Below are 57,156 nucleotides of genomic sequence, written 5' to 3'. Positions count from 1 at the left end.
GCGCTTTGACTTCCGGCGCTTCGATCAGCGCGTCCACTGCAGTCTTGTCGCCATGCACCACGCTCAGTACGCCTTTCGGCAGACCGGCCTCGATCAGCAATTGAGCGATCAGCAGCGTCGAGCTTGGGTCACGCTCGGACGGCTTGAGGATGAAGCAGTTACCGCAGACGATCGCCAGCGGGTACATCCACAGTGGCACCATCGCCGGGAAGTTGAACGGTGTGATACCGGCAACCACGCCCAGTGGCTGGAAGTCCGACCAGGCATCGATGTTCGGGCCGACGTTGCGGCTGTACTCGCCCTTGAGAATTTCCGGGGCAGCGCAGGCGAACTCGACGTTCTCGATACCGCGCTTCAGTTCACCGGCAGCATCTTCGAGGGTCTTGCCGTGCTCTTCGCTGATCAATTGCGAGATGCGCGCTTCGTTCTGCTCCAGCAGTTGCTTGAAACGGAACATCACTTGGGCTCGCTTGGCCGGAGGGGTGTTGCGCCATGCCGGGAACGCAGCTTTGGCGGCGTCGATTGCATGTTGAATGGTTTCGCGGGTGGCCAGCGGCAGCTTGTGGATCGCCTGACCGGTGGACGGGTTGAACACATCAACCGCACGACCGTTCTCGGTCACCAGTTCGCCATTGATCAAATGCGGGATAACGCTCATCGAAAACTCCTGAATTCTTGTGTACAGACGCCCGCATGGGGCGCCTGTTATTCGCAGGTATATATAGAGGGGAAAATCAGTCGAGCTTGTTCAGCACTTCGCCAACCGCGTCGAACAGACGATCGAGGTCTTGCGGCTTGCTGTTGAAGGTTGGGCCGAACTGCAGGGTGTCGCCGCCGAAGCGCACGTAGAACCCGGCTTTCCACAGGGCCATGCCGGCTTCGAATGGACGCACGATGGCGTCGCCGTCACGAGCCGCGATCTGAATCGCACCGGCCAGGCCGTAGTTACGGATGTCGATGACGTTTTTCGAACCTTTCAGGCCGTGCAGGGCATTTTCGAAATGCGGGGCAACCTCGGCCACGCTCTGCACCAGGTTTTCCTTTTGCAGCAGGTCGAGTGCCGCCAGGCCAGCGGCGCACGCCACCGGGTGGGCCGAGTAGGTGTAGCCGTGGGGGAATTCCACCGCGTATTCCGGAGTCGGCTGATTCATGAAGGTCTGGTAGATCTCGGAGCTGGCAATCACTGCGCCCATCGGAATCGCGCCGTTGGTGACTTGCTTGGCGATGCACATCAGATCCGGGGTCACGCCAAAGCTCTCGGCGCCGAACATCGAACCGGTGCGGCCGAAGCCGGTAATCACTTCGTCGAATACCAGCAGGATGTTGTGCTGATCACAGATCTCACGCAGACGCTTCAGGTAACCCTGAGGCGGAACCAGCACACCAGCGGAACCGGCCATCGGCTCAACGAAAACCGCCGCGATGTTCGACGCGTCGTGCAGTTCGATCAACTTCAGCAGTTCATCGGCGAGGGCGATACCGCCCTGCTCCGGCATGCCACGGGAGAATGCGTTGCTGGCCAGCAGCGTGTGCGGCAGGTGATCGACGTCCATCATCGCCTGACCGAACAGCTTGCGGTTGCCGTTGACGCCGCCGAGGCTGGTGCCGGCGATGTTCACGCCGTGATAGCCACGGGCACGGCCGATCATTTTGGTCTTGGTCGACTGACCTTTCAGGCGCCAGTAGGCACGGACCATTTTCACCGCAGTGTCGGCACATTCGGAGCCGGAGTCGGTGAAGAACACATGGTTCAGATTGCCCGGAGTCAGGTCAGTGATTTTCTCGGCCAACTGGAACGACAACGGGTGGCCGTACTGGAAGCCTGGCGAGTAATCGAGGGTGCCCAGTTGCTTGGAAACCGCTTCCTGGATTTCCTTGCGGGTGTGCCCGGCGCCGCAGGTCCACAGACCGGACAGCGAATCGTAGATCTTGCGGCCCTTGTCATCGAACAGCCAACTGCCCTCGGCACCGACGATCAGACGCGGATCGCGCTGGAAGTTGCGGTTGGCGGTGTACGGCATCCAGTGCGCGTCCAGCTTCAGTTGGCTGGCCAGTGGCGACGGCGCGTTTTCAGGCATGTTCATCGGGCAAAACCTCGCAGGGCATAAGCATCAGGGAGATAGAAAGCGTTGTTGCAGCTAAATTGCCACGCGGATAAAGTCGGTGAAATCCAACTTTTCTAACCTTCAGTTAGAAGCCTGCTAAACAATGAGAACAACAGCATGAGCAGTCGCCGCCCCGATCCGCTGGCCCAGGTCAGTGACTTTGATATTCGTCTGCTGCGGATTTTCCGCAGTGTCGTGGAGTGCGGCGGCTTCTCGGCGGCGGAAACCGTGCTCGGCATCGGTCGCTCGGCGATCAGCCAGCAAATGAGCGATCTTGAACAGCGCCTTGGCCTGCGCTTGTGCCAGCGTGGCCGCGCCGGGTTCTCGTTGACCGAAGAGGGCCGCGAGGTTTATCAGTCAGCGCTGCAACTGTTAAGTGCGCTGGAAAGTTTCCGCACCGAGGTCAACGGCCTGCACCAGCACCTGCGTGGCGAACTGATCATTGGCCTGACCGACAACCTCGTCACCCTGCCCCACATGCGCATCACCCATGCCCTCGCCCAGCTGAAGGAGCGCGGGCCGGACGTGCAGATCCAGATCCGCATGATCGCGCCCAATGAAGTCGAACAAGGCGTGCTCGACGGTCGCCTGCATGTCGGCGTGGTGCCGCAGGCCAGCGCACTGTCGGGGCTGGAATATCAGCCGTTGTACAGCGAGCGCTCGCTGCTCTATTGCGCGGTCGGCCACCCGCTGTTCTATGTCGATGACAAGCAACTGGATGACGAACGTCTTAATAGTCAGGACGCAATTGCGCCGACGTTTCGTTTGCCGGCGGAGATTCAGGCGCATTACCAGGCGCTCAATTGCACCGCCAGCGCTTCCGACCGCGAGGGCATGGCGTTTTTGATTCTGACCGGGCGTTATATCGGTTATCTGCCGGATCACTACGCCAGCCTGTGGGTGCAGCAAGGGCGCTTGCGTGCGCTGAAATCGACAACGCGGTTTTATGATTTGAGTCTGGCATCGGTCACGCGCAAGGGGCGGCGCCCTCATTTGGTGCTGGAGAGCTTTCTCGAAAGCCTCGCTGCGACGCGTTGAAAGCAAGATCAAAAGATCGCAGCCTTCGGCAGCTCCTACATTTGGCGATCGCAACCCCTGAAAGCTGAGCAATTGGACAGGTTTTTGCAGTGAAGGCTGAACTCGATCCCTGAACAAGAAGCCCTCAGCCATGCAGCCAGATTCTGAAACGTCCAGCGACCTGATCTACGGCCTCGACGATCGTCCCAAACCACCCGCCGCGATCCTCGCTGCCCTGCAACACGTGCTCGCCAGTTTCGTCGGCATCATCACCCCGCCGTTGGTGATCGGCTCGGCCCTCGGCCTGACCGCGCATCTGCCGTACCTGATCAGCATGGCGCTGATGGTGTCCGGGGTCGGCACCTTTATTCAGGCGCGGCGGCCGTTCGGCATCGGCGCCGGGATGATCTGCTTGCAGGGCACCAGTTTTGCCTTTCTCGGCGCGGTGCTGTCGGCCGGGTTTCTGGTCAAGCAGCGTGGCGGCAGCCCGGAAGACATTCTGGCGATGATCTTCGGCGTGTGCTTTTTCGGCGCCGTGGTACAGATCGTCCTCAGCCGTTTCATCGGGCAGTTGCACCGGGTCGTCACGCCGCTGGTGACCGGGATCGTCATTACCCTGATCGGCGTCAGTCTGATCAAGGTCGGCATCACCGATCTGGGTGGTGGTTTCAATGCGCCGGACTTCGGCGCGCCGGGCAATCTGGCGCTGGGGGTGTTCGTGTTGCTGACGATCATCCTGCTCAATCGCTCGAACACGCCGTGGGTGCGGCTGTCGGCAATCATCATCGGATTGCTGCTCGGCAGTCTGGCCGCGTGGTTCAGTGGCAAACTGGTTCCGCAGGCGTTGCCTGACTTGCCCCTGGTCAGTCTTCCCACACCGTTCAAGTTCGGTTTCAGCTTTGACTGGACGGCTTTCCTGCCCGTTGCGCTGATTTATCTGATCAGCACCATCGAAACCGTCGGCGACCTCACGGCCAACTGCATGCTCGCCCGCCAGCCGATCAGCGGCCCCTCTTATATAAGCCGACTGCGCGGCGGCGTGCTCGGTGACGGCGTGAGCTGCATGATCGCCGCCACTTTCAGCGCCTTCCCCAACACCACGTTTGCGCAGAACAACGGCGTGATCCAGTTGACCGGCGTCGTCAGCCGCTATGTCGGGCTGTACATCGGCGCGATTCTGTTTTGTCTTGGCCTGTTCCCCATGATCGGCGCGGTGCTGCAGCAGATCCCGAAACCGGTGCTCGGCGGCGCCACCCTGGTGATGTTCGGCAGCGTGGCGGCAGCCGGTGTTCGGATTCTCGCGCAGTCGCCGCTGGACCGACGCAGCATGCTGATCATCGCCACCTCACTCGGCGTCGGCCTGGGCATTGCCGCGCAACCGAACCTGCTGCACCTGTTGCCGAAACTGGTGCAAAACCTGTTCGACTCGGCGATCACCAGCGGTGGCCTGACCGCGATCATCTTGTGCCTGTTGCTGCCGGAGGCGAAAACCACCAGCGTCGAATCCGCCGCGCCGCTGAACAAGATCGAACAGGCGTAACGGTTTTATTGCATCAGGACTTGTCGGATGCCTGTGGGTGCGTTATCAACGCAACTGGTTGCACCCACAGACAAACCGGAAGTGCCTATGACCTTTGAAGTCCCCGCTCACGGCGGCAAACCCGCCAGCCGCATTCGTCAGAAGAACGAAGAGACCATCCTCAAAGCCGCCGAAGACGAGTTCGCCCGTCACGGTTTCAAAGGCACCAGCATGAACACCATTGCGCAGAATGCCGGGTTGCCCAAGGCGAACCTGCATTACTACTTCACCAACAAGTTGGGGTTGTACGTGGCGGTGCTGAGCAACATCATCGAACTGTGGGACAGCACCTTCAACACCCTGACGGCCGAGGATGATCCGGCCGAAGCGCTGACCCGCTACATTCGCGCCAAGATGGAATTCTCCCGCCGCCAACCGCAAGCCTCGCGGATCTTCGCGATGGAAGTGATCAGTGGCGGCGAATGCCTGACCGAGTATTTCAACCAGGATTACCGCGCCTGGTTCCAGGGCCGCGCAGCCGTGTTCCAGGCGTGGATCGATGCGGGCAAGATGGACCCGGTGGATCCGGTGCACCTGATTTTCCTGCTGTGGGGCAGCACCCAGCATTACGCCGACTTCGCCACGCAGATCTGTCGCGTCAGCGGTCGCAGCAAGCTGACCAAGCAGGACATGGAAGACGCCGGCAACAACCTGATCCGCATCATTCTCAAAGGCTGCGGCCTCACCCCGACTATTTAAGACGTTTATGCCTTTCACCCTCAGCGGTTTTTGCGAGTACCGCGAAGAGATTCGCAAGAGCCGCTTCATCACCTTCGCGGCGCCGATCGGCAGCCCCGCCGACGCGCAGGCGTTCTTCGAACAACACAGCGACTTGAACGCCTCGCATAACTGTTGGGCGTGGAAGCTCGGTGCGCAATACCGCAGCAACGACGATGGCGAACCCGGCGGCACCGCCGGACGACCGATTCTGGCGGCCATCGAAGCGCAGGATTGCGATCAGGTCGCAGTGCTGGTGATCCGCTGGTATGGCGGCATCCAACTGGGCACTGGCGGGTTGGCCCGGGCCTATGGCGGCGGCGCGAACAAGTGCCTGCAAGCGGCGGCGAAAGTCGAGTTGATCAGCCGTGTGCCGCTCAGTTGCGCCTGCGGCTTTGCCGAATTGGCATTGGTGAAGCTGCGGGTGGCGGATCTGGGTGGGTTAATCGTCGAAGAAAACTTCACCGCCAATGGCGTGGAGTTGCAGTTGGCGCTGGGCGAGGCGCAGATCGAGTTGCTGCAAACGCAACTGGCGGATTTGAGCCGTGGGCGGATTGTGCTACAGCGTTAGAAGGCTGCGATCTTTTAGGGCATCGACGGATTCCTTTATTCCAATAACTTGCCCACATCTGCTGTGCACCCGACTGTGGATAACCTGAGTACATTCCGCTGTAACCCTTCTGTCACGTGGCTTTGCGGGATTTGTTCACTTTTCGCGCAATTCACATGAAGAAAGTTTAATTACGCGTAAAAACAATCAGTTAGAGCTGTTTATCGCCATTGGGAGATAGCACTCCCGCGCTTATGCCAAGGTTTTCTGATTGCGCACAAATACTGTGGAGCAACCTGTGGATAACCCGTTCATGACTCGCGCAGTCGCAGGTTCTGCATAGCTCCCGACAGTTTGCTCGTTTTTTAACCAAATATCCGCGAGCAAAACTGGAGCCTGATCAACACCTTTGCTCCCAATTGGTGCCGAAGAATTCACCGACTTTCCGCCGAGGCCCTACTCCAGCCGTTCGCACTCAAGGGATGCGAAGATTCCTGACTCAATGGCCAGGAAATTGCTTTATCCACAGGCACAACTCCAAGCCAGTCGAGCCTGTCATGCCAAGCCCAGATTCAACGCCGCGCCTGCAACTGCGCCAGATCAGCAAACGCTATCCCGGTTGCCTGGCCAATGACGCCATCGACCTGTGCATCGCGCCCGGGGAAATCCACGCGCTGCTCGGTGAGAACGGCGCGGGCAAAAGTACCTTGATGAAGATCATCTACGGCGTCACCCAGGCCGATGCGGGAGAGATGCTCTGGCAGGGGCAGCGCGTAAATATCCGCAACCCGGCGCAGGCGCGACAGTTGGGGATCGGCATGGTGTTCCAGCATTTCTCGCTGTTCGAAACCCTCAGCGTCGCGCAGAACATTGCTCTGGCCATGGGCGCCAAGGCCGGCACGCCGAAACAGCTTGAGCCGAAGATTCGCCAAGTGTCGCGCCGCTACGGCATGGCGCTGGAGCCGGAGCGACTTGTCCACAGCCTGTCGATTGGCGAGCGGCAACGGGTGGAGATCATTCGTTGCCTGATGCAGGACATTCGCCTGCTGATTCTCGACGAGCCGACGTCGGTGCTGACGCCGCAAGAGGCCGACGAACTGTTCATCACCCTGCGCCGCCTCGCCGCCGAGGGCTGCAGCATTCTGTTTATCAGCCACAAACTCGCGGAAGTGCGCGCCCTGTGCCATAGCGCCACGGTTCTACGCGGCGGGCGCGTCGCCGGGCATTGCGTGCCGGCCGAATGCTCGGATCAGCAGTTGGCGCAGATGATGGTCGGCGCAGCGGCGGCGTTGATCGGCGAATACCCGAAAGTCAGCGGCAGCACGGACTTTCTACGGGTCTACGGTTTGAGCTGGCACAACCCCGCCCCCTTCGGCTGCTCGTTGAGCGACATCAACCTGCAAGTACGCAGCGGGGAAATCGTCGGTATCGCCGGGGTCGCGGGCAATGGACAGGATGAGTTGCTGGCGCTGCTCAGCGGTGAACAAACCCTGCCCCGCGACAGCGCGATAACCATTTGTTTCGCCGGGCAAGCGGTCGCCGATTTGCGCCCGGATGCGCGGCGCCAACTCGGTCTGGCATTTGTTCCGGCAGAACGCCTGGGCCACGGCGCGGTGCCGGAACTGAGCCTTGCCGACAACGCCTTGCTCACGGCCTTTCAACAGGGACTGGTGCGCAACGGTTTGATCGAGCGCGGCAAAGTCGAAGCCCTTGCCCAGCAGATCATTCAGCGTTTCGGGGTGAAAACCCCGGGCACGCAAGCTGCCGCACGCAGCCTGTCCGGCGGCAATCTGCAGAAATTCATTCTTGGCCGGGAAATCCTTCAGCAACCGAAACTGCTGATCGCCGCGCACCCGACCTGGGGCGTGGACGTCGGCGCAGCGGCGACCATTCACCGCGCACTGATTGCCCTGCGCGATGCCGGCGCGGCGATCCTGGTGATTTCCGAAGACCTCGACGAACTGTTCCAGATCAGCGACCGCCTCGGCGCCCTGTGCGCGGGGCGTCTGTCGCCGCTGCAGAACACTACCGACACCCTGCTGAGCGATGTCGGCGGCTGGATGGCCGGGCACATCAACCACGCGCATTCATCGGCCACGGCCTGACGGAGTTTTCCCAACATGCTGCTTTCCCTCGAACCCCGTGGCCAGCAATCGCGCCTGATGTTGTGGTGCTCGCCGCTGCTGGCGGCGCTGCTGACCCTCGGCTGCGGCTCGCTGTTGTTCATCGCCCTGGGGCATGACCCGCTGCAAACTTTGCATACGCTGTTGATCGCACCGGTCAGCGATCTGTATGGCGTCTCCGAACTGCTGGTCAAGGCGCTGCCGATTCTGCTCTGCGCACTCGGTCTGGCGGTGGCTTATCAAGCGCGGATCTGGAACATCGGCGCCGAAGGCCAATTGCTCCTCGGCGCACTCGCCGGCAGCGCCTTGGCGGTGAACATCATCGACCTGCAAAGCCGCTGGGCACTGGTGCTGATCCTGCTCACCGGCACCTTCGCCGGCGCCGCTTGGGCCGGGCTGACGGCATGGCTGCGCACGCGCTTCAACGCCAACGAAATCCTCACCAGCATCATGCTCAATTACATCGCGCTGAACCTATTGCTGTTCTGCGTGCACGGGCCGCTGAAGGATCCGGCCGGCTACAACTTTCCCGAGTCGGCGATGTTCGGCGACGCCAGTCGCCTGCCGCTGCTGATGGAGGATGGCCGGGTGCACGCCGGGGTGTATTTCGCCCTGCTCGCGCTGGTTGCGGTGTGGGTGTTGTTGCAGAAAAGCTTTGTCGGTTTCCAGATCAAGGTGCTCGGTCTGGACAAGCGTGCGGCGGGGTTTGTTGGTTTTCGCGAGAAACGTCTGATCTGGCTCGCGCTGTTGATCAGCGGCGGCTTGGCGGGGCTGGCCGGGGTCTGCGAAGTCACCGGGCCGATCGGGCAATTGGTGCCGCAAGTCTCGCCGGGCTATGGCTATGCGGCGATCACCGTAGCGTTTCTCGGCCGGCTGAATCCGATTGGCATTCTGTTCTCGAGCTTGCTGATGGCGCTGCTGTACATCGGCGGCGAGAGCGCGCAGATGACCCTGAATCTGCCGCAAGCGATCACCCAACTATTCCAGGGAATGATGCTGTTTTTCCTGCTGGCCTGCGACGTGCTGATTCTCTATCGGCCACGCCTGAAACTGCGCTGGGCACGGCGCACTTCGACCACCGCCGTAACCGCCGGAGCGCTGTGATGGATATCGATCTGTTGAGCAATATTTTCTACGCCATGGTGCGCTGCGGCACGCCGCTGTTGTTGGTGGCGCTGGGTGAGTTGATCTGCGAGAAGAGCGGCGTGCTCAACCTCGGGCAGGAAGGGATGATGCTGTTTGGCGCGGTGATCGGTTTTATCGTCGCCCTCAACAGCGGCAACCTGTGGCTCGGCGTGTTGCTGGCGATGCTCGCGGGGATGCTCTTGTCTTCGCTGTTTGCCCTGGTGGCGCTGGTGTTCAACGCCAATCAGGTGGCGACCGGTCTGGCGCTGACGATCTTCGGTGTGGGCCTGTCGACCTTTGTCGGCGCGGCGTGGGTCGGCAAGCCGCTGGCCGGATTCGAGCCGTTGGCGATTCCGTACTTGAGCGAAATTCCGCTGATCGGCCGGATGCTGTTTGCCCAGGATTTGCTGGTGTATCTGTCGTTCGCGCTGTTTGCGCTGATGGCGTGGGTGATCATCAAAAGTCGTGTCGGCTTGATCATTCAGGCCGTTGGCGAGAACCCGGATGCGGCCAGTGCCATGGGCTTGCCGGTGCTGACCGTGCGCACACTGGCGGTACTGTTTGGCGGAGCGATGGCCGGGTTGGCGGGGGCGTATCTGTCGCTGGCGTACACGCCGATGTGGGCGGAAAACATGACCGCCGGGCGCGGCTGGATTGCGCTGGCGCTGGTGGTTTTTGCCAGTTGGCGGGTGTGGCGCTTGTTGCTCGGGGCGTACCTGTTCGGCCTCGCCAGCATCCTGCACCTGGTGGCGCAGGGGTTGGGTCTGGCGATTCCGTCGAGTCTGCTGGCGATGCTGCCGTATGTGGCGACGATTGTGGTGTTGGTGCTGTTGTCGCGGGATGCCGTTCGGACTCGGCTGTATGCGCCAGTTTCGCTAGGGCAGCCGTGGCAGGCCGGGCATTAATGGTTGTTTGCAAGGGCCTCTTCGCGAGCAAGCCCGCTTCCACAGGTTCTGCGGCGATCACACAGTTCGCGAACGACACTAACCCTGAGGGAGCGGGCTTGCTCGCGAAGGCGTCCGAACGGGCAACACCTGAGCCACGCCCCACGCCAGTTCAAAAACCAGAAAAACCACCAGCAGCGAACTCGCGCCATGGGCCAGGGCATACCCCTGCCAAGCCGCAAACAGAAACCGCGCCACCGCGTCATAGCGCCCATAAAGCGCCTGCGGATCACGAATCCGCAGCACCGCCCACACGCACACCACCGAACCCAACAGATTCGCCATCAACATATGCGCCGGCGCGAACGCCGGCAGTTCACCGGGCAAATCCAGCGCCTGACTCAGCGCCGTCAACGCCCCATGCAACGCGGCAAAACTCCACGGCGTGGCAAACGCTGCCGTGACGATCAGGTCATACCAGGCGCTGCCGCGCACCACGTTTCGATACTGGGTCGAAGTCCACATCGTCCTTGCTCCAAAATTTGAGGAGCAACCACGGTAAAGCCTGGAGTATGCTCCAGGGTCAATACCTCTTTTGAGACCCCGCATGCGCATCGGTGAATTAGCCCAGGCCAGCGCCGTCAGCCGCGATACCTTGCGTTTCTACGAGCAGCGCGGGCTGATCGCGGCGCAACGCAGTGCCAACGGTTACCGCGACTACCCGCCGGAAATGCTGCAACTGGTGCTCTACATCAAAACCGCGCAGCGCCTGGGTTTTACCCTTGGCGAAATCGGCAACAGCGTCGCCGCGTTGTGGAACGCGCCCGACCCGGAAAACGCCGTGGCGCAACTGCTGCGCGACAAACTGCAATTGATCGAAACCCGCATGAGCGAACTCGATGTGTTGCGACGAGAGTTGCAACAACGGCTCGGTCAGGCGTGTCCATTGAATCCATGAACCGTAACTTTCAAGGAATCCCGTCATGTCCCAGGCAAAAAACGCACTGATCATCGGCGCCTCCCGTGGCTTGGGCCTCGGGCTGGTGAAAACCCTGCTGGCCGACGGCTGGCAAGTGACCGCCACCGTGCGCAATCCGCAAAAGGCAGAGGCGCTGCAAGCGCTGGGTAACGTGCGGATCGAGAAACTTGACATGGACGACCAGCAAGCAGTGATCGCCCTGAGCCAACAGCTCAAGGGCGAGACCTTCGACCTGCTGTTCGTCAACGCCGGGGTCAAAGGTCCGGAGGTGCAAACACCGGGCGGCGCGACACTGGCCGAAGTTGGCCAGCTGTTTTTCACCAACGCCGTGGCGCCGATCAACCTCGCGCAGCGCTTCGTCGGGCAGATCCGCGACGGCAGCGGCGTGCTGGCGTTCATGAGTTCCGGCCTGGGCAGCGTCACCGTACCGGACGCGCCGGAGCTGGCGCTGTACAAGGCGAGCAAGGCCGCGCTGAATTCGATGACCAACAGTTTCGTCACCCAGTTGGGCGAACAGAAACTCACCGTGCTGTCGCTGCATCCGGGCTGGGTGAAGACGGATATGGGCGGCGAAGGGGCTGACCTGGATGTGGAGACCAGCACTCGCGGGCTGATTGATCAGGTGAATGCGTATACCGGCAAGGGCGGCCATCACTTCATCAACTACAAGGGTGAAACCATTCCCTGGTAAGCACTGAAAATCCCAATGTGGGAGCGAGCCTGCTCGCGAATGCGGTGTGTCAGACAATGGATGTATCGACTGATACGACGCCTTCGCGAGCAGGCTCGCTCCCACAAGGGTTGTGTGGTGAATGGTCGGGTTGGGCTTGCCCGATCCGGCGATTTGTTTGAAACTCCGCACCTCGTCCTTCGCGGCGACCCTGGATCAGCAGACAGGGCAACACTGAGCTGGCAACCCTGAACCCAACTTTCAGAGGAGCCGGCCACAATGCCTGCGACCCGTACCTGGTTAAAAAATCCCCTCGCCATTTTCACGGCCAACGCGCTCGATGCCCGTAGCGGTCTGGTGCTGCAAGACGGCGTGATCGTCGAAGTGCTCGCTGCCGGTCAGCAACCGTCAGCGCCATGCAATGAAGTGTTCGATGCCCGCGAGCATGTGATCCTGCCGGGCCTGATCAACACCCATCACCATTTCTATCAAACCCTGACTCGCGCCTGGGCGCCGGTGGTCAATCAGCCGTTGTTCCCGTGGCTGAAAACCCTGTACCCGGTGTGGGCGCGGCTGACCCCGGAAAAACTCGCCCTCGCGACGAAAGTGGCTTTGGCTGAATTGCTGCTGTCGGGTTGCACCACCGCCGCCGACCACCATTACCTGTTCCCGGACGGTCTGGAAAACGCCATCGACGTGCAAGTCGACACCGTGCGCGAACTGGGCATGCGCGCCATGCTCACTCGCGGTTCGATGAGCCTCGGCGAGAAGGACGGCGGCCTGCCGCCGCAACAGACCGTGCAGGAAGGTCAGGTGATTCTCGACGACAGTCAGCGCCTGATTCACGAGTACCACGAGCGCGGCGATGGTGCGCAGATCCAGATCGCCCTGGCACCGTGCTCGCCGTTTTCGGTGACCCCGGAAATCATGTCGGCCAGCGCCGAGCTGGCGAATAAACTCGACGTGCGTCTGCACACGCACTTGGCGGAAACCCTCGACGAAGAGGATTTCTGCCTGCAGCGTTTCGGCCTGCGCACCGTGGATTATCTGGACAGCGTCGGCTGGCTCGGCCCGCGCACCTGGCTGGCCCATGGCATCCACTTCAACCCGGATGAAATCGCTCGCCTCGGCCAGGCCGGCACCGGTATCTGCCATTGCCCGAGTTCGAACATGCGTCTGGCCTCCGGCATCTGCCCGAGCATCGATCTGACCGATGCCGGTGCGCTGTTCGGTCTCGGCGTGGATGGTTCGGCCTCCAACGACGCGTCGAACATGATTCTAGAAGCGCGGCAGGCGCTGTACATCCAGCGTCTGCGTTACGGCGCCGAGAAGATCACCCCGGAGCGCGTGCTCGGCTGGGCGACCAAGGGCTCGGCGAGCCTGTTGGGGCGTACCGACATTGGTGAGCTGGCGGTGGGCAAGCAGGCGGATCTGGCGTTGTTCAAGCTGGATGAGCTGCGTTTCTCGGGCAGCCATGATCCGATTTCGGCGCTGCTGTTGTGCGGTGCCGATCGTGCGGATCGGGTGATGATTGGCGGCAAGTGGCGCGTCGTTGATGGCCAGGTTGAAGGGCTGGATCTGAAGGGCCTGATCGCCGATCACAGCCAGGCGGCTCGCCAGTTGATCGCCGGGACCTGATCCCAACACTAAACCCTGTGGGAGCGGGCTTGCTCGCTCCCACATTTGGATTTGTGTATGTCCTTAAAGGCCCAGCAGGGAGAGCATGATAAATGTCGCAAACAGCACAAAGTGCGTCATGCCCTCGATCGCATTGGTCTCGCCGTCATTCAGGTTGATCGCACTGACGATCAGCGTGATGAAGATCATCACTGTCTGCACCGGGGTCATCGCCATCTGAAACGGCTGGCCGGTGTAGAGCGCCATCGCTTCCATCACCGGCACGGTGAGGATCACCGTCGACAGTGACGCGCCCATCGCGATGTTGACCACCGACTGCATGCGGTTGGCCAACGCGGCACGCAACGCCGTCAGAATCTCCGGCGCAGCGGAAATCGCCGCCACCAGAATCGCCGTGATCACCGGCGGTGCGCCCGTGCCTTCCAGGCCCAGATCGAGGGTTTTGGACATCACTTCGGCCAGTGCGCCGATCACCACCACCCCGAACACCAGAATGCCGATCGACCACGCCAGGCTCAGCGGTTTCGGCTCATCCTCCACCGGTTCTTTCTTGCGGCGCTTGTCCGGGTAGCTGTAGCTGAAAAAGTAACTGTGCGGCCCGACCTGCATGCGCAGAAACAACGCATAAAGCACCACCATCGCACCGATGGTGAACGCCGAGTAAATCTTCCAGTTGGCCGCCGGAATAAACTCCGGCACCACCATCGATACGCCCATCGCGGTGAGGATCATCACGCTGTAGCTGCGCGCCGAATCATCGTTGTACGACTGCTCGCCATGCTTGAGCCCGCCCATCAACGCGGCGAGGCCGAGGATGCCGTTGATGTCGAGCATCACCGCCGAATAAATCGTGTCACGCACCAGTGTGGCGGACGCCTCGTTGCTCATCATGATCGCCAGGATCACCACTTCCACCAGCACCGCCGCGAGGGTCAGGATCATCGTGCCGTAGGGGTCGCCGACTTTTTCCGCGAGCAGTTCAGCATGATGGGCGACGCGCATCGACGCGGCGACGATGAAGGCGATCAGCACCAGGCCAGAAATCAGCGCGACGATCTGTCCGCTTTGCAGCATCCAGTGTTCCAGCGGATAGGCGATGCACGCGGCAATCACTGCCAGCAATAGAAAGCTTTCTTGCTTGAAGATCGTGAGCATGGCGGGCCTTTTTGCCGAGAGGTTCGAATGAGCTACTGACTGCGGGGCGGCGCTAACGTTTCGTTACACCTTAGCGCACCAGCCGATGGCAGCTGGTTTCAGCCATGCACTTTTATCGTTCCTGCCGGCCTCTTCGCGAGCAAGCCCGCTCCCACATTTGATCGCGTTGACCTGTGGGAGCGAGCCTGCTCGCGAAGGCCATCACACGGTTTCAAACCAGTTTGTTGTCCTGTTGGTCAGCAATTTGCATTGCCCCTGTCCACACACAACAAAATGGAGCTCCAATTCATGCAAATACGTCCGCTGCACAAACTGCTGTGCGCCGCCATCGGTCTGGGGATCAGCCTGAGCGCCAGCGCTGCCGATCCGCTGAAGGTCGGTTTCGTCTACATCGGCCCGATCGGCGACCACGGCTGGACGTATCAGCATGAGCAGGGGCGCAAGGCGCTGGCGGAGAAATTCGGCGCGCAGATCACCACCAATTACGTCGAGAACGTGGCCGAGGGCGCTGACGCCGAGCGGGTGATCCGCAACATGGCCAAGGACAACTACGACCTGATCTTCACCACCTCCTTCGGCTACATGAACCCGACGCTGAAAGTCGCCAAACAGTTTCCCAAGGTGACCTTCGAACACGCCACCGGCTACAAGCAGGACAAGAACCTCGGCACCTATCTGGCGCGCACCTACGAGGGTCGTTATGTCGGCGGTTTCCTCGCGGCGAAGATGACCAAGAGCAAGAAGATCGGCTACGTCGCTTCGTTCCCGATTCCGGAAGTGATCCGCGACATCAACGCGATCCAGCTGGCGCTGAACAAGTACAACCCTGGCACCGAGATCAAGGTGGTGTGGGTCAACTCGTGGTTCGACCCGGGCAAGGAAGCCGATGCCGCCAACGCACTGATCGATCAGGGTGTGGACGTGGTGTTCCAGCACACCGACAGCCCGGCGCCGATCCAGGCCGCCGAACGGCGTGGCGTGTACGCCGTGGGTTACGCCTCGGACATGGCGCACTTCGGCCCGAAAGCGGTGCTGACCTCGATCGTCAACGACTGGGCGCCGCACTACATTCAAGCCACGCAAAGCGTGATCGACCACAGCTGGAAATCCCAGGATTACTGGGGCGGGTTGAAGGAAGGCACGGTTGAACTGCCGATCAGCGATCTGGTACCGGCGCCGGTGAAAGCCGAGGCCGAGCAGATCATTGCCGACATCAAGAGCGGTACGCTGCAACCGTTCACCGGGCCGATCAAGGATCAGGCCGGGGTCGAGAAAATCCCGGCCGGAGTGAGCGCAACCAATGCCGAACTGGCGTCGATGAACTATTACGTGGAAGGGATGAAGGCCGAGATGCCGAAGTAATCCCGGCCCCACCACCCTTCCCCTGTGGGAGCGGGCTTGCTCGCGAAAGCGGTGTGTCAGGCACCGATGATGTTGAATGACACACCGCTATCGCGAGCAGGCTCACTCCTACAATGGTTCTTCAGCGTTCTTTAGGATTGTGTATGGATCAGCTCCCGATCATCGACATCAGCCCGCTCTATAGCGACGACCAAAACGCCTGGCCTGCCGTGGCGGAAAAGATCGACCAAGCCTGCCGCGAATGGGGCTTTTTCTACATCAAGGGCCACCCGATTTCCGCACAGCGCATCGACTCGCTGCTCGACCACGCCCAGCGCTTTTTTGCGCTACCGGCAGAAGAAAAACTGCAGATCGATATCACCCAGACCCGCCACCATCGCGGCTACGGCGCCATCGCCACCGAACAGCTCGACCCGGACAAACCCAGCGACCTGAAAGAAACCTTCGACATGGGCTTGCACCTGCCGGCGAACCATCCCGAAGTGCTCGCGGAAAAACCCTTGCGCGGGCCCAATAGACATCCGCCAATCGCCGGTTGGGAAGCGCTGATGGAGCAGCACTACCTCGACATGCAGGCGCTCGCGCAAACCCTGCTGCGTGCGATGACGATTGCGCTGGGCATCGAACGCGACTTCTTCGACACTCGCTTCCATCAGCCGGTCAGTGTGCTGCGGATGATCCACTACCCGCCGCGCCACACCGCCAGCAGCGCCGAGCAGCAAGGCGCCGGAGCGCACACCGATTACGGCTGCATCACGCTGCTCTATCAGGACAGCGCTGGCGGCCTGCAGGTCAAGAACGTGCGAGGCGAATGGATCGACTCGCCGCCCATAGACGGCACCTTCGTGGTCAACCTCGGCGACATGATGGCGCGCTGGAGCAATGACCGTTATCGCTCGACGCCGCACCGGGTGATCAGTCCGCTGGGGGTGGATCGCTATTCGATGCCGTTCTTCGCCGAGCCGCATCCGGACACCCGTATCGAATGCCTGCCCGGTTGCCAGGACGCACAGCATCCGGCGAAATATCCGACCACCACCTGCGCCGAATTCCTGCTGTCGCGCTTCGCCGATACCTACGCCTATCGTCGCGAGCCGCAAGCGGTGTGATGGATCGCTTGGTCAGGTTTTGCCAATTGTTTCGGCGCGCATCTGTAGAATGGCCGCCATCTGCACCTGATGAGAAAAGAATATGTACGATTGGCTCAACGCCCTGCCCAAGGCCGAACTGCACCTGCATCTGGAAGGCTCGCTGGAGCCTGAGTTGCTGTTCGCCCTGGCCGAACGCAACAAGATCGCCCTGCCGTGGAGCGATGTCGAAACCCTGCGCAAGGCCTACGCCTTCAACAACCTGCAGGAATTTCTCGACCTGTATTACCAGGGCGCCGATGTGCTGCGCACCTCGCAGGACTTCTACGACCTGACCTGGGCCTACCTGCTGCGCTGCAAAGCGCAGAACGTGATTCACACCGAACCGTTCTTCGACCCGCAGACCCACACCGACCGTGGCATCCCGTTCGAAGTGGTGCTCAACGGCATCGCCGCGGCACTCAAGGATGGCGAGCAGCAACTGGGCATCACCAGCGGTTTGATCCTGAGCTTCCTGCGCCACCTGAGCGAAGACGAAGCACAGAAAACCCTCGATCAGGCGCTGCCGTTCCGTGATGCGTTTGTCGCCGTCGGCCTCGACAGTTCCGAGATGGGTCACCCGCCAAGCAAGTTCCAGCGTGTGTTCGACCGCGCCCGTGACGAAGGCTTCCTGACCGTCGCCCATGCCGGTGAAGAAGGTCCGCCGGAGTACATCTGGGAGGCTATCGACCTGCTGAAAATCCAGCGCATCGACCATGGCGTACGCGCCATCGAAGACGAGCGCCTGATGCAGCGGATCATCGACGAGCAGATCCCGCTGACCGTGTGCCCACTGTCGAACACCAAGCTCTGCGTGTTCGATCACATGTCGCAGCACAACATCCTCGACATGCTCGAGCGTGGGGTGAAGGTCACCGTCAACTCGGATGACCCGGCGTACTTCGGCGGCTACGTCACCGAGAACTTCCATGCGCTGCATGAGCACCTGGGCATGACCCAGGATCAGGCCAAGCGCCTGGCGCAGAACAGCCTGGATGCGCGCCTGGTAAAACCATAAAAACGCTGAAGTTCCAATGTGGGAGCGAGCCTGCTCGCGAAGGCTTCGTGTCAGTCACAGTTTGAGTTGTCTGACACACCGCTTTCGCGAGCAGGCTCGCTCCCACATTTATACCGGTGTCGACTCTGCCAGCTCTTCCAGCGTCCTGCCCCGCGTCTCCATCCCGAACAGCCACACCACCCCCGCCGCAATCGCAAAGCACAGCGCCCCCAGCGCAAACACCCCACCCTGCCCGGTAATCGGGAACACCAAGCCGGTCACAAACGGCCCGAGCAACGAGCCGACGCGACCAATCGCCGAGGCAAAGCCCGAGCCGGTGGCGCGCGCCGAGGTCGGGTACAACTCCGGCGTGTAGGTGTAGAGCACTGCCCACATGCCGAACAGGAAAAACTGCATCAGCAACCCGGAGCTGATCAGCAACGCGACGTTGCCGCCGAACACCGCGCTCTGTCCGTAGAGAAACGCCATCACCCCGCCGCCGAGCAACGTCACGATGCACACCGGCTTGCGCCCCCAGCGTTCCACCAGCCACGCCGCCATCAGAAACCCGGGAATCCCGCCCAGCGATATCAGCACGGTGTAATACACCGACTGGGTCACGGCGAAACCCGACTGTTGCAACAACGCACTGAGCCACGACGTCAGCCCGTAGAAACCAAGCAAGGCGAAAAACCACAGGCTCCAGATCATCGTGGTGCGCTGGCGGTATTGTGGCGACCAGATCTGCTTGAGCGCCGAGAAGAAGTTGCCCGGCGGCGTCACTGTCCTTGGCAGGCGCACCGGCTCCGGCAGCGTCGCGACACCGAGCGATGTACGCACACGCGCCTCGATGGCGCTAAGGACCTTGTCCGCCGCTGCATGGCGTCCGGCCTGTTCCAACCAGCGTGGTGATTCGGGGATAAAGAACCGGATCGCCAGCACGAATACCGCCGGCACCGCCAACACCAGAAAGATATCGCGCCAGCCAATCAACGGCAGCAAGAAGTACGACAGCACCCCGGCGGCGACAAAACCCAGCGGCCAGAAACCGTCCATCAATGCAATGTAGCGTCCGCGTCGTTGCGCCGGGATCAGCTCGGACAGCATCGACTGCGCAATCGGAAACTCCATGCCCATGCCGATTCCGAGCAGGATGCGGAACAGCGTCAGGCTCTCGACCGTTTGCGCGGTCGAACACAGGTAACTGGCCACGCCCCACAGCACGATGCTCCACTGGAACACCGGCTTGCGCCCGAAGCGGTCGGCGAGCAGGCCCGACAGCGACGCCCCCAGCACCATGCCGAAAAAACTCGAACTGGCGAGCAGGCCCGCTTGCGCACTGCTCAAGCCAAACTCGGTTTTGATCGAGCCGAGCAGGAACGTCATCATGGCCAGGTCCATGGAATCGAAAAAGAACGCCAGGGCGATGATGATGAAAATGACCCGGTGATAACCGCTGAGCGGTAGCCGTTCCAGGCGTTCTGCCGCGCTGAAGTTTCGCGTATCCATGTCCCATCCCCCCTCCACAATGTGTGCGGATCGAGTGTGCGGGATTACGCCTCAGCGCTTTTTCTGGATACGACCTGTTCGCAGTCACAGGCGACGCCAGCGTCGAAGTGTCGGCCGGCGAACGCTCTATTACGCCAATTCCAGCTCGGTTTCCTTGGCGAAACGATGGATTTCACGTTGCCCGGCCGGGGTCACCTGCAACGCGCGGGAGTCCTTGGGCAGCGCCAGCCAGCCGGACTGCATGAACAGTTGCAGCACCGCCGCGCCGAGTGAGCCGCCCAGGTGCGGGCGACGTTCGCTCCAGTCCGGACAGGCGCACGCCACCTGGGCCTTGCGATGGGCGAGGGCCTGAATGAACACCCCGCGGTTGGCCAGTTGTGTCGAGCCTTTGAGCGTCACCACGACCCGCTGCTCGATCTGTTCGAGCCAGCCGGCATCGAGCAGACGCTGATACAGATCGGCGGCCAGCGTGCCCCCCAAATGGTCATCGCAAAAGCGCGCACGCAGCAGCGAAGACGGCGCGGTCTGGGGATTGGCGCTCGGCGTCGAGCGTTTGAATACGTGAGGAATGTCCCGCGGTGCGCTGGCGATCGTGGCGCTGGCCAGAGCTTCGATGGCCGCTGCGATTTCCGGGGCAGCCAGGCGGAAAAAGCGCTTGCGCCCACGAACCTCGACCTTCAACAGGCCCCCGCCGGACAAACGCCCCAGATGCGCACTGGCCGAGGATGGCGACAACCCTGCCAGCAGCGCCAGCTCTTCGGTCTGGCGGGCCGAGCCATCCATCAACGCCCACATCATCGCACTGCGCTTGGGGTCGGCCAGCAGCGTGGCGATCTGGCTGATGCAAGGTGCATGTTCCATGTATTCACTCCCTGTTGAATCGTATCGTCTACTGCTCGAAGACATCTTGACCACTAATGTGTCGTCGGCCAAGACGGGTAAAACGCCATGAACCGGAGCACGCCAGGCCAGTGCTGCTGCCCCCGTCAATGGCGTGTCCGCGGCGTTTGTACAGCGCTCGCCCAGCCCTGCAAAAACCGGCCGGATTCTGTCCTGGCCGGTTATCGGTGCAGGTTTGAGGCGGTGGCTAGTATAAGCGGGATGCACGCCGCTTCCTGCGCCGTGGCTGACACGAATGGTGATAGTTCCTGAGAGAAATTTCGCTAATTGCCTGCGACTAATGATCAACTTTCGGGAAATGGGGAAATTGACTACTCAATTCGGCGCATCGGCTGGCGAGCATTTCCCTCAAAAGGTTCACCGGCTTACTCAATTGTGCGCGATGGGCGCACAACAGATTCAGCGGAGCTCGCTCGCAGAGCAGTTCCGGCAGCAACACTTTGAGGCGTCCGGCGAGGACATCCGCGCCGACATCGAGCCACGACTTGTAGGCGATTCCTGCCCCCGCCACCGCCCACAACCGCACGACGTCGGCGTCATCGCTGAAGCGATCGCCACTGACCGTCAGCCCGACTTCACGTTTGCCGTCATGAAAACTCCAATGGTCGTGCACGCGACTGCCGAGCATGTACAGCAGGCAATTGTGCTGCGCCAGTTGTTCGAGCTGACGCGGCTCACCGTGGCGCGCCAGGTACGTTGGAGATGCGCAAAGCACGCGGCGATTGTCCGGGGCGATGGGTAAGGCGACCAGACTCGAGTCCTCCGGCTCGCCATAGCGCAGGGCGATGTCCACCGGCTGGCGGAACAGGTCGGCGATGCGGTCACCGAGCAGCAGGCGCACGGTCAGCTTCGGATGCTCGCGTTGAAACTCGTCGAGCCATGGCAACAACAGGTTGCGGCCGAAATCCGAAGGCGCCGACAACTGCAGGATGCCGCTGACCTGATCCTGCGCGCTGGAGAGAAAACGCCGGCCTTCGTCCAGCGAACTCAACGCGGCCCGGGCATATTCGAGAAAGCCTTCGCCCTCGGCAGTCAGGCGCAGGCTGCGGGTCGAACGCGCCAGCAGACGCACACCCAGTTGCTGTTCGATACGTTTGAGCGCGGCGCTGGCCACCGCGGCAGACATGTCCATCACCCGCGCCGCCGCAGACAGGCTGCCCAGATCCGCCGCGCGAACGAACAACTGCAAATCGTCGAAACGCAGCATTCTCAGCCTCGATTATCAAAAAAATATTGAAAGAGACTGCTCTTTTAGCCGGTTTTATCGCGCCGAGAAATAGCCAATGATCTGCTCAAGCGAATTTATCCCGCGACTGGAGCCAAACATGTCCCAAGCATTCACCGCCATCGCCACCCTGATCGCCAAACCCGGCCAGCAGGACACCCTCGAAAACGCCCTGCGCGCACTGGTTGAACCGAGCCGCGCCGAGGAGGGTTGCAGCCAGTACGACCTGCACCGCGACCTGGCCGATCCGCTGACTTTTTATGTGATCGAACATTGGGCCAGCGAGGAAATCCTCCAGGCGCACAACGCCAGCGCGCATTTTCAGAACTTCCAGGCCACCGCCGGCCACTGCATCGAACACTTCCAATTGAAACGTCTGGGCGCCATCGCCTGAGCCCTTCTTCTATTACCGTTACGGAGCAAGTCATGAAAGCCATCGCCTATTACGCCTCCCTGCCGATCAGCGACGAAAAATCCCTGCAAGACATCGAACTGCCGGAGCCGGTCGCCGGGCCGCGCGACCTGCTGGTGGAAGTCAAAGCCATCTCGGTCAACCCGGTCGACACCAAGGTGCGGCAGAACGTGGCGCCGGAAAACGGCGCAGCAAAAGTGCTGGGCTGGGACGTCGCCGGTGTGGTCAAGGCCGTCGGCAGTGAAGTGACACTGTTCAAGGCCGGCGACAAAGTGTTTTACGCCGGCTCCATCGCCCGTGCCGGTGGCAACAGCGAGCTGCACGTGGTCGACGAGCGCATTGTTGGCCACATGCCGAAATCCCTCAGCTTCGCCGAAGCTGCTGCGCTGCCGCTGACCGCGATCACCGCGTGGGAGCTGCTGTTCGAACGCCTGCAGATCCGTGAGGGCAAGACCGATGAAGGTCAAAGCCTGCTGATCGTCGGCGCCGCTGGCGGCGTCGGTTCAATCCTCACCCAACTGGCCAGCCAGTTGACCGGCCTGAAGGTCATCGGCACCGCGTCCCGTGCACAGACTCGCGACTGGGTGACGGAGCTGGGCGCCGACCTGGTGATCGACCACAGCCAGCCGCTGAGCGAGGAACTGAAACGCGCCGGCATCGATCACGTGACCCACGTCGCCAGCCTGACCCAGACTGATCTGCACCTGGATCAACTGGTCGAGGCGCTGGCACCGCAGGGCAAACTGGCGTTGATCGACGATCCGAAGTCACTGGACGTGAGCAAGCTCAAGCGCAAGAGCCTGTCGCTGCACTGGGAGTTCATGTACACCCGCTCGCTGTTCGAAACACCGGACATGATCGAACAACACAAACTGCTCAACCGCGTGGCCGAGCTGATTGATGCGGGAACGCTGAAGACTACGGTGGGCGAGCATTTCGGCACGATCAACGCGGCGAACCTGCGTCGCGCGCATGAGTTGCTGGAAAGTGGCAAAGCCAAGGGGAAAATTGTTTTAGAAAGTTTCTAAGAATCCGAAGACCGCAATCAGCGCCAGACCATTCAAGGGCTGGCGCTGATTTTTGCCGTCAGTCAGATGCTTCTCCGTTGTCACAAATGCGATCGTATTCAGGTCTACACTCGAAGCCTCTGCGATACATCTTTTACGCAAGGGAGGTCAGCAATGAAGATCCTGATAAAAGAAGTGGCAAAGTCCCAATGGCAGGTTCGTCTGGACCAGCACGCCGTGACATTTCGCAGTGAAGCCGAGGCCCTCGCCTTCACCCGCACCCTTGAAGCGCGCCTGCACGCGCCCCATCAGATTCCCGACTCCGGACAGCAACGCGCTGCTGGCTGACGTATCAGGCTTCGGCCTGTGCTTGCGCCAACGCCCGGGCATTCTGCAAATGCCGGGTGTACATCGCGACACTCACCACCAGTAATCCACACAGGCTGATGACCATGGCCATCGGTATGGCACTGCCGTCGTGCAGAACGCCCACCAGCGAGGCCGCGCCGGAAGCCACGCTGAACTGCAGGCAACCCATCAGTGCCGAGGCACTGCCGGCGCGCGCGCCCTGACCGTTCATCGCACACGCCGCTGCGTTTGGCAGGATGCAGCCGAGGCTGGCAATACACACGAACAACGGAATCAACAGCGGCCACAAGGCTTCGGTGTGCAACGAGCTGACCGCGAGCAAAGAGACACCGGCCAACAGATACACCCACACCGCCCGCGACAGCAGGAAGGCCGGACCGCGCTTGGCCAACAGCCGCGCGTTGACTTGGGCGACCAGAATAAAACCCGCGGCATTGGTGCCGAACAGCCAGCCGAAATGCTCGGCCGGTACGCCGTAGAGTTTGATGAAGACGAACGGCGAACCGGCGATGTAGGAAAACATCCCGGCAACCGCGATGCCGCCGGTCAGCGCGTGGCCGAGAAACACCCGGTCGCCGAACAACCGGCCGTATTGGCGCAACGCACCGGACAACGGCTGGCGCGGCACGTAGTCCGGCAGACTTTCCGGCAGACCCAGTGCCACAGCGAGGCCGGCCAGTGCGCTGAAGCCGGTCAGCACGAGGAAGATCGACTGCCAGCCCGTGGTGTTGACCAGCAGACCGCCGAGCAGCGGCGCGAGGATCGGCGCCAGGCCCATCACCAGCATCAATTGCGAAAAGACTTTCGCCGAACCGACCGCATCGCACTTGTCGCTGACCACCGCCCGGGAAATCACCATTCCCGCGCAGCCGCCCAGCGCCTGAACGAAACGCGCGCCGATCAGCCACTCCAGATTCGGTGCATAGGCACAGGCCAGTGAGGCCAGGGTGAACAGGCCAACCCCGACCAGCAGTGGCAGGCGCCGCCCAAAACGGTCGGCCACCGGGCCGTAGAGCAATTGACCGATCGACAGGCCGGCGAAATAGGCCGCCAAGGTCAGTTGCACATGCTTTTCATCAGTGCCAAAGGCCAGCGCCATCGACGGAAACGCCGGCAAATAGAAGTCGATCGCCAGCGGACCGAAGGCGCTCAAGGCACCGAGAATCAGAATGGTACGGAAGTTCATCAGGCATCCAGGTTGGATAGAAGTCGGCAGCCCGACAGTCTAGCCGCGCGGAGACACCTTGAACATTCCGATAGCTCGCTAACTATTAGAAATCAGATGACCTACATCTGAAACCTGTGGCGAGGGCGCTTGCTCCCGCTGGACTGCGCAGCAGGCCCAGTGTTTTTCAATTGGAAAAAAAGGGCCGCTTCGCGACCCGGCGGGAGCAAGCTCCCTCGCCACAGGGGATTTATCGTTAACCGGCGAGTTTTACCGGGTAACCCTCTTCGCTGATAACCTCGATCACCTGCTCCGCGCTGAGCGAACTCTCGACGCCGACTTCTTTGGCCGCCAGATCGACCCGCACGCTGGCCGCCGGATCTTTCGCCTGCACGGCGTGGGTGATGGCTTTGACGCAGTGACCGCAGGACATGCCTTGAACATTGAACACTTGCATGGATTGACTCCCTTGAGTGAAGTTGCCGGCAGTGTCGAGCTTGCCACCATGGCAAGGTCAAGTTCTGGAAAAAAATGCCGGGCTGGCAATCGGCGCTGCGCTCAGCCAAGCTGCGCACACCAATGACTCAAACTCAGGAGATTCAGCCATGCGCTGGTCAGCTTTCAGCCTGTTTGGCTTGCTCAGCCTCTTTGCCGCCCTGCCCCAGGCCAACGCGACCGGTGAGGATTACGCCGTTCTGATCATCTCGCGCGAGCGTCTGGAAGTGCCGACTCCCTGCGAGATTGGCGTGTACGTTAATGATCAACTCGCTGGGCGCCTGCTGCAGGAACAGACCACTTCCTTCAACCTGCCCCACGGCACGATTTCCATTCGTCTGAAACAGTTGCCTGGCCAGGTGCCGGGTTGCCAGGCAGGCATGCTCGCACCTCCCGCGCAGGAGATCTCGCTCAAGGCCGGCGATGTGGTGAAGTACCGGATCGCGGCAAATGCCAAAGGCTTGTACCTGCGACCTGCCGCCCTCGAATACTAAGCGAAACTCCAAATGTGGGAGCGGGCTTGCTCGCGAATGCGGTGTGCCTTTCAGCGATGATGTTGACTGACACAGCGCTTTCGCGAGCAAGCCCGCTCCCACATTGGTTTTGTGCTGAGTCAAATATTGGCGCTTGACCTTGCCCGCATGGCAAGGTTGATCCTTGTAGGCATCTTCTACAGGGAGTAAGACCGATGTCCGATTCCATCACCTTCGACCTGCCGATTGCCGGCATGACCTGCGCCAGTTGCGCCGGGCGTGTCGAGCGGGCGTTGAGCAAAGTCAGCGGCGCCAGTGGCGTCAGCGTCAATCTCGCCACCGAACAGGCCCGCGTCCAGGCACCGGGTGGCAGCTTGCCGGCGTTGATGGAGGCGGTGCAGCGCGCCGGTTACAGCGTGCCGCAGCAGACCATGGAATTGAGCATCGACGGCATGACCTGCGCCTCGTGCGTCGGGCGCGTCGAACGCGCCCTGAACAAAGTCCCCGGGGTGAAGAGCGTCAGCGTCAACCTCGCCAACGAACGCGCACACCTCGAATTGCTCGGTCAGGTCGACCCGCAATCGCTGCTCGACGCGGTGAGCAAGGCCGGCTACTCGGCCAGCGTCTGGCAAGCCGATCACCCCACTACCGATAACCAGCAACAGCGCCTGCAACATGAACGCTGGGCGCTGATCTGCGCCATCGCCCTGGCCTTGCCGCTGGTGCTGCCGATGTTGCTACAACCGTTCGGCATCCACTGGATGCTCCCGGCCTGGGCGCAATTCGCCCTCGCCACCCCGGTGCAATTCATTTTCGGTGCGCGGTTTTACGTGGCCGCGTGGAAAGCCGTGCGCGCCGGGGCCGGTAACATGGACTTGCTGGTCGCCCTCGGCACCAGCGCCGGTTATGGCTTGAGCCTGTACGAATGGGCCACCGCCGCCGGGCGCATGCCGCATCTGTATTTCGAAGCCTCGGCGGTGGTGATCGCCCTGGTGCTCCTCGGCAAATACCTGGAAAGCCGCGCCAAACGCCAGACCGCCAGCGCCATCCGCGCCCTCGAAGCCTTGCGTCCGGAAAGGGCGATTCAGGTCATTGACGGTCGCGAGCAAGACGTGGCGATCAGCGCTCTGCGCCTGAATGATCAGGTGCTGGTCAAACCCGGCGAACGTTTCCCGGTCGACGGCGAAGTGCTCGAAGGCCAGAGCCACGCAGACGAAGCGCTGATCAGCGGCGAAAGCCTGCCGGTGCCAAAACAGCCGGGCGACCAGGTCACCGGCGGTGCGATCAACGGTGAAGGTCGCCTGCTGGTGCGCACCACCGCCCTCGGTGCGGAAAGTGTATTAGCGCGGATCATCCGTCTGGTCGAGGACGCTCAGGCGGCGAAAGCGCCGATCCAGAAACTGGTGGATAAAGTCAGCCAGGTGTTCGTGCCCACCGTGCTGCTGATCGCTTTGGCGACACTGATCGGCTGGTGGCTGTACGGCGCGCCCATGGAAACCGCATTGATCAACGCGGTCGCTGTGCTGGTGATTGCCTGTCCGTGCGCCCTCGGCCTCGCCACGCCGACGGCGATCATGGCCGGCACGGGTGTGGCTGCGCGTCACGGCATTCTGATCAAGGACGCCGAAGCGCTGGAACGTGCCCATGAAGTCGACAACGTGGTCTTCGACAAGACCGGCACGCTGACTTCCGGCACCCCGCGCATCGCCCATTTCAGTGCGCTGGATGGCGATGAAAATACCCTGCTGACACTGGCCGGTGCCCTGCAACGCGGCAGTGAGCACCCGCTGGCCAAAGCTGTGCTGGACGCTGCCACCGAGCGCGGCTTGCAGGTGCCGGATGTCAGCGACAGCCAGTCCCTGACCGGGCGCGGCATCGCCGGCACGCTTGCCGGTCGGCGCCTGGCGCTGGGCAATCGGCGCTTGCTGGAAGAAAGCGGCTTGAGCGCCGGCCACCTCGCCGAGTCCGCCAAGGCCTGGGAAAGCCAAGGCCGAACCCTGTCGTGGCTGATCGAGCAAAGCCCAGAAGCGCGGGTGCTTGGGTTGTTCGCCTTCGGTGACACGCTCAAGCCCGGGGCACTGCAAGCGGTGCAGCAATTGGCCACCCGAGGGATCCACAGTCATCTGCTGACTGGCGACAACCGTGGCAGCGCGCGCGTGGTGGCCGAGGCGCTGGGCATTGAAAATGTTCACGCCGAAGTGCTCCCCGCCGACAAAGCCGCCACCGTCGCCGAACTGAAGAAAACCGGGGTGGTGGCGATGGTCGGCGACGGCATCAACGACGCCCCGGCACTGGCGGCGGCCGACATCGGCATCGCCATGGGCGGCGGCACCGACGTGGCGATGCATGCCGCCGGCATCACCTTGATGCGCGGCGATCCACGGCTGGTGCCGGCGGCGCTGGAGATCAGCCGCAAGACCTACGCGAAGATCCGCCAGAACCTGTTCTGGGCCTTCGTCTACAACCTGATCGGCATTCCGCTGGCGGCGTTCGGCTTCCTCAACCCGGTGCTGGCCGGCGCGGCGATGGCATTGTCGAGCGTCAGCGTGGTGAGCAATGCGCTACTGTTGAAAACCTGGAAACCGAAGGATCTGGAGGAACAGCGATGAACATCGGCCAAGCGGCCCGGCACAGTGGCCTGAGCGCAAAGATGATCCGCTATTACGAGTCGATCGGCCTGCTCAAGGCTGCCCATCGCACCGACAGCGGCTACCGGGTCTACAGCGATGATGACCTGCACACGCTGGCGTTCATCAAGCGCTCGCGGGATCTGGGATTTTCTCTGGAAGAAGTCGGCAAGCTGCTGACCCTGTGGCAGGATCGCCAACGCGCCAGCGCCGATGTGAAGGCCCTGGCGCGTCAGCACATCGACGAGCTGAATCAGAAGATCCGCGAGCTCGGCGAGTTGCGCGACACCCTGCAGGACCTGGTCGAGCACTGTAATGGCGACCATCGCCCCGACTGCCCGATCCTCAAGGAACTGGCGTCGGGCTGCTGCGCGCAACCCGCCCGCGCCTGAGCGCCAGCAACTTCACGGTCAACAGCGTACCCAGCGGGATGCCGTGGAACAGCACGACCACGGCACCCGGCGTCCACCAGCCGTAAAACGGCGCGGCAACCAGCATGCCGACGCCGAACCCGGTCATTTGCAGCAAGGTCAGGAAACTGAAAATCGGCAGGCGCAAATGCTCCGGTTCACGCTGCAGACGCGACATCAGGCTGACTTCGGAGAAACCGTCCCCCAGCCCCGCCGGCAGCGAAAACAGCAGCAGACCGTAAAGGCTGTGCTGCTGGAACATCAGGATAAAACCGCAGGACATCAACGCCACGCCGAAGAAATACCGTCGCTCCAAATCACGGTTATCCGTGCCTTTGAGGCGACTGGCAATCCGTGCGCCGAGCAGTTTGCCGCTGGCCCACACCGCCAGCATCAGGCCCAGCGTGGTGCTGGCCGAATCAGGGGTCAGCAGTTTGGAGATGACCGGGAATCCGACGTTGTGCGCGGCACTGCCCAAGGTGTCGGCCATGGTCACGGCAAGCATCGCGGCGATCACCGGAGCGCTGCGCAGGCCTTGTTTCAGGGCTAACCATTCGCCGCGTTCGCTGGTTGATTGTTCGCGGACTTCTGCAGCGGCGAAGCGCAACGGCGCAATCAACAGCGCCGCCAGCACATAGGTCAGTGCGTTGAGCGCAAACACCGTTGCGAAACCAAATGCCGCCACCAGCAAGCCGGAGACCAGACTGCCGCCGACCATGGCTGCGGATGACGCCGAGGTGATCCAGGCATTGGTTTTCAGTAGCTGCGCCGGGTCGATCAGCTTCGGCAACTGGCTGTTGAGGCCGATGGCGAACATCGAATTGCCAAAACCCAGGCCGAAGGCGATCACCGGCAACAGCAACGCCTGCTGGCTCAGCGGCAGGATCAACAGCAGGCCAAGCAGCGTCGCGCGCAGCAGATCGAAGGCGATCAGCGGCACCCGGCCACTCCAGCGCCGATAGAAGCGCGTACCGATCAGACTGGCAAAAATCCCCCCGCCAACCCGGCTGGCGAGAAAGATCCCGACGCTCATGGCGCTGTTGCTCAGCAGGTAGACATAGGTCGCCAGCGCGACCATGTTGAGAAAGGCGCCGAAGTCGGAGATCAGGCGGGCGGTGATGATCAGTTGGGTGTTGCGTGGGGTGATCACATTCAGTCCTTGAGTGTGCCGAGGCCGGACAGATTCACACACAACTATTAGCAACACCACCCATCCTCTGTGGGAGCGAGCCTGCTCGCGAAAGCGGTATGTCAGTCAACAAGGATGGTGACTGGTAAGGCCCCTTCGCGAGCAGGCTCGCTCCCACAGGGAATTTGGGGTGGTCTCCGGAAAAATACAGGGCACAAAAAACCCGGCCGAAGCCGGGTTTCTGTTCAAGCGCTTACTGCATCCACGGTGGCGGCGGTGGTTCGTCGGACTTGCCCTTGGGCTCGTCATCCGCCGCACGGATCGCCTGCTTGCGCTCTTCGTCGAGACGCGCCGCTTCGATCTCGCGCAACACACCGCCAACGTCGGCCAGATCTTCCGGATCGTCGAACTCACCGGTCAGCACGCTGTTGGGGTGCAAGGTGCCGGCTTCGTACAACGCCCACATTTCCTTTGCGTAGCGGGTCTGCTTCAGCTCCGGGGCAAAGCGCCCGAAGTACGACGCCATGTTGCCCACATCGCGCTCGAGCATGCTGAACGCGTGGTTGTTACCGGCGGCATCCACCGCCTGCGGCAGGTCGATGATCACCGGCCCGGTCGGGGTCAGCAGCACGTTGAACTCCGAGAGGTCACCGTGCACCAGACCGGTACACAACATCAGCACGATCTGCGAGATCAGGAACGCGTGATACTCGCGGGCCTGATCCGGCTCCAGCACCACGTCGTTCAGACGCGGCGCGGCATCGCCATACTCGTCGGCCACCAGTTCCATCAGCAGCACGCCATCCAGAAAGTCGTATGGCTTGGGCACTCGCACACCGGCACCGGCCAGACGGAACAGCGCCGCGACTTCGGCGTTCTGCCAGGCGTCTTCGGTCTCTTTGCGACCGAATTTCGAGCCCTTGGCCATCGCCCGAGCCTGCCGGCTGTTACGCACCTTGCGACCTTCCTGATACTCGGCTGCCTGGCGGAAACTGCGTTTGTTCGCCTCCTTGTAGACCTTCGCGCAACGTAACTGGTTACCGCAGCGCACCACATAAACAGCTGCTTCTTTACCACTCATGAGTGGGCGCAGCACTTCGTCGACCAGACCGTCTTCGATCAGGGGTTCAATGCGTTTTGGAGTCTTCATCAGCTTTTATTGTGGGTCCTTTATTACCAAACACGCGAATGTCACTCGTTATACGGCAATCCTCGCGCTACGGGGAGGGGGTGCCGACCTGTGAACCCTATGGATGCACACACTGTGCCGAAATAATCGAGCTTTGCCGATCATAGCTGAGCCGGTTTGAAATGTTGGTAATCGGCGTCGAGGGCATTTGCGACAGAATCTGACATTGGCATTCATTTCCCCTGTGGGAGCGGGCTTGCTCGCGAAAGCGGTCTGTCAGACACAATGACGGCGCCTGACACGCCCCCTTCGCGAGCAAGCCCGCTCCCAGGGGATTGCGCTCAACGTTCGATAATTGCGGTGACACCTTGGCCGCCAGCAGCACAGATCGAGACCAGCCCCCTGCCCTTGCCTGCCGCATCCAGCAGTTTCGCCAGGTTCGCGACAATTCGCCCGCCGGTCGCGGCAAATGGATGCCCCGCCGCCAGCGAGCTGCCTTTCACATTCAATCGAGTGCGGTCGATCGACCCCAGCGGTGCGTCCAGCCCCAGGCGCGTCTTGCAGTATTCGGGGTCTTCCCAGGCCTTGAGCGTACACAGCACCTGCGCAGCGAATGCTTCATGAATTTCGTAGTAATCGAAATCCTGCAAGGTCAGCCCATTACGCGCCAGCAAGCGCGGCACTGCATACACCGGCGCCATCAACAGACCTTCGGCGCCGTTGACGAAATCCACCGCCGCCGCTTCGCCATCGCGCAGATACGCGAGGATCGGCAAACCACGTTCTTTCGCCCATTCCTCGCTGCCCAGCAGCACCACTGAGGCGCCGTCGGTAAGTGGCGTGGAGTTGCCTGCCGTCAGCGTGCCCTTGGCGCTTTTTTCGAAAGCAGGTTTGAGCGTGGCGAGTTTTTCCAGGGTCAAGTCCGGGCGCAGGTTGTTGTCACGGGTCAGGCCGAGAAACGGCGTCATCAAATCGTTGTGCCAGCCTTCGCTGTAGGACGCGGCGAGTTTGTGATGACTTTCGAGGGCCAGTTGATCCTGCTCTTCACGGGGAATGTTCCAGGTCTGCGCCATCAGTTCGCAGTGCTGGCCCATCGACAGGCCGGTGCGTGGCTCGCCATTACGCGGAAACTCCGGGATCAGGTGCCGTGGTCGCAGTTGCAGAAAGGTTTTCAGCTTGTCGCCGGTGGTCTTGGCGCGGTTGGCCTGCAGGAGGATTTTGCGCAGGCCTTCGCTGACGCTGATCGGTGCGTCCGAGGTGGTGTCGACACCACCGGCAATGCCGCAGTCAATCTGGCCGAGAGCGATTTTGTTGGCCACCAGCAGCGCAGCTTCCAGCCCGGTGCCGCAGGCTTGCTGGATGTCATAGGCCGGAGTGGCCGGTGACAGCCGCGAGCCGAGCACGCATTCGCGGGTCAGATTCATATCCCGTGACAATTTAAGCACCGCACCCGCCACCACTTCGCCAATCCGCAGGCCGTGCAGGTTATAGCGTTCGATCAGGCCTTCAAGCGCGGCGGTGAGCATCACCTGATTGCTGGCAGTGGCGTACGGCCCGTTGGAGCGGGCGAAAGGGATACGGTTACCACCGATGATGGCGACGCGGCGCAGCTGACTCATGAAAAGCTCCTTTTCCAAATGGTCGAATTCACCTGAATCCTTGTAGGAGTGAGCCTTGTGGGGAGGGGATTCATCCCCGATGGGTCGCGTAGCGGCCCCACACATTGCAATCGCTATACATTGCGACTGCTTCGCAGCCGATCGGGGATGAATCCCCTCGCCACAGGTCACACCTACAGGGTTCAACGTTGTTTCTGAATTTGTGTTTGGCCACACAACCATCAGCGGCCAACTACTCTGCTGTTCTAGCGTAGGCCTTATTGTGTGGATCGAACGATTGATTGCCGTTGGTAGTCCACACTTTGAACCCCAACTTTTGGAGAGCGTTCCATGTCTGACCGCTATATCGACTTCGCCAACTCATCCATCGGCCACCGTTTGGTCGGGGCTTTGGGCCTGCCGTCGCCGGTGCGGCTGGAACGCTGGCAGGCCGGACGCCTGCGGCCGGTGGACGGTGCGCTGCTGATCGGCGGCGGGCCGCTGGCCGAGCGGGTCAATGCGTTTGCCAACCGCCTGACCGATGCGATCTACAGCTACGGCACCGAACCGTCGCTGGCCACCGCGTGGATTCCCGGGCACGGGCCGAAACTCAAGGCCGTGGTATTCGACGCCAGCGATCTGCAGCACACCGACCAGCTCAAACAGCTGCGCGAGTTCTTCCAGCCGTTGATGAAAAACCTCGACAGCAGCGCACATCTGGTGATTCTCGGCCGCGCCCCGGAAACCCTGCGCGAGCCCTTCGCCTCCAGTGCGCAACGGGCGCTCGAAGGTTTTTCGCGCTCGCTGGCCAAGGAGCTGCGCAGCGGCGGCACGCTGCAACTGATCTATGTCGGTGACGGCGCTGAAGATCAGCTTGAGGGGCCGTTGCGGTTTTTCCTGTCACCGAAAAGTGCCTTTGTCTCCGGGCAGGTGATTCGCCTGAGCCCATGCGCCACGCCGGTCACCGATTGGACCCGGCCATTGGCCGGACGCAGGGCGCTGGTCACCGGCGCGGCACGCGGGATCGGCGCATCAATCGCCGAAACCCTCGCCCGCGACGGTGCCGAGGTGATTCTGCTCGACGTCCCCCCGGCCAAGACTGATCTGGAAGCCCTCGCCGCACGTCTTGGCGGCCGGGCGATCACCCTTGATATCTGCGCCGAAGATGCCGCCGCGCAACTGATCGAACAACTGCCGGACGGCCTCGACATTCTGGTGCACAACGCCGGGATCACTCGCGACAAGACCCTGGCCAACATGACCCCGGAATTCTGGGACGCGGTGCTCGCGGTCAACCTCAACGCCCCGCAAGTACTGACCAAGGCCCTGCTCGACAGCGGCACCCTGCACGACAATGCGCGAGTGATTCTGCTGGCCTCGATCAGCGGCATCGCCGGCAATCGCGGACAGACCAACTACGCCGCGAGCAAGGCCGGCCTCATCGGTCTGGCGCAGGCCTGGGCGCCAACTCTGCACGAACGCGGCATCAGCATCAACGCTGTGGCCCCGGGCTTCATCGAAACCCAGATGACCGCGCACATTCCGTTCGCCTTGCGCGAAGCCGGGCGGCGCATGAGTTCGCTGGGCCAGGGCGGCTTGCCGCAGGACGTCGCCGAAGCCGTCGCGTGGCTGGCACAACCGGGCACCGGCGCGTTCACCGGGCAGGCGCTGCGGGTCTGTGGACAAAGTGTTCTGGGGGCCTAGGCATGAGCATCGAATGGCACACGCTGGATCGCGAACCGAGTCTGCCCGGCCTGTATGCGCGGGCCGCAACACGACGCAAGATCACCGGCACCACCCTGCCCGACAGCGGTTTGCGCTGTTGGATCGACATCGACGGCAAGCGGCTGGCGGACTATCGCAAGGTCTGTGGATTTACCGATGACGGACTGCTGCCGCCGACTTATCCACACAACCTCGCGTTCGCCCTGCAGATGCAATTGCTCACGGCGAAGGAGTTTCCATTCCCGCTGCTGGGGCTGATTCACCTGAGCAACCGCATTCGCGTGTTGCGGCCGATGGGCGGGATCAGTCGCGCGCAAGTCAGTGTGCGGGTGCACAACCTGCAGCCGCATCCCAAAGGCGCGACCTTCGATGTGCTGACCACTCTCGATGATCAACTCGGGCCGCTGTGGGAGGCGGAAAGCCAGATGCTCTGTCGCGGCGTGAAACTCGACGGCGAACCCGTCGAGCAACGTTGGGAACCCACGCAGATCCTGACGCAGGTTGCGCAGTGGAAAGCACCGGCCGATATCGGTCGGCAATACGCCAAAGTCTCGGGCGACTACAACCCGATTCACCTGAGCGCCGCCAGTGCCAAGCTCTTCGGCTTCCCCACGGCCATCGCTCACGGTTTGTGGAACAAGGCCCGTACGCTCGCAGCGCTGAGTGATCACCTGCCCAAGGCCAACCTTGAGGTCAGCGTGTTTTTTCACAAACCGGTGCGTTTACCCAGTGAGGTGACTTTGCTGGCGAGTGCAGCAGGCTCCAGCGGTGAACTGCGTTTGATCGGTGCAGGCGACCTGGAGCACATGGTCGGTCAGTGGCAGCCGATTGCCTGATCCTCACCACGGGCAAGCCTGTAAATTGTGTGTATATCACTTAAGTTTTCCCACGCTCGGCACCGTCCTCTGAAAAACTCCAGGCCTTGATTTTCAAGGCCTTTTTTTACGCCTCTATATCCTGGGTATTAGTGCTTAGGCATTGCGCTACGCCTTATATATAAAGGCGTTAATACCAACTTGAGAATGGTCGAAACCTGCGGCGCGATTGAGATTGACACCACGGACGAGGCATCGCCGGCGACAGATCGGCGGGCCATCGAAAACGACGAAATGTTGTTACAGGTGCAAGGAATCTCAATCATGAAAACTCAAGTGTGGTGCAAATCGGCAACAGCTCTGGCATTGATCCTTTCCCTTGGTCTCGCTGGCTGCAGCAGCGGCGGTGGCGGCCATCACAGCAGTTCCGGCAGTTCATCCTCCGATGGCGCAGCAGCAGGCGCCGGTACCGGCGGCACCAGCGGAAGCGGTGGTACAAGCGGCAGCGGTGGTACAGGTGATACCGCGGGTACGGGCGGAACGGGTGGAACCGGTGGCACGACCACCCCGACAACACCTACAACCCCAACGACTCCAACGACTCCAACGACTCCGACCCCGTTGGTGACCACCACTCTGGTACAGGATGTCGGCAACACCGTCGCCGGCGTCGGCAGTGGTGTCGGTCAGGTCGGCGACTCCTTGAGCACCGTTCCAGTCGTGGGCGGCGTTGTGCAAAGCGCAGTCAAAACCACAGGCAATGTGGTCACCACCCTGGGTGATGGCGTGGCCAACGGCATCGGCAAACTGGGCACGGTCGACAACGGTCTGGGCGTGACCGCAGCCTCGGTCGGCGGCGTGGTGTCAGATGTCGGTACTGGCGTCTCGGATCTGAGCAGCAAACTGGCGACCGCCACCGGCAGTGTTCCGGTCGTCGGCGGCGTGGTCACCAAAGTCGCTCCGGTGCTCGATGGCGTCGGCGAAAAAGTCACTATGCTCGGTGACACCCTGAGTCTGGCCACCACCACCGGCCCACTAGGCTCGGTGACTAAAAGCGTCGGCAACGGTCTGGTGCCAGTGATTGCGATGGTTGAAAGTACTACTGACAAAGTCGGCGATGCGACCGGGCTTGGCGCTCCGCTCAATGGCGTACTCGGCCAGGTCGGTGGCGCCGTCAAAGGCGTGGGCGGTCAGGTAACCGGTGCTGGCGACGGCAACGCCTTGACCAACACCGTTGGCGGCGCGCTGACCAACGTCGGCACCACCGTCGGCAAGGCTGGCGGGCTGGTGGACAACGGCACCAGCAGCGGTGGTGGTTTGGGCGGCGGTCTGGGTGGCGGCCTCGGCGGTACCGGTTTGCTGCAAACCGTCGGCGGCGCAGTGGTCAACGTCGGTAGCGGCCTGAACGCCGGCAACACCAACGGCGTGGTCAGTGCCGGTGGTGTCACTGCGGGCGGGCTGGGCAACACCATCGCTTCGCTCAACACCGTACTCGGCGGCTCGGGCACACCGATCACTGCCACCACCTCACCACTGGCCACCGTCGGCGCTACCGTGGGCGCAGGGCTTAATCCAGTGACCAGCGCCGTCACCGGTCTCACTCAACAGGTCGGCGCCACGACAGGTATCGGGGCACCGGTCGCCGGTCTCACCGGTCAGGTCGGCGGCGCAGTCAGCACCATCGGCAACACCATTGCCGCCACCAACAACCCGGTGACCACCGCCGTCGGTGGTTTGGTCAACAACGTCGGCGCCACTGTCGGTGCGGTCGGTGGTCTGGTCAACGGAGGCACCGCCACAGGTGGCGCAACCGGCGGACTGGGCGGTGTACTCGGTGGCCTGACCGGCGCTCTTGGAGGCAACAAACGCTAAATTGCACCTGGCCGATTCGACGGCCTCACCTACAGCGCCTACGCTTGGTTGAGGGCGGAAGATTCCCACGAATCTTCCGCTTTTTTCTTAGGAAAAAAACAGCCCTGTGCTGCGACCTGACCACGGAGTGTCCTATGCGCGTAATGGCATCCCTGCTGTTCCTCAGTCTCAGTTCCGCCGCTTTCGCCGACACCCTCCCCAGCTTTCTCAACAGCAACGAAACCATTCGCAATCTGCCCGTGCCGAATCTGCCGGCCGATGCCTATCGCCCGGCCACCACCCCGGTGCAAGTGCCGGAACCCGGCGCGGCCAGTGCCCAGCCGCTGATGATGGAAACCAGAATCACCCTGAAGACGGTGCAGATTGAAGGCGGGACGATCTATCCGCTCGGCGAACTGGCCGAGATCTACAAACCCCTGATCGGTCACCAGACCAGCCTTGCCGACCTGATCGAAGCCACCCGCAACATCACCCGCCGCTACCAACAGGACGGTTATCTGCTGTCCTACGCGTTCTTGCCTCAACAAAAGTTCGACGACGGGGTAGCGCGGGTGGTGTTGGTGGAAGGCTACGTCAGGGATATCCAGATGCAGGGCGACGTCGGCCGGGTCAAAGGCCTGCTCGATAAACTGGCGGCGAAAATCCAGGCCGAACGGCCGCTGACCCGCAAGACCTTCGAGCGCTATACCACGCTGATGACCCGCATTCCCGGAGTGACGGTGCAGGCCCAGGTGCCTCCGCCCGGCACCACCGACGGTGCCACGACCCTGGTCGCCCAGGCCAGTCGCAAACCGTTCACCAGCACCCTGAGCACCACCGAAGACAATCGTAACGGCACTCAGGCATTGCTCGGCGTGAGCAGCAACTCGCAAACGGCCATGGGCGAACAGCTGACCCTCAGCGGCCTGTTTCCGCCAGGGCACGACGCAGAGCATTACTATCGCCTGGACTACAACCAGTTCCTCAATGCAGAGGGCACACAACTGAGCCTGTTCGCTTCGCGCTACCGCGCCGACCCGGGCACCAACGTGCAACTGGATAACGGTCTGGAACTCAAGCCGCATCAGGAAGACGATCGCTACTCTATCGGTTTCAGTCACCCGATCATCGCTTCGCCCAACGAGTTGCTCAGCGCCGGCGCAAGGCTTTATGCGGTCGACGACACCACCCGCTATAACGTCGTCGGCTACCCCTTGAGTGTCGAAGAACGCACCAACATCCGCGCCGTCGCCATCGAAGGTGACTGGCGCAAGTCAGACGCCCGGCAACTGCGGATTCTCAGCGCGGGCCTGTACCAGGGCATCGACGGCATGGGCGCGCACACCAATAACCCGGATCTGGATATCAACTTTTTCCGGATGCGCCTGTCCGGCGTACAGAGCGACAAGTTCTTCGACAACTGGCAGGGCGTGCTGTCGGCGGCGCTGTACTGGAGCGATGACACGCTGCCCGACAGTGAGCGTGCGGTGTTCGGCGGGCAGAATTTCGGCCGTGGCTACCCGGACGATCAGGCGTCGGGGGACAAGGGCTGGGGGGCGGCTTACGAGGTCAACTACAGCTTCAACCGCGACGGCAACTGGGTGCGCATCCTGCAGCCGTACGTGGTGCTGGACCGTTCGAAAACCTGGTTCAACAAACTGGCGGTGCAAAGCAGTGACCTGTCCTCGGCGGCCGTCGGGCTGCGCTTCGGCGATGCCAAGTACTACAACATTGCGCTGGAAGCGGCCAAGCCGATGGCCGATGAAGCACTGGACACCTACAACCGCCGGATGAGGTACAGCATCAGTTTCAGCTATCAGCTGTAGGAAATCAGATCAATCAACTGAGCGGACAGACCGCTTGCTCTCACATTGCAGCGCACATCCCTGTGGGAGCGGGCTTGCTCGCGAAAGCGGTGGATCAGCCAGCATTTTTGCCGACTGACACTACGCCTTCGCGAGCAGGCTCGCTCCCACAGGTTTTACGCGAAGTGGATCAGAACGCGTAACGCACCTTCGCAGTAAAGCTGTCGGAGTCGAAACCGCTCGAAGTCAGATAGTTGTAAGAGCCGCCGACGCTCCAGGCACCCATCCGGTAGTTGGCGCCCAGACCCAGTTCATAACTGTCACGCACCGGTGTGGTACCGCGGCTGACGGACGACTCACCACCCAGCACGAAGGCCGAAGTGGTGCTGACCTTGTCACCGATGAAGTCATGCCAGGCCATCAGCTTGGCTTCCGGTTCCAGGCTACCGCTGCCAACGTCGAACGCTGCAGCCAGGCGTGCACCGACGCCCATCTCACCGACTTCGTAACGCTGGCTGCCGACATTCAGCGACGCCGAGCTGCCCTTCTCGCGATACGCATCCATGCCCACATTGGCATAGCGTGCGCCGACCTGGGGTTCCAGCACCACATCAGGCATCAGCCGCAGGCTGTAACCGGCCAATGCGCTCACGCCAAATACGTCACTGTCGTAATCCGCCTTGGCCTGAGTGCCAGCGATATAACGTTTGGATTCGTTGTCGTTCCAGCCGTACATCAGCGACGAGTCGACGAACCAGTTGTCATGCACCCAGTTGCTGTACAACGTCAGCGCATGACCAGTGACTTTGGTCTTGTTGCCCAGATCGGACTTCACATCGGTATCGAGGTAGCTGTAGGCCAGACCCAGCGTGGTGTCGGCATTCAACTGGCCATCGGCACCGACCGCGATCCCGTGGCTGTCGGCGTCATAACCGGCGACACCGCGACGCTCATCCTGATTGGCATCGCTGCTCAGGGCTTGCAGCCACACGCCTTTTTCCGGGGCGCCGGTGGTTGAACGCGCGCGACTGGAGCGATCACTGATCACGCCCGAGACCAGCGTCTGGCTGTTGGTGGCCGCGTGAAGTACACCGCGGCTGACATCCGGGTTGAGGGATTCACCCAGTCGCGCCAGCTCGACATCGGTGCCGGCATTGGCGAAGGCCTGGAATACCGGATCCTGCTCGTCGAGGCGCGCCAGCAGCGCCGATACATGCCCCACCTTCGTCGCCGCATTACCACTGCCGCCGACCGCCAGGGTGTTCTCGGCCAGTTCCTCGCTCGACTTGGTCGTCACCACACTGGTGATGTCGTTGCCGACCACGCCGAAGCTCTTGACGTCCAGCAGCGCGGAGGTCGATGTCACGGTCAGGTTGTTGCCACCCACCAGATTGCCCGAGCTGATCAGGGTGTAGCGGGTACCGCCGGGGGTTACACGAAAATCACTGGAGCGCGCCAGCAGCCGCAGTTGTGCGCCCGGGGCAATATCGGTGGTGCCGGTGACCTTCAACACCGGCAGCGCCGGGTTGGTGTCGTTGCCCAAGTACATCTCCAGCACCGAGCTGGATTCTTCCATGTCGAAGTCACCGATGATCGTCGTGTGCGGTTTCATCAGGGTCAGCGTGCCCTCTTCGATGGTGACGTAGCCGGAGCGGATGGTTGAGCCGTCGAAAGTCGCATCGCCGTCAACCTTGACCCCGGACAACCCGAGCAGATCACCCTTCACAGCGCCGCCATAAAAATAGAAATAGCTCGCGCCGTCATCGACCTGGATCGCCGCCTTGCCCCCCTCGATCAACCCGTTCATTTGATAGATGCCGAAAGGCAGGGCGCCACTGGCCTGGTCGCTGACATGCACACCGATATCCTCGCCGGAGATGGTTCCGCCGTTCCATAGTGCGGTGGCGTTGGCACCTACTGGACCGCTGAACTTGACCCCCTCGAATACCAATGCCTCGGCATTGGCACCGGTTGCACGGATAGTCCCCGTGTTGTTGACCGACAGGCTCAGCGTCGCGCCGTCGAGCAAAACGCCCAATGCGTCGGTACCGCTTGCGCTAATGGTGCCTCGGTTGCTGAGCCCGGTCATGCTGGTATGTACCAGCGACAGGCCGCTGGCAGTCTGGCCGCTGACGTCGATGCTGCCGCTATTGACCAATGAGTTGCCCAGCGTGCTGCCGAGATCGGAAATACCGCTGGATGTGCCAGCGTCGGCCAGGCCATGAACAGAAATAGAGCCTTCGTTGATCAGCGCGCCGGCGATCTTGGTCGGCACCATACCGGCAGTTCCCAGACTGATGCCAACGCCGAACTTGGCGCCGTCAATCTGGATATTGCCGGTGTTGCGCAGTTGATCCGCCGTCACCCCCGAGAGCTGTGCGCCGTAGGTCGAGCTCAACTGCGAGACGGGAGCGATGTTGCCGTTGCCGCTCAAAGTGATCAGCCCCCAATTCTGCAGATTAGCGGTCAACGGACCACCACTCAGATCGTGGTTCAGGCTCGCGCCGGCGGCGACCGCGAAGGAGGTGTGCAGCGTGGCGGCGGCAATGGACAGCGCCAGGACAGAGCGGCGCAGGCAAACGATATTCACGCGAGAATCCCTTCCAAAACATAAAAACAGTTTCAGCAGGGTTCATTACATCGTTCAGGCCTCCCTACCGTCCCGCCAGATCGTCCTGGTTCGGGCGCGGAGAATGTACAGGAGCCATCATTTTGATGCCACGCAAAAGTCAAAGTACTGGCGTCAATTTCCAGAAAATACAGCGAGTGTTCGTTCAGGCCACATCCTCCTGCGCACGGAGTTTTGCGATCAATCTAGTTTTTGGTCTCGATCTTGCCGCCCGCATCCGGGTCGTAGAAATCCGGAATCTCGTATTTGTACTTCTTCAACCAGCGCTGCATCGCCTGTTCGCGCTCTGCCGCCGTGGCGGTTTGCGGCTTGGTCGAGGCGGCCTGGTTACGGCTTTGCAGTACCAGCCAGCCTTCGGTTTCCTGTTGCTGCGCCGAGGCCGGACCGGCGTCGATGGCCTGGGCCGCCAGTGGCAGGCTCAGCAGAGTCAGGCAGCACACGCGATGCAAGCAGTTCATGGTGATCTCCCGGAATGTCACTTGAGCGTCGACGGTTGCGGGTCAGCCACCACCGCCACCTGATTGCCGGCGGGTGGCGCAGCCTTGGCCGGGACCTTGAGTTTTTCCGCGCGGGCCTGGGCATCGGAAAATTGCTCCGGCGTCAGGTGCGCACGACTGACAATTTCGGCGGCTTGCTGCCAGTTGTTCTGGTACAGCAGCAGGCTCACCAGATTCAGCGTGGCCAGTTGATCGTTCTGCTTGAGCTCGATGGCGGTGAGGAATTCGAACCGCGCGTCTTCAAGACGCAGTTGATTGAGGTACACCACGCCGAGGTCGTTGCGGATTTTTTCATTGGTCGGCGCCAGACGCACCGCGCGCTGCAAGTGCGCCTGGGCCTGACCGTTGTCGCCACGGGCGGCATAGATCTGACCCAGGCCATGTTCGGCGTCCGCCGTCAGGCAGGTGCCGAGCAGCCCGCGATACAGCGGTTCGGCTTCGCTGCGTCCGAGCAAGCGGTAAACCCGGGCCTTGCGCAGCCGCACTTCGGCCAGTTTGTCCGGCAGGCTCTGCAGGTTGGCCAGACTGGCGTGCAGCTTGCCGTCGTTGGCCAGATCGTCCGCCAGGTTCAGCGCCAGCTCCTGTTCGGAATCGAGCTTGCTGCAAGTGGTCGGTGCGAGCATCGCCGACCACGGCGCCTGGCCGTCGGTGGCGCAACCACCGAGCAACAACAGACTTGCCACGACAATCAGTGCTTTCATCAAACGCTCTCCATGAGCCCACGTCAGTTTGCAAATGCCCGGGTAATCGCAGTGAACCCCGGGCCGGCCAGTACGATCAGCAAGGCAGGAAACAGAAACAGCATCATCACCACCGACATCTTCGCCGACATCTTCGAGATGTATTCCTGCAGCCGGGTCAGGCGGCGGTCGTCGAGTAACTGTTTGAGCGCGAGCAGCGATTTCATCGCCCCGCCGCCCTGCTGGATCAGTTGCTGCAGGATCACGCAGGTATCGGTGAATTCATCGACCGCAAGCATCACCGAGGCCTTGTTCAATTCCTGTCCCAGCTCCAGCCCCGAGTCGACCCGGGCCAGAATCAGGCGCAGCTCGCTGGTCAGTTCCGGCAGCAGTTTCTGCCCTTCGGTGCTGAGCACCCGCAAGGCTTGTTCGACCGCCATGCCCGACTCGAAGAGGATGCGCAGCAGCGGGATGAACGTGGAGATTTCCACGGCGATGATTTTCTGCCGGCGCCCGGCGGCGTAGGCCAACAGCCGCTTGGGCAACAGGTAACCGGCCCCAGTGGCGAGCATCGGGACGATCCAGCCGTTGGCGGCGTGGGGGAAAAACACTTCCTGCAGAAAGATCGCCAGCCCCAACGCCAGCAGCGGCGTGCCGATCTGGCAGGCGGCGAACAGCGAGCGCTCACTGGCGCGGCGCCAGCCCAGGCGACTGAGCAGAGTCTGGGTTTCGCTGTCGATGCTGACTGAACGCTGGCCGAACCGGCTGTTGCCCAAGGCGCGCAGCCAGTTACCGAAACGGTTCTCGCGCACCAGTTGGCCCTGTAATCGCTGGTTGACCTGACGCACCCGGCGGCGCTCGGTCAGCAGGTGGTTGACCACCAGCAACAGCGCGCCGAGCAGCAGCATCAGAGCGGCGAGATAGACCATTTCAAATACTCCGCAACATGCGCCACAGCGCCAGGCAGCCGGTCACTTGCAACACCACGGCGATGATCAACATGGTCTGGCCACCGGAGTCGTGCCACATGCCGAGCATGTAGCCGGGGTTGGTCAGCATGAAGTAGCTCACCAGGATCACTGGCAGCGAACCCAGCACCCAGGCGGTCATGCGTGTTTCGCCAGTAAGCGCGCGCAGTTGCCGGGCACCTTGGTCACGCTCGCGAATCAGCTTGATCAGGTTCTCCAGCAGCTCGCTGGCGTTGCCGCCGTAACGATGGTTGACCTTGAGGCCGAGGGCGAACATGCGCAGTTCGTCCTGCTCATAGAGTTCGGCAAAGTCGCTGACCGCGTCCGGCAGATTGACCCCCAACTGCACGTTGCGCTGCACCCGGCCCATGGCTTTTTTCAGCGGATCGTCGCTCGATTCGATGCCGCCCATGACGGCGTCACTCAAGGTCCGACCGGACTTGAGGCTGCGCACGGTGTAGTCGAGCAGCTGCGGCAACTGCTCGATCATGCGTTTGATCCGCCGGTGGTACAGCCAGGAAATGTACAGGCGCAAGATCAGCGGCGGCGCCAGCAGCATCGCCAGCAAACCGATCCAGTCCGCCAGCAGATAACCGAGGGCAATGGCCACGCCCCACAGGCTCAGCCACAGACCGAAACGCTCAGTCGGACGGCCAAGCCCGGCACGCAGAAACATCCGTTCAAGCCCGACCCAGGTCGGCTTCTGCACGGCCAGTTGCGGCTGCCCGGCCGCGAGGCGATTGAGCACCCGCTCGTTGCCAGTCTTGTGAATACCGTGCACGAACAGCCAGATCGACAGCCCGAGCAGGATCAGGCAAAGCAGGATAAGAATGAGCGGTCCGATCATGATGCAAGTCCCATGCGGTCAGCCCAGGTGGGTCTCGTGGCGCAACTTGTCGCCCGCCGGATTGACCGCTTCGCGCAGGAAGCCGAAACCGGTACGCCGATCAAGGCGAAACAAAGTGTTGGTGACGTAGACGTCTTCGCGGATGCCGACCACTTCCACCACCTCGCTGACGCAGCGGCGGCCGTCGGGCATGCGGGTCAACTGAATGATCACGTCGAGGGCGGCGCAGATCATCTGGCGCAGGGTGCGCTCGGCGATCGAGCGCCCGGTCAGCCCCACCAGCGTCTCCAATCGCAGCAAGGCATCCTGCGCATTGTTGGCGTGCACGGTGCTCATCGAGCCGTCGTGACCGGTGTTCATCGCGGTCAGCACATCGACCACTTCAACCCCACGAATCTCGCCGAGGATGATCCGGTCGGGACGCATGCGCAGGGCGTTGCGGATCAGGTCGCTGGCCTTGACTTCGCCGTGGCCCTCGGCATTCGGCGGACGGGTTTCCAGGCGCACGACGTGCGGGTGGCCGAGTTGCAATTCAGCGACGTCTTCGATGGTCACCAAGCGTTCGTGAGGGTTGATCAACTGGCTGAGGATATTCAGCAGCGTGGTCTTGCCGGTGCCGGTACCGCCGCTGATGAGCACGTTGCAACGCTTGCCCACCGCCTCCTGCAGGAATTCGAAAATCGCCAGGTCGATGGTCTGCATCGCCATCAGGTCGCTGCTCTTGAGCATGTCCTTGCGAAACTTCCGGATCGACAGGCACGGACCGTCGAGAGCGATCGGCGGAATGATCGCGTTGACCCGGCTGCCGTCCGGCAGACGTGCATCGACCATCGGCGAAGACTCGTCGAGGCGGCGCCCGAGTGGCGCGAGAATCCGTTGCATGACCCGCTCGACGTGGTGCGCGTCGATAAAACGCAGGTCACTCTGATGCAGCACGCCATCGCGTTCGATGAATACCCGGTGCGGGCCGTTGACCAGAATCTCGGTCACCGACGGATCGCGCAGCAGCACTTCCAGCGGGCCGAAGCCGGTGAGTTCGTCGACGATTTCTTCGGCCAGCCGCTCCATCTCGTAACGGGAAATCGCCAGGTGCAGGCGGGCGATGTATTCAGCGACCTTGTCGGTGACAAACTGCGCCAGCAACTGGCGCGAACCCTCCAGCAGGTTTTTCCCCGACTCTTCGATGGCGTCGATGATGTAGCGATGCAGGACCAGCTTCAGCCCTTCGTGATCGGTATTGCCGACCGCGCCATGCTGCACCGCGCCGAACAGTTTTTCCGCGCTCATGAGGTGCCTCGCAAGCGGTCGAACCAGGTGACCTTGGGTTTGGCCAGGCCTTCGGAGCGTTTGGCCAGGCGCTCGCCGAGGGTGCGCAGGCTCTGCGTGAGTTTTTCCCTGGGGGCCAGTTCGAACAGGCTGACGCCCTGATTCTTGGCGTTGAGGCGCACTTCGGCATTGGCCGCCAATACCGCGATCACTTCGAGGTTGAAGGTTTTGCCCAGGGTTTCAGCATCCGGGGCAACGCTGCTCAGATAGCCGTCCACCAGCAAACGTGCGTGGTCGAGCTTCATGCCCTTCTCGCGCCACAAGTTGAGTACAGCGAGGTTACGCCGGCAATTGAGCACGTTCTGATCGGTGTACCAGATCAGCTTGTCGCAGTGGCTGACAAACGTGCGCAAGGCTTCACTGTCGGATTGTCCGGTAAGGTTCACGACGATGTGCTGAAAGTGTTGGCGCAAAGCGCTGAGCAACATGTACAGCTCGGCGGCACTGGTGTTTTCCAGCGGCTCGTCGCTGCTGGCGTAGGCCAGAATCCGCAGGCCCGCTTCAGCGCTGGTAAAGGCACTGTCGATCAGCGTCGCGTCGAGCCTGCGCAGGTGACGCAAGGCATCGCCGAAGTGAAACGAACTCTCGAGCCCGAGCAGCGCCAGGCTGTCACCACGCGGCAGCCCAAGATCCAGCAGCAGCGTCTGCTGCCCACTCTTTTGCACCACCAGCGCCATATGGTTGGCCAGCAGCGCGCCGTCGGAATTGCTCTGCGTGCCGTACAGCACGGTGAGCCCCCCCAGTTGGGTGTTGGCCGCCACGGGGGGCAGACGTTTGTTCAGGCGCCGCACCAGCCCCGCGACCTCACTGGCCCGCGAACCGTAGGCGACGAAATCCCGGGCGCCGGCACGCATGGCATTGAGCACCAGTTGGTTGTCCATGCCATCACCGAGCGCGACGATGGCGAGCATCGGTTTGGCTTCCAGCGCGCCTTCGATCAACGCACTCTGCGCCACCACATGGTCGCGATCGAGGCCGACAAACACCAGGCTGGCGAAGGTGACATCGACCAGTGCGAGCAATTCATCCAGGCTTCCGGCCCCGGCGCTCACCACTTGCCCCAGCGGCGCGAGCGCACCTTGCAGCCACTCCAGATCGGTGTTGTTGCGGGTGATCGCAAGAAAGGTCTGGCTCAGACTCTGGCTCATTGGGACAACCCGCTGCGTTTGTCGAAATTGCCGTTTTCGAGGAAAAACATGCGGTAGAAATTCGGGTCGTAGTTGCGCAGTTTTTCCCCCGGCAGCGATGGCAGTTGCGCGTTCGCCGCCAGTGGCTGCACCAGATGCGGCGTGACGATCATCAGCAGTTCACGTTCTTCGCGCTTGATCTGCGAGCCTTTGAAAAACGCGCCGAGCACCGGGATATCGCCCAGCCCCGGAAACTTGTTCACCTGCGAGCTGTTGGTGGTGCTGATCAAGCCGCTGATCACGAAGCTTTCGCCATCGGCCAGCGAGACGCTGGTGTCGGTCCGGCGAATAGTCAGGGCCGGCACCGTGGTACCGGCGATCTGCACGGCGTTGCTCAAATCCAGCTCGCTGACTTCCGGTGCGACTTTCAGCGCGATGCGGTCGTGGCTGATGACGGTCGGGGTCAGGGTCAGGCGGATACCGAACTCCTTGTATTCGATCGACACGTTATCGCTGCCGGCGCTGGGTACCGGAATCGGGATTTCACCGCCAGCCAGAAAACTTGCGCTCTGCCCGCTCAACGCCACCAGGCTCGGCCGCGCGAGGGTGTAGGCGAAGCCGCTGGTTTCCAGGGCGTTGATGATCGCCATGGTCTTGCCACCGATCCACGAGAAATTGAACAGGCCGTTATCCACCGGCAGTCTCGGCGTCGGCACGCCGTCGATCGGTGGCAAAGTACCGGGCGAACCAAACAGGAAATTGCCGCGAGTGCCGATCAGCGAAGCGGTGGCTTCCTTGAGTTTGGTGCGGCTGACTTCGACGAAGCGGATGTCGGTCTGCACTTGCGAGGGCAGCGTCGGATCATCGGAAGGCATCCGGCTGGCGCTGGTCAATGCGGCGGTGGCACTGCCTTGAACGAACACCATGCTCTGGCGCGGCTCACTGGAGCACGAGGTCCAGACCATCAGGCTGGTGGCGCCGGGCGCCACGCCGGTGAGTAAAAACGAGGCGCTGCCGGTGTCATGCACATCGGCGATTTTCGGGTCGCCGATGGCCACGCGGGTGATTGCCACCGGCGACTGGATGTCCTGCTGGAAGCCTTCGCCGATCTCGATCACCGGCGGCATACGGCCAAGGGCCGAGCAATTGCCGGTGGCCGCGAGGGCGGCGTTCATCGACAGTCCCATCAGTATCAAGGCCCGGACTACAGGTTTTAATAGCGGCCTGAATCGACTCTGCATGCACGTGGATCCTTGCTCAGTCATGGGGCTTGTTGGGAAAGCTGATTGCCGCGGATCACTTCCATCGGCGTCCGTGCATGGCCGCCAGTGGCCGGCGCTTTCGGCGCGCCACCAAGGGCCAGTTGCGTGAACTGGAAGAGCTGGCTGTTGGCGTTGTCCAGGTGCGCCGGCGACTGTTTTTCACCGGCCCAGTATTTGGCCAGGCGCTGCTCCTCGCTGCTGCGCACAGCCAGGCGCAACGTACCGACCTGAGTGGCGAGCATCATCCGGCTCAGCAATTGTTCGGGCACCGCCAGCACCACGGTGCGCGCGACAATCCGGCGTTGATCCTGTTTGAGTTTGTCGTCGGCGCTCAGGGCCGGATTGGCGGGCTGCCCATCGTTGGTCAGGCCGTATTGCTCACCGACACCGAGCACGCGCATGGCCGGCACCACGATCTGCGCCGACTGCTGCAGATTGCTCGCGTCCTGACGCAGGTAGAGCAGCACATCGACGTAGTCGCCGGGGATCAGTTGCCCGGCGGCGCCAATCACTTCGTCCACCGCCACGGTCAACGCGCGCTCATCGCTGTGGATCATCCGCGCCAGCGAGCCGCCGGCCTGAAAGCTTTCGTCATTGAGCCAGGTGCCGGCACTCAGGTGCCGCCAGGGTGTGCGACCGACTGCCTGATCGACACTGGAAAGGCTGCCGGCTGGCGCACTGCGCAGTTTCTCCACCGCCACATCGGCAGCCGTGAGAGGCGTGAACGGCGGGACATCGTGCAGCAGCACAACCACCGGTTGGCGGGTCTGGTCTTCAGCGGCGGCGACGGTTTTTTCCACGGCGACCACCGGCGCGGCAGGCGTCTGGGCCACGGGAGCCGATTGCCGACTGAGGACCAGGCCCCAATAGCCAACGACGATTGCTCCCAACAGCAGCACTGCTGCAAGACCCATGGTGACGCGACTGTTCATGACGGCTCTCCCTTTCCTGCTGCACCGACAGCCTGTACTTCCTGTCGAGAGAATTTTTCGCGATCAGGCAGCTATGAACATGCAACGATTTCGCTATTTCCACGCTAGCTGATCCGAGCAAAAACGCCATTACTGACAGGAAAATAACCCACTAAAGTATGAGTCATGGCCAATTAACTGTAGGGATTGGCTCAACTAACATTCCGATTAATCCTTTGTGATTAATCCGTTCTTACAGTTGTTGAGCGGGGGTTTGTTGACAATGCTTTGATAGCACGGTGAAAGCATGCCGCTGTAGCGTTGGATCGGCGCCAGAGGCGCAAAGGAGTGGACGTATGATTCTCGAATATCTTCTGGCCAGGGCCCGTCTGTTTCTCAATAGCGAGGAAGGGGCATCGGCCATCGAGTACGCAATCGTGGTGGCAATGGTAGCCGTGGTCGTCGTGGTGTTCGTGACACCTGTCGGCAACAAGGTACTGGCGATTTTCAACTCAGTTCTGACCAGTCTCGGCGGAACGGCGCAGGTTCGGCCTACGCCTTGATCCCACCTCTCGTCCCCTTTAAATGCCCGTGTGCGTGTGGAGCAAGCGCGTGCCCGGGCGTTGACAAGGCCAGTGAATTTCCAGCGTCCGCCAAAGGCTGGCGCGAAGGAGAATGCTCATGGTGCTTGAATATCTGTTGATCCGTGCGCGGGCTTTTCTTGCAAGCACGGAGGGTGCCTCGGCCATCGAGTATGCGATTGTAGTGGCCATGGTGGCGGTGGTAGTGGTGGTGTTTGTAACTCCGGTTGGCGCCAAAGTGCTGGCGATCTTCAATAGTGTACTGGTGTCCCTCGGCGGCACTGCGCAAACCGCTCCGGTGCAGACCCCCTGATGTGAGTCGCGTCCGGCGAATGTCGCGCTACACTCGATCTCACTTTCAGCTTTTCAGGGACTGCCCATGATTGCTTCCTCATTACCCCGCCAACAGTTGCTTCTGGTTGACGACGAAGAGGACGCGTTGCTTGAGCTGGCCGAGTTACTGGAGGGCGAGGGTTTTGTCTGCCACACCGCCACCTCGGTGAAACTCGCCCTGCATCACCTCACCCGCCATCCGGATATCGCCCTGGTGATCACCGATCTGCGCATGCCGGAGGAGTCCGGCATGTCGCTGATCAAGCGTCTGCGCGAGCACACCTCACGCCAGCATCTGCCGGTGATCGTGACCTCCGGACATGCCGACATGGAAGACGTCAGCGACATGCTGCGTCTGCAGGTGCTGGACCTGTTTCGCAAGCCGATCTACCACGTGCGCCTGCTGGAAACCCTGGACAATCTGTTCCCCAAACCCAAGACGCAGGCCAGGTAATTCGCTCAAGGTATTTTTGGCAGAATTGACTGCCTGTCCGCGAGGGACAGGCAAGCGGGATCAGTGTGCGGTCACACGCTGACGGGCGGCCGAAGCACTGGGCGACAGCGCCAGTGCCAACTGCGTGCGATTGTGCATGTGGGTCAGACGCAACACCTGCGAGACATACAGTTTCACGGTATTTTCGGTGATGCCCAGCTCGCAGGCGATCTGATAGTTGGTCTGCCCCTTGCCCACCAGCCGCGCCACATCCAGTTGCCGTGGCGACAACTGATTGAAGATCGCCGGAATCTCCTGCTCCGACTCGCCGCTGTCACCGCCGAGCATGTCGCTGACCACTGTCGCCGGACTGCGCCGGACCTTGTCCAGGTCCTGGTAGAGATCGTCGATGGATTCGGAAAGAAATTGCAGCTTCTGGTTCAGGTGCCCCAACTGCACATTCTTGTGCCGCTCTTGCAGCGCCGCTTCCTGACGCTTCACACCCTCGAGCAGTTCATCCAGCTCGATCGGCTTCTGGTAATAGTCGGCAATCCCGGCACGCAGGGCCTTGATCACGTCCTGTTTGTCAGCGCGGCCGGTGAGCATGATCGCCTCGAACACCCGGTGCTTGCCGCAGATCCGTTGCAGCTCCTGCACCAACTGAATGCCGTCCATGTCCGGCATGTGCAGATCGCTCAGCACCAGGCCGATCTCCGCGTCCTCGCGGAAACGCTCGATCGCCTGCGCACTGGATTCACACGGCACACAGCGGTAACCGCTGCTTTCGAGAAACTCGCACAACTCTTCGACGATCAACGGTTGATCATCGACCACGAGCACTTTTACCGCCGACGTAAGCTTGTTCACGAACCACTCCATTGCTCGGGCCAAAGCTGACTTTTTCTGCACTTTGGCAATGTAACCACTTCATTTGAAAGTAGACGCACTTTCCGACTATGTACATAGGACTAGTGGCATCTGGCGACTAATGGATCCAATGTATCGAAGCCAATACACCCAGCAGCACGAACGGCGCAAATGGCAGCTTCTTTGACGCTACAGGCTCCATATATCGAAGATGTTCTCTAAGTCGTTGACTCATATGAAGCCAGACTCTTGGCGCGATCAGCAGCCAGAGCAAACTGGCGACTCCGGCGCCGATAAACGCGCAGAGAATGAATAAACCGTTCGTCGCAAGGGCCATGGCTGTCATTAGTTTCACATCGCCCGCGCCCATACGGCCCATGAAATACCCCGGGACGGTCAACGCCAGCGCGATCACGGCGGCCCACAATCCCTGTTGCGCCTCGGCACCGAGCCAGGTGGTGCCGGTCGCCAACAGATAGATCAGCGCCAGCGCCCCCGCACCGAATGTCAGCCCATTGGCGATACGCCGTTGCCGGGCATCCTGGGCGGCGCACAGGGCCAGCCAGATCAGGAGAACTAAACTCTGCATCCGGTTAAATCCATCCGATTTTTCTGAATGATTCTATGCTGATACTACGCAGTGAAAGTCAGGGTAGACGCACTCATGAAAACCGGCTTCGCAAAATCACAGGCAGGCGCAGTGGCGATCGAATTCGCCCTGGTATTCGTGATTTTTTTCGCTGTGTTCTATGCGCTGGTCAGCTACAGCCTGCCGTTTGTATTGATGCAGACTTTCAACGAGGCGACGTCCGAAGCAGTGCGCCGCAGCGTCGCGGTCGACCCGAATACCCCCGGTTACGCCGCCGTGGTGGTGAGCACCGCCAACGCCGCGCTGACCCAGCAATTGCAGTGGGTGCCACCCGCGCTGAACCTGGTCGTCGGCGTCGACACCTCGGCGGTGTATGACGCCACTCAAGGTACGCTGACGGTCAGGGTCGATTACCCCACCAGCAAACTCAATCAGGTCATTCCGTTTCTGGTGCTGCCGGGCGTGGGTGCAGTGCCGAGCCTGCCCGCCACCCTCTCCGCCGCGTCGAGCCTGAAATTTTGACCGGCGGCGACAATCTGTTCGGGCGCCTGCTCAAACGCGCACCAGTGCCTGCCAACGAGTTGCCCGACCCACTCGGTTCACCGCCGCTGGGCCTGCACCTGCAACTGGACCACGACGGCCGCGTGCTGCAGATGGCCGGGCCGTTGCGTCATCTGTTGGCGCAACAGCCGCCCCACGATTCGCCGCTGCCGTTGTCGGCTTATTTGCTCGCGCACAGCACGCTGGCCATCGAGGGCCGCCCGCAGGACTGGCAAGGGCAAATACTCGACCTGGATTTCCCCGGCCTCAGCGATCAGACCCTGCACCTGCGCGGCTGGGTGCAGCCTTCGGCGGCGGGCTGGGTATTGCAACTGATGGACATCGCTGACCTGCTGCTGGAGCGTCAGCAGTCGCGCCACCGCGAAGCGTGTCAGGCGCTGGCCGGGCAGGTCAGCGAACACTTGCGCGTGTGTAGCCTGACGCGTTTGCCAATGGTGGTCAGCGAGCAATTGCAGGCCATCGCCCAGCGCTGGCATATCCCGTGTCTGGCCATCGCGCTCCTCGACGAACAGGCACAGGGCTGGCAAATCTACGAACAGTATCGCGCCCACGATGCGCCGCTGCTGTGGCAGGACGGCCAGCGTCTGGGTACGCCGCTCGACAGCCTCAACGGCAGCGCGCCGCAACGCCTTGGCGCCCATCATGGCTTGTACGAACACGCGCGGGTGGAGGCCACGTTCGGCAACGCCGACGGGTTCGCCGTGCCCTACAGCGATGATCGTGGTGTGGTCGCGTGGTTGCTCTGCGGCTTCTATACCGTGGACGTTGCCGCGCCGCATCTGAACGACCGCGACTGGCTGGCATTGACCAGCGCACTGGCAGCGCCCCTGCTCGGCCGCTTGCGTGAGCAGCAGCATCATCAATACAGCGAACGCCTCGAATCGCTGCAAAGCCTGCTCGGCACCGGTTGGTGGGAAATGCTCGGCGATGACGTGCTGCTGGCTCCGGCGCTGCTCGAGGTGCTGCCTGCACACAGCGCGCGTATGCCGGTGCAAGACTGGCTGACACTGATTCATCCGGCCGATCGCGAAGAACTGCGCAGCCGCCTGCGCGCCCTGCAACTGCAAGGTGAAGCCCTGACCCTGAGCGTCCGTCTGCACCGCAGCGGTCCCGGACAAACACCCGTGTGGTATCGGGTTCAGGGCCAGGTCGCCGGCAGCGGAGAACAGCGGCGGCTGGTGGGGTTCATGCTCGACATCAGCGACACGCGCAACCAGCAGCAACGCGCCGAAGCCGCCCATGCGCGGCTGGATAACCTGATCGCCAGTTCGCCGGCAGTGATTTATGTGCAGCGCTACGTCGAGGGCGCGCTGCTTCCCGACTTCTTCAGCGCCAGCCTGCAGCCGCTGCTGGGCCGGACGCCGGACGAGGGCTGCGGCACCGACTGGGTGCAACTGGTGCACCCTGAAGACCGCGAACTGTATTTCGCCCGCAGCCGCCAACTGTTGCGCGAAGGCTCGGTGCGCGCGCGTTATCGCTTGCGCGACGCACACGGTGAGTACCATTGGCTGCTCGACGAAGCCAGGCTGCTGCGCAATGACCTTGGCCTGCCGGTCGAAGCCGTCGGCCTGTGGCTGGACGTCACCGAAGCGACCCTCGCCGCCGAGCAGGTCAAACACAGCGAGGAACGCTATCGGATTCTGGTGGAAGACTCACCGGCGATGATCTGCCGCTATCGCCCGGACCTGACCCTGACCTTCGGCAACCGGCCGCTGGCGACTTATCTGGAATGCACCCCGGAGCAATTGCCGGGGGTCGATCTGGGCAGCTGGATGTCCGAGGAACAACGCGCCGCCTTCGTCCAGCGTCTGGCGCTGCTGACCCCGGAGTTGCCGGTGAGCACCGCCGAAATCAGTCTGCAATTACCTGGGCGCGAGCATGCGTGGTGGGTGTGGTCCGATCGCGGGGTGTTCGATGAACACGGACGCTTGCTTGAAGTGCAGGCCGTGGGCCGCGACAACACCGAGGTGCGGCGCTCGCAGCAGCAACTCACGCAAAGCGCGAAAATGGCCACCCTCGGCGAAATGGCCACCGGCCTCGCCCACGAAATCAACCAGCCGCTGAACGTGATGCGCATGGCCGTAGTCAACGTGCTCAAGCGCCTGGGCAACGGCGATGTACAGATCGATTATCTGACCGACAAACTCAACCGCATCGACGCCCAGGTGCAGCGCGCCGCGAAAGTGGTCGATCACATGCGCGTGTTCGGCCGCCGCTCGGAGATCGAACAGCAACTGTTCAACCCGGCCTCGGCCATCGAAGGCACGCTGTCGTTGCTGGCCGAAGGCATGCGCGGCAAAGGTGTCGATCTGCGCATCAGCGAAACTGCTTTCAGCGTGCAGGTGCGCGGTTATGTCGATCAGCTGGAACAGGTGCTGATCAACCTGATGGTCAACGCCCGCGATGCGCTGCTCGGCAAACGCGAGAAAGACTCATCGTTCAAGCCATGGATCTCGATTTATGCCGAGCGCGACGAGCACAAGGTACGGCTGTGGGTCGAGGACAACGGCGGTGGCATCGACCCGCGTTTGTTGGAGCGGATTTTCGAACCGTTCTTCACCACCAAACCGGTGGGCGTCGGCACCGGGCTGGGGCTGTCGGTGAGCTACGGCATCATCGAAAACATGGGCGGCCAATTGAGCGTGCGCAACTCGGTGGAAGGCGCACGCTTCTGCATCGAATTGCCGATTGCCCCGGACGCCTAGATCACCAGATAGGCCTTGCCGGTCTGGCCGCAGGTCATGTTGGCGCCGACATCGACGTCCATCAGGTTGATGCCCAAGGCTTTGAGCAGGTTGTTCAGCAGCGGGTCGAGCAACGGGCTGAGCAGGTTGGTGATCAGCGGTTGCAGAATGGCCGTGACATCGCTGATCAGACTGGCCACGCCGGTGACGATAGCCCCCAGCGGGTTGCTGCCCTGTGGCTTGTACACGATCAGATTGATCCCTGCCAAAGTGTTCGCCAGGCTGCTGACGATGTTGCTCGACGGCGCTGCTGAAATCACGCTCGGCGGCAGTTTGAGGTTGGCCGGTGTGGCGAATGGCGTGCTGCTGGAATACAACAGATCCTGAGAGTTTTGCGCGACGCTGGTATTGACCATGATCGCGATTCCGCCCGCCCCGTACTGAACGTGGGTGCTCTCATCACAGGTTCCAAGACCGAGAATCTTGTGACAGGTCACCGTGCCCAAATCAACCAGTGGCAACGGTGTAACCGTCGGTTCGGCGAGCGAGGAAAAAGCATTGGTCGGGTCGATCTTGCCGACCTTGAGGTCCGCGATCGAGGTGACGGTGTGGGCGGTCAGGCTTTTGGTGCCCGAAGTTCCCGGGCTGATCGGGCAGCTGTAATCGGTGACGTAACTGATAGCGCCACCGGCATCCAGGGCAATGTCGATTTCCGGCGATGGCAGCAACTGCGGATCAAGCTGTTGGCAACCGGCGCCGAGCAGACATCCGACTGAATTGAGCGTCGCCACCAGATTCAAACTCAGCAGCGCGTTGAGGGTCGGGGTCAGTGTGCCGACCAACCCCAGCACCGCATTGACCAACCCGGTCACCCCGGACAGCACCGGCAGATTCAGTGAAAGCATCGTACGAATCTGCGCCGTGCGCACATAAATCCGGTCCGCCCCCAACGGATTGGCCTTGGCCCGCGCCGGATCACCAATTGCCGAGAACTGCGGCGGCTCGATCACCTTGACCCGCACCGTGACGTTGGCCAGCCCCAGCACGCTGATCGGCAAGGTCGCGGCCACCGCGCTTTTGCTGTTGGCCAGTTGCACCACCCCCTGAATCAGTTGCAGCAGTTGCAGGTTGGCATCCAGCCCGGCCGCCGTGGTGCCGGTCTGCAACTGCAGGATGTCGCCGAGTTTGACCGGCGCAGCATTGATCGCCGCCACCTGCAACTGACCCAGCGCAGTGATCACCGTGGCGGTCGCGCCATTGAGCTGCACTACCGTCGCGGCCGCCTGAATCAGTTGGGTGACCGTGGCCTGGGTGTTGAGCAGTTGCGTGTAGTTGCCAGCGGCGACGTTGAGGTTGATTGCCAGTTGGTTGAGGTAGCTGAGCAGGTTGATGTCGGTGTTGAGCAGACCATCCCAACCCAGTGCCGTGAGGTTGACGTTGCCGCCGAGCAGCCCGGAAAACAGCGGATTGAGAATGTTTGACTGCGCAGTGTTGATGCTCGCCAGGGTGCTGCGGATGTTCAGTTGCGCAACCGTTGGGGTCGGTTGCGCGGCGACGGCTGAGGCGTTGAGCGTGGTGTTCAGGCTGACCGTCGAGCCGCTGAACAAGGCCTGCACGCCGCCGGCAAAACTGGTGGTTACCGTGCGGCTGGCCGCGACCTTGATCGCCGTCGACTGGGTCGCGTCGGCAGTGAACGCGCGCAGCCCGCTGGCCGCGGTCTGTACGCTGCCACAAGTGGTCACCAGAGTATTGTTGCTATCGACGATGTAGCCATTGCGCACGGCGCTTTGTCCGGCATAAGTGGCCGCGCTGAGACCGGACTGACAATTGCCGCCGCGACTGACCGCTTCCAGCGCCGCGCTGTCGACCACCCGCTGCAACTTGCGCTGCTCCATGTATAGCCGACCGGTATCGACCACCAACAGCATCAACACCAGCGCCAGGCTGAGGGTGGCAGCCGCCATCAACCCGATCGCCCCGCGTTGCCGAGCCTTGCCGTTGAACTGCATACGAGGCGACATGGCGCACTCCTTTGCCGGCGCGTTGCCGAGCGCTACCTCCGATGGTGGAGTTGAGTGTAGACGGCGCTAATAACAACGCGCCATTTGGTGCTGCACAAAACCCCTCAGGTCTTCGCCTGCTCGCGAATGCGCTGTGTCATTCAACATGGATGTGGCTGACACGCCGCC

The 57,156-nt window shown here is 61.7% G+C and carries 52 protein-coding genes (1 of these 52 only partly in view); 28 read left to right on the top strand and 24 right to left on the bottom strand.

Annotated features, from left to right (window positions below; genetic code table 11):
- On the bottom strand, positions 1-658 hold the 5' portion of the coding sequence (locus M0814_RS27825; protein WP_003221397.1) for a CoA-acylating methylmalonate-semialdehyde dehydrogenase. It extends 836 nt beyond the left edge of the window; 658 of the gene's 1,494 nt are visible here — the first part of the coding sequence; it begins with the start codon at positions 656-658; the stop codon falls past the left edge of the window.
- Positions 659-734: 76 nt separating this feature from the next.
- Positions 735-2,084: an aspartate aminotransferase family protein gene (locus tag M0814_RS27820; RefSeq protein WP_003221395.1), complete on the bottom strand. Its 1,350-nt coding sequence runs from the start codon at positions 2,082-2,084 to the stop codon at positions 735-737.
- Positions 2,085-2,222: 138 nt separating this feature from the next.
- Between M0814_RS27820 and M0814_RS27815 the strand changes: the two genes are divergently transcribed.
- From M0814_RS27815 to M0814_RS27785, 7 genes are all read left to right on the top strand, one after another.
- Entirely contained in the window at positions 2,223-3,143 is a 921-nt protein-coding gene (locus tag M0814_RS27815; protein WP_007968115.1) for a LysR family transcriptional regulator, read from the top strand.
- A gap of 130 nt (positions 3,144-3,273) precedes the next feature.
- Positions 3,274-4,662, top strand: coding sequence for a nucleobase:cation symporter-2 family protein (locus M0814_RS27810; protein WP_103484552.1), 1,389 nt, complete (start codon positions 3,274-3,276; stop codon positions 4,660-4,662).
- Between the two features lie 87 nt (positions 4,663-4,749).
- Positions 4,750-5,400 (top strand): TetR/AcrR family transcriptional regulator, encoded by a 651-nt coding sequence (locus tag M0814_RS27805; protein WP_103484553.1) that lies wholly within the window; start codon positions 4,750-4,752, stop codon positions 5,398-5,400.
- Between the two features lie 7 nt (positions 5,401-5,407).
- Positions 5,408-5,989, top strand: a complete 582-nt coding sequence (locus M0814_RS27800; protein ID WP_103484554.1) for a YigZ family protein — start codon at positions 5,408-5,410, stop codon at positions 5,987-5,989.
- A gap of 536 nt (positions 5,990-6,525) precedes the next feature.
- Positions 6,526-8,073, top strand: a complete 1,548-nt coding sequence (locus tag M0814_RS27795; protein ID WP_103484555.1) for an ABC transporter ATP-binding protein — start codon at positions 6,526-6,528, stop codon at positions 8,071-8,073.
- Between the two features lie 15 nt (positions 8,074-8,088).
- A complete protein-coding gene (locus M0814_RS27790) occupies positions 8,089-9,195 on the top strand; it encodes an ABC transporter permease (RefSeq protein ID WP_103484556.1) in 1,107 nt (368 codons plus the stop codon).
- On the top strand, positions 9,195-10,121 hold the full coding sequence (locus M0814_RS27785) for an ABC transporter permease (protein WP_103484557.1): 927 nt from the start codon (positions 9,195-9,197) through the stop codon (positions 10,119-10,121). Before M0814_RS27790 ends, M0814_RS27785 begins: the two co-directional genes overlap by 1 nt.
- A 78-nt stretch (positions 10,122-10,199) precedes the next feature.
- On the opposite strand, the gene M0814_RS27780 is transcribed toward M0814_RS27785, so the two are convergent.
- Positions 10,200-10,625, bottom strand: coding sequence for a hypothetical protein (locus M0814_RS27780; protein ID WP_103484558.1), 426 nt, complete (start codon positions 10,623-10,625; stop codon positions 10,200-10,202).
- An 82-nt stretch (positions 10,626-10,707) separates the two neighbouring features.
- On the opposite strand from M0814_RS27780, the gene M0814_RS27775 reads away from it, so the two are divergent.
- From M0814_RS27775 to M0814_RS27765, 3 genes are all read left to right on the top strand, one after another.
- Positions 10,708-11,058, top strand: a complete 351-nt coding sequence (locus M0814_RS27775; RefSeq protein WP_103484559.1) for a MerR family transcriptional regulator — start codon at positions 10,708-10,710, stop codon at positions 11,056-11,058.
- 25 nt (positions 11,059-11,083) lie between these two features.
- Positions 11,084-11,770, top strand: coding sequence for an SDR family oxidoreductase (locus tag M0814_RS27770; protein WP_003221379.1), 687 nt, complete (start codon positions 11,084-11,086; stop codon positions 11,768-11,770).
- Positions 11,771-12,028: 258 nt separating this feature from the next.
- On the top strand, positions 12,029-13,387 hold the full coding sequence (locus tag M0814_RS27765; protein WP_103484560.1) for an 8-oxoguanine deaminase: 1,359 nt from the start codon (positions 12,029-12,031) through the stop codon (positions 13,385-13,387).
- Positions 13,388-13,450: 63 nt separating this feature from the next.
- Here M0814_RS27765 and M0814_RS27760 read toward each other — a convergent pair whose 3' ends face one another.
- On the bottom strand, positions 13,451-14,542 hold the full coding sequence (locus M0814_RS27760) for a calcium:proton antiporter (RefSeq protein WP_103484561.1): 1,092 nt from the start codon (positions 14,540-14,542) through the stop codon (positions 13,451-13,453).
- Positions 14,543-14,830: 288 nt separating this feature from the next.
- On the opposite strand from M0814_RS27760, the gene M0814_RS27755 reads away from it, so the two are divergent.
- From M0814_RS27755 to M0814_RS27745, 3 genes are all read left to right on the top strand, one after another.
- On the top strand, positions 14,831-15,904 hold the full coding sequence (locus M0814_RS27755) for a BMP family ABC transporter substrate-binding protein (protein WP_103484562.1): 1,074 nt from the start codon (positions 14,831-14,833) through the stop codon (positions 15,902-15,904).
- 143 nt (positions 15,905-16,047) lie between these two features.
- Positions 16,048-17,013, top strand: a complete 966-nt coding sequence (locus M0814_RS27750; protein ID WP_103484563.1) for a 2-oxoglutarate and iron-dependent oxygenase domain-containing protein — start codon at positions 16,048-16,050, stop codon at positions 17,011-17,013.
- Between the two features lie 82 nt (positions 17,014-17,095).
- Positions 17,096-18,049: an adenosine deaminase gene (locus M0814_RS27745; protein WP_103484564.1), complete on the top strand. Its 954-nt coding sequence runs from the start codon at positions 17,096-17,098 to the stop codon at positions 18,047-18,049.
- 108 nt (positions 18,050-18,157) lie between these two features.
- On the opposite strand, the gene M0814_RS27740 is transcribed toward M0814_RS27745, so the two are convergent.
- The 3 genes from M0814_RS27740 to M0814_RS27730 form a co-directional block, all read right to left on the bottom strand.
- Positions 18,158-19,537 carry an MFS transporter gene (locus M0814_RS27740; protein ID WP_103484565.1) on the bottom strand — a complete coding sequence of 460 codons (1,380 nt, stop codon included), beginning with the start codon at positions 19,535-19,537 and terminating at the stop codon, positions 18,158-18,160.
- A gap of 129 nt (positions 19,538-19,666) precedes the next feature.
- A complete protein-coding gene (locus tag M0814_RS27735; protein ID WP_003221367.1) occupies positions 19,667-20,398 on the bottom strand; it encodes a helix-turn-helix transcriptional regulator in 732 nt (243 codons plus the stop codon).
- Between the two features lie 316 nt (positions 20,399-20,714).
- A complete protein-coding gene (locus M0814_RS27730; protein ID WP_103484566.1) occupies positions 20,715-21,644 on the bottom strand; it encodes a LysR family transcriptional regulator in 930 nt (309 codons plus the stop codon).
- A 118-nt stretch (positions 21,645-21,762) separates the two neighbouring features.
- Between M0814_RS27730 and M0814_RS27725 the strand changes: the two genes are divergently transcribed.
- The 3 genes from M0814_RS27725 (at position 21,763) to M0814_RS27715 (ending at position 23,429) form a co-directional block, all read left to right on the top strand.
- A complete protein-coding gene (locus tag M0814_RS27725) occupies positions 21,763-22,056 on the top strand; it encodes a putative quinol monooxygenase (protein ID WP_103484567.1) in 294 nt (97 codons plus the stop codon).
- Between the two features lie 32 nt (positions 22,057-22,088).
- Entirely contained in the window at positions 22,089-23,102 is a 1,014-nt protein-coding gene (locus M0814_RS27720) for a zinc-binding alcohol dehydrogenase family protein (RefSeq protein ID WP_103484568.1), read from the top strand.
- Positions 23,103-23,255: 153 nt separating this feature from the next.
- On the top strand, positions 23,256-23,429 hold the full coding sequence (locus tag M0814_RS27715) for a hypothetical protein (RefSeq protein ID WP_003221361.1): 174 nt from the start codon (positions 23,256-23,258) through the stop codon (positions 23,427-23,429).
- 4 nt (positions 23,430-23,433) lie between these two features.
- Here M0814_RS27715 and M0814_RS27710 read toward each other — a convergent pair whose 3' ends face one another.
- Both M0814_RS27710 and M0814_RS27705 read right to left on the bottom strand, forming a co-directional pair.
- A complete protein-coding gene (locus M0814_RS27710) occupies positions 23,434-24,636 on the bottom strand; it encodes a multidrug effflux MFS transporter (RefSeq protein ID WP_103484569.1) in 1,203 nt (400 codons plus the stop codon).
- Between the two features lie 235 nt (positions 24,637-24,871).
- Complete coding sequence (locus M0814_RS27705; protein ID WP_103484570.1) at positions 24,872-25,072, bottom strand: cation transporter; 201 nt, start codon at positions 25,070-25,072, stop codon at positions 24,872-24,874.
- 148 nt (positions 25,073-25,220) lie between these two features.
- Here M0814_RS27705 and M0814_RS27700 point away from each other — a divergent pair, with 148 nt between their 5' ends.
- From M0814_RS27700 to cueR, 3 genes are all read left to right on the top strand, one after another.
- Positions 25,221-25,604 (top strand): hypothetical protein, encoded by a 384-nt coding sequence (locus tag M0814_RS27700; RefSeq protein WP_103484571.1) that lies wholly within the window; start codon positions 25,221-25,223, stop codon positions 25,602-25,604.
- A gap of 194 nt (positions 25,605-25,798) precedes the next feature.
- On the top strand, positions 25,799-28,192 hold the full coding sequence (locus M0814_RS27695; protein WP_103484572.1) for a heavy metal translocating P-type ATPase: 2,394 nt from the start codon (positions 25,799-25,801) through the stop codon (positions 28,190-28,192).
- On the top strand, positions 28,189-28,602 hold the full coding sequence (cueR, locus tag M0814_RS27690; RefSeq protein WP_007962968.1) for a Cu(I)-responsive transcriptional regulator: 414 nt from the start codon (positions 28,189-28,191) through the stop codon (positions 28,600-28,602). Before M0814_RS27695 ends, cueR begins: the two co-directional genes overlap by 4 nt.
- On the opposite strand, the gene M0814_RS27685 is transcribed toward cueR, so the two are convergent.
- From M0814_RS27685 to M0814_RS27675, 3 genes are all read right to left on the bottom strand, one after another.
- The gene (locus tag M0814_RS27685; protein ID WP_103484573.1) at positions 28,556-29,770 is read right to left on the bottom strand and encodes an MFS transporter; all 1,215 of its coding nucleotides are present in this window, start codon (positions 29,768-29,770) and stop codon (positions 28,556-28,558) included. The genes cueR and M0814_RS27685 overlap by 47 nt on opposite strands.
- Before the next feature lie 232 nt (positions 29,771-30,002).
- Positions 30,003-30,899, bottom strand: coding sequence for a PA4780 family RIO1-like protein kinase (locus M0814_RS27680; protein WP_003221347.1), 897 nt, complete (start codon positions 30,897-30,899; stop codon positions 30,003-30,005).
- 320 nt (positions 30,900-31,219) lie between these two features.
- Positions 31,220-32,497 (bottom strand): acetyl-CoA C-acetyltransferase, encoded by a 1,278-nt coding sequence (locus M0814_RS27675; protein ID WP_103484574.1) that lies wholly within the window; start codon positions 32,495-32,497, stop codon positions 31,220-31,222.
- Between the two features lie 330 nt (positions 32,498-32,827).
- On the opposite strand from M0814_RS27675, the gene M0814_RS27670 reads away from it, so the two are divergent.
- The 4 genes from M0814_RS27670 (at position 32,828) to M0814_RS27655 (ending at position 38,693) form a co-directional block, all read left to right on the top strand.
- The gene (locus tag M0814_RS27670) at positions 32,828-34,180 is read left to right on the top strand and encodes a 3-oxoacyl-ACP reductase (protein WP_103484575.1); all 1,353 of its coding nucleotides are present in this window, start codon (positions 32,828-32,830) and stop codon (positions 34,178-34,180) included.
- A 2-nt stretch (positions 34,181-34,182) separates the two neighbouring features.
- A complete protein-coding gene (locus M0814_RS27665; protein WP_103484576.1) occupies positions 34,183-35,037 on the top strand; it encodes a MaoC family dehydratase in 855 nt (284 codons plus the stop codon).
- 303 nt (positions 35,038-35,340) lie between these two features.
- A complete protein-coding gene (locus M0814_RS27660; RefSeq protein WP_103484595.1) occupies positions 35,341-36,888 on the top strand; it encodes a collagen-like triple helix repeat-containing protein in 1,548 nt (515 codons plus the stop codon).
- A gap of 134 nt (positions 36,889-37,022) precedes the next feature.
- Positions 37,023-38,693: a POTRA domain-containing protein gene (locus tag M0814_RS27655; RefSeq protein WP_103484577.1), complete on the top strand. Its 1,671-nt coding sequence runs from the start codon at positions 37,023-37,025 to the stop codon at positions 38,691-38,693.
- Positions 38,694-38,862: 169 nt separating this feature from the next.
- On the opposite strand, the gene M0814_RS27650 is transcribed toward M0814_RS27655, so the two are convergent.
- The 9 genes from M0814_RS27650 to cpaB form a co-directional block, all read right to left on the bottom strand.
- Complete coding sequence (locus M0814_RS27650; protein ID WP_103484578.1) at positions 38,863-41,262, bottom strand: autotransporter outer membrane beta-barrel domain-containing protein; 2,400 nt, start codon at positions 41,260-41,262, stop codon at positions 38,863-38,865.
- 224 nt (positions 41,263-41,486) lie between these two features.
- Entirely contained in the window at positions 41,487-41,759 is a 273-nt protein-coding gene (locus tag M0814_RS27645) for a DUF3613 domain-containing protein (protein WP_103484579.1), read from the bottom strand.
- A 17-nt stretch (positions 41,760-41,776) separates the two neighbouring features.
- Positions 41,777-42,499 carry a tetratricopeptide repeat protein gene (locus M0814_RS27640; protein ID WP_103484580.1) on the bottom strand — a complete coding sequence of 241 codons (723 nt, stop codon included), beginning with the start codon at positions 42,497-42,499 and terminating at the stop codon, positions 41,777-41,779.
- Positions 42,500-42,522: 23 nt separating this feature from the next.
- On the bottom strand, positions 42,523-43,407 hold the full coding sequence (locus M0814_RS27635) for a type II secretion system F family protein (RefSeq protein WP_103484581.1): 885 nt from the start codon (positions 43,405-43,407) through the stop codon (positions 42,523-42,525).
- Position 43,408: 1 nt separating this feature from the next.
- Entirely contained in the window at positions 43,409-44,293 is an 885-nt protein-coding gene (locus M0814_RS27630) for a type II secretion system F family protein (protein WP_103484582.1), read from the bottom strand.
- Between the two features lie 18 nt (positions 44,294-44,311).
- Positions 44,312-45,580 carry a CpaF family protein gene (locus tag M0814_RS27625; protein ID WP_103484583.1) on the bottom strand — a complete coding sequence of 423 codons (1,269 nt, stop codon included), beginning with the start codon at positions 45,578-45,580 and terminating at the stop codon, positions 44,312-44,314.
- Complete coding sequence (locus M0814_RS27620; protein WP_103484584.1) at positions 45,577-46,767, bottom strand: pilus assembly protein; 1,191 nt, start codon at positions 46,765-46,767, stop codon at positions 45,577-45,579. The genes M0814_RS27625 and M0814_RS27620 overlap by 4 nt, the downstream gene beginning before the upstream one ends.
- A complete protein-coding gene (locus M0814_RS27615) occupies positions 46,764-47,987 on the bottom strand; it encodes a pilus assembly protein N-terminal domain-containing protein (RefSeq protein ID WP_103484585.1) in 1,224 nt (407 codons plus the stop codon). Before M0814_RS27615 ends, M0814_RS27620 begins: the two co-directional genes overlap by 4 nt.
- Positions 47,988-48,007: 20 nt before the next feature.
- Positions 48,008-48,940, bottom strand: a complete 933-nt coding sequence (gene cpaB, locus M0814_RS27610) for a Flp pilus assembly protein CpaB (RefSeq protein ID WP_103484586.1) — start codon at positions 48,938-48,940, stop codon at positions 48,008-48,010.
- Positions 48,941-49,275: 335 nt separating this feature from the next.
- On the opposite strand from cpaB, the gene M0814_RS27605 reads away from it, so the two are divergent.
- From M0814_RS27605 to M0814_RS27595, 3 genes are all read left to right on the top strand, one after another.
- A complete protein-coding gene (locus M0814_RS27605) occupies positions 49,276-49,482 on the top strand; it encodes a Flp family type IVb pilin (RefSeq protein WP_103484587.1) in 207 nt (68 codons plus the stop codon).
- Between the two features lie 118 nt (positions 49,483-49,600).
- Positions 49,601-49,813, top strand: coding sequence for a Flp family type IVb pilin (locus M0814_RS27600; RefSeq protein WP_103484588.1), 213 nt, complete (start codon positions 49,601-49,603; stop codon positions 49,811-49,813).
- 66 nt (positions 49,814-49,879) lie between these two features.
- Positions 49,880-50,287 carry a response regulator gene (locus M0814_RS27595; RefSeq protein ID WP_103484589.1) on the top strand — a complete coding sequence of 136 codons (408 nt, stop codon included), beginning with the start codon at positions 49,880-49,882 and terminating at the stop codon, positions 50,285-50,287.
- 60 nt (positions 50,288-50,347) lie between these two features.
- Here M0814_RS27595 and M0814_RS27590 read toward each other — a convergent pair whose 3' ends face one another.
- A complete protein-coding gene (locus M0814_RS27590; RefSeq protein WP_103484590.1) occupies positions 50,348-51,133 on the bottom strand; it encodes a response regulator transcription factor in 786 nt (261 codons plus the stop codon).
- Between the two features lie 118 nt (positions 51,134-51,251).
- Positions 51,252-51,722: an A24 family peptidase gene (locus M0814_RS27585; RefSeq protein WP_103484591.1), complete on the bottom strand. Its 471-nt coding sequence runs from the start codon at positions 51,720-51,722 to the stop codon at positions 51,252-51,254.
- A gap of 75 nt (positions 51,723-51,797) precedes the next feature.
- On the opposite strand from M0814_RS27585, the gene M0814_RS27580 reads away from it, so the two are divergent.
- Positions 51,798-52,244: a TadE/TadG family type IV pilus assembly protein gene (locus tag M0814_RS27580; protein WP_103484592.1), complete on the top strand. Its 447-nt coding sequence runs from the start codon at positions 51,798-51,800 to the stop codon at positions 52,242-52,244.
- Positions 52,241-54,988, top strand: a complete 2,748-nt coding sequence (locus M0814_RS27575; RefSeq protein WP_103484593.1) for a PAS domain-containing protein — start codon at positions 52,241-52,243, stop codon at positions 54,986-54,988. The genes M0814_RS27580 and M0814_RS27575 overlap by 4 nt, the downstream gene beginning before the upstream one ends.
- Here M0814_RS27575 and M0814_RS27570 read toward each other — a convergent pair.
- Positions 54,985-56,988 carry a pilus assembly protein TadG-related protein gene (locus M0814_RS27570; protein ID WP_103484594.1) on the bottom strand — a complete coding sequence of 668 codons (2,004 nt, stop codon included), beginning with the start codon at positions 56,986-56,988 and terminating at the stop codon, positions 54,985-54,987. The two genes, M0814_RS27575 and M0814_RS27570, sit on opposite strands and share 4 nt — an antisense overlap.
- Positions 56,989-57,156: the final 168 nt, after the last annotated feature.

The organism is Pseudomonas sp. MWU12-2020, from assembly GCF_023100605.1.
GTDB lineage: Bacteria > Pseudomonadota > Gammaproteobacteria > Pseudomonadales > Pseudomonadaceae > Aquipseudomonas > Aquipseudomonas fluorescens_H.
Note: the sequence above shows the minus strand (reverse complement) of the source record. Positions and strands in the feature narration are given on the sequence as shown.

Excerpts from the sequence above, each read along its gene's own strand:
- M0814_RS27820 (WP_003221395.1), bottom strand. The coding sequence starts at position 2,084 with ATGAACATGCCTGAAAACGCGCCGTCGCCACTGGCCAGCCAACTGAAG.
- M0814_RS27815 (WP_007968115.1), top strand. The coding sequence starts at position 2,223 with ATGAGCAGTCGCCGCCCCGATCCGCTGGCCCAGGTCAGTGACTTTGAT.
- M0814_RS27810 (WP_103484552.1), top strand. The coding sequence starts at position 3,274 with ATGCAGCCAGATTCTGAAACGTCCAGCGACCTGATCTACGGCCTCGAC.
- M0814_RS27805 (WP_103484553.1), top strand. The coding sequence starts at position 4,750 with ATGACCTTTGAAGTCCCCGCTCACGGCGGCAAACCCGCCAGCCGCATT.
- M0814_RS27800 (WP_103484554.1), top strand. The coding sequence starts at position 5,408 with ATGCCTTTCACCCTCAGCGGTTTTTGCGAGTACCGCGAAGAGATTCGC.
- M0814_RS27795 (WP_103484555.1), top strand. The coding sequence starts at position 6,526 with ATGCCAAGCCCAGATTCAACGCCGCGCCTGCAACTGCGCCAGATCAGC.
- M0814_RS27790 (WP_103484556.1), top strand. The coding sequence starts at position 8,089 with ATGCTGCTTTCCCTCGAACCCCGTGGCCAGCAATCGCGCCTGATGTTG.
- M0814_RS27785 (WP_103484557.1), top strand. The coding sequence starts at position 9,195 with ATGGATATCGATCTGTTGAGCAATATTTTCTACGCCATGGTGCGCTGC.
- M0814_RS27780 (WP_103484558.1), bottom strand. The coding sequence starts at position 10,625 with ATGTGGACTTCGACCCAGTATCGAAACGTGGTGCGCGGCAGCGCCTGG.
- M0814_RS27775 (WP_103484559.1), top strand. The coding sequence starts at position 10,708 with ATGCGCATCGGTGAATTAGCCCAGGCCAGCGCCGTCAGCCGCGATACC.
- M0814_RS27770 (WP_003221379.1), top strand. The coding sequence starts at position 11,084 with ATGTCCCAGGCAAAAAACGCACTGATCATCGGCGCCTCCCGTGGCTTG.
- M0814_RS27765 (WP_103484560.1), top strand. The coding sequence starts at position 12,029 with ATGCCTGCGACCCGTACCTGGTTAAAAAATCCCCTCGCCATTTTCACG.
- M0814_RS27760 (WP_103484561.1), bottom strand. The coding sequence starts at position 14,542 with ATGCTCACGATCTTCAAGCAAGAAAGCTTTCTATTGCTGGCAGTGATT.
- M0814_RS27755 (WP_103484562.1), top strand. The coding sequence starts at position 14,831 with ATGCAAATACGTCCGCTGCACAAACTGCTGTGCGCCGCCATCGGTCTG.
- M0814_RS27750 (WP_103484563.1), top strand. The coding sequence starts at position 16,048 with ATGGATCAGCTCCCGATCATCGACATCAGCCCGCTCTATAGCGACGAC.
- M0814_RS27745 (WP_103484564.1), top strand. The coding sequence starts at position 17,096 with ATGTACGATTGGCTCAACGCCCTGCCCAAGGCCGAACTGCACCTGCAT.
- M0814_RS27740 (WP_103484565.1), bottom strand. The coding sequence starts at position 19,537 with ATGGATACGCGAAACTTCAGCGCGGCAGAACGCCTGGAACGGCTACCG.
- M0814_RS27735 (WP_003221367.1), bottom strand. The coding sequence starts at position 20,398 with ATGGAACATGCACCTTGCATCAGCCAGATCGCCACGCTGCTGGCCGAC.
- M0814_RS27730 (WP_103484566.1), bottom strand. The coding sequence starts at position 21,644 with ATGCTGCGTTTCGACGATTTGCAGTTGTTCGTTCGCGCGGCGGATCTG.
- M0814_RS27725 (WP_103484567.1), top strand. The coding sequence starts at position 21,763 with ATGTCCCAAGCATTCACCGCCATCGCCACCCTGATCGCCAAACCCGGC.
- M0814_RS27720 (WP_103484568.1), top strand. The coding sequence starts at position 22,089 with ATGAAAGCCATCGCCTATTACGCCTCCCTGCCGATCAGCGACGAAAAA.
- M0814_RS27715 (WP_003221361.1), top strand. The coding sequence starts at position 23,256 with ATGAAGATCCTGATAAAAGAAGTGGCAAAGTCCCAATGGCAGGTTCGT.
- M0814_RS27710 (WP_103484569.1), bottom strand. The coding sequence starts at position 24,636 with ATGAACTTCCGTACCATTCTGATTCTCGGTGCCTTGAGCGCCTTCGGT.
- M0814_RS27705 (WP_103484570.1), bottom strand. The coding sequence starts at position 25,072 with ATGCAAGTGTTCAATGTTCAAGGCATGTCCTGCGGTCACTGCGTCAAA.
- M0814_RS27700 (WP_103484571.1), top strand. The coding sequence starts at position 25,221 with ATGCGCTGGTCAGCTTTCAGCCTGTTTGGCTTGCTCAGCCTCTTTGCC.
- M0814_RS27695 (WP_103484572.1), top strand. The coding sequence starts at position 25,799 with ATGTCCGATTCCATCACCTTCGACCTGCCGATTGCCGGCATGACCTGC.
- cueR (WP_007962968.1), top strand. The coding sequence starts at position 28,189 with ATGAACATCGGCCAAGCGGCCCGGCACAGTGGCCTGAGCGCAAAGATG.
- M0814_RS27680 (WP_003221347.1), bottom strand. The coding sequence starts at position 30,899 with ATGAAGACTCCAAAACGCATTGAACCCCTGATCGAAGACGGTCTGGTC.
- M0814_RS27675 (WP_103484574.1), bottom strand. The coding sequence starts at position 32,497 with ATGAGTCAGCTGCGCCGCGTCGCCATCATCGGTGGTAACCGTATCCCT.
- M0814_RS27670 (WP_103484575.1), top strand. The coding sequence starts at position 32,828 with ATGTCTGACCGCTATATCGACTTCGCCAACTCATCCATCGGCCACCGT.
- M0814_RS27665 (WP_103484576.1), top strand. The coding sequence starts at position 34,183 with ATGAGCATCGAATGGCACACGCTGGATCGCGAACCGAGTCTGCCCGGC.
- M0814_RS27660 (WP_103484595.1), top strand. The coding sequence starts at position 35,341 with ATGAAAACTCAAGTGTGGTGCAAATCGGCAACAGCTCTGGCATTGATC.
- M0814_RS27655 (WP_103484577.1), top strand. The coding sequence starts at position 37,023 with ATGCGCGTAATGGCATCCCTGCTGTTCCTCAGTCTCAGTTCCGCCGCT.
- M0814_RS27645 (WP_103484579.1), bottom strand. The coding sequence starts at position 41,759 with ATGAACTGCTTGCATCGCGTGTGCTGCCTGACTCTGCTGAGCCTGCCA.
- M0814_RS27640 (WP_103484580.1), bottom strand. The coding sequence starts at position 42,499 with ATGAAAGCACTGATTGTCGTGGCAAGTCTGTTGTTGCTCGGTGGTTGC.
- M0814_RS27635 (WP_103484581.1), bottom strand. The coding sequence starts at position 43,407 with ATGGTCTATCTCGCCGCTCTGATGCTGCTGCTCGGCGCGCTGTTGCTG.
- M0814_RS27630 (WP_103484582.1), bottom strand. The coding sequence starts at position 44,293 with ATGATCGGACCGCTCATTCTTATCCTGCTTTGCCTGATCCTGCTCGGG.
- M0814_RS27625 (WP_103484583.1), bottom strand. The coding sequence starts at position 45,580 with ATGAGCGCGGAAAAACTGTTCGGCGCGGTGCAGCATGGCGCGGTCGGC.
- M0814_RS27620 (WP_103484584.1), bottom strand. The coding sequence starts at position 46,767 with ATGAGCCAGAGTCTGAGCCAGACCTTTCTTGCGATCACCCGCAACAAC.
- M0814_RS27615 (WP_103484585.1), bottom strand. The coding sequence starts at position 47,987 with ATGCAGAGTCGATTCAGGCCGCTATTAAAACCTGTAGTCCGGGCCTTG.
- cpaB (WP_103484586.1), bottom strand. The coding sequence starts at position 48,940 with ATGAACAGTCGCGTCACCATGGGTCTTGCAGCAGTGCTGCTGTTGGGA.
- M0814_RS27605 (WP_103484587.1), top strand. The coding sequence starts at position 49,276 with ATGATTCTCGAATATCTTCTGGCCAGGGCCCGTCTGTTTCTCAATAGC.
- M0814_RS27600 (WP_103484588.1), top strand. The coding sequence starts at position 49,601 with ATGGTGCTTGAATATCTGTTGATCCGTGCGCGGGCTTTTCTTGCAAGC.
- M0814_RS27595 (WP_103484589.1), top strand. The coding sequence starts at position 49,880 with ATGATTGCTTCCTCATTACCCCGCCAACAGTTGCTTCTGGTTGACGAC.
- M0814_RS27585 (WP_103484591.1), bottom strand. The coding sequence starts at position 51,722 with ATGCAGAGTTTAGTTCTCCTGATCTGGCTGGCCCTGTGCGCCGCCCAG.
- M0814_RS27580 (WP_103484592.1), top strand. The coding sequence starts at position 51,798 with ATGAAAACCGGCTTCGCAAAATCACAGGCAGGCGCAGTGGCGATCGAA.
- M0814_RS27570 (WP_103484594.1), bottom strand. The coding sequence starts at position 56,988 with ATGTCGCCTCGTATGCAGTTCAACGGCAAGGCTCGGCAACGCGGGGCG.